Here is a 57,671-nt window from a genome sequence, read left to right as displayed (position 1 = left end):
TACAATCATATTTATAAACTACTTTGTTAATATTTCTTAATCTCAAAAGATTTAGTGAAGATCTTAATAAACCTTCTCCTAATTTCATATTTCTAAACTTTTCTAAAACAAATAATTCTTTTATTTCAGCTAATTGACATTTTACTTCTAATATTATATATCCTATTTTTTCATTTTCTTCTTCTGCTATCAAAATAATATCCTTTTTCTTATTAATATTTCCTAAATAATATTTGTCTAAAAAAATTTTACATTCATTATATTCATATTCACTTATTAATAGCATTTTTACCTCCTTTGATTAGTCAACTACATTATATTAGAAATTAATAAATAATTAAAGCAAAAAATATAGTAAGGATTAATCCTTACTATATTTTTTAAAATAATTTATTTCTTTAGAATTCAAATCTCTATATTCTCCTTCTTTTAAATCACCTAATTTAATATCTCCAATACATATCCTCTTTAATTTTATAATTGGATGATTAATTTTATCACACATTTTTCTAACCTGTCTATTCTTACCTTCATGAATTACTATTTTCAATATTGATGAATTATTATTTTTATTTAATATTTCTATTTCAGCTTTAGAAGTTAAATAGTTTTCAATATTTAATCCATTTCTAAATTTATTTAATTCATCTTTTGAGGGTATACCTTTTACTTTTGCAATATATGTTTTGTTTATTTCATGACTAGGATGGGTTAGTTTATAAGCCAGATCTCCATCATTAGTTAATAATAATAATCCAGATGTATCGTAATCTAATCTTCCTACAGGATATAATCTTAAATTTATATTAGGAATTAAATCCATAACAGTTTTTCTGTTAAATTGATCAGATACTGTAGTTACGTACCCAACAGGTTTATTAATAATTATATATTTTTTTTCCTTTTCCATTTCTATTTTTTTACCATTAACCTTAATTATATCTTTATTTACATTTATCTTATATCCTAATTCTTTTATTATTTTTCCATTTACTTCTACTTTACCCTCTAAAATAATTTTTTCAGATTTTCTTCTAGATGCTACTCCTGATTTCGCCATAAACTTTTGTAATCTCATAACACACTACCTCTTTATTTAATTATTAATTTAATCATATCATACTATCTTATCTTCATAAATATTCAATAAACCAAGTCTTAAAAGATTATTTTTTATCTCTTCTTTATTTGTGCTATATAATCCTATTTTTTTCATTCTATCAAAATATATAGATCCTGCAAAAGTAAATCTTTTCTTCAAACCTTCTTTAGTTTTAATTTCTTCATTTGCATAAGCAATTATATCACCACTTGCTAGATTCCTAGGTAATTCTAATAAAGGCATTCCCAAACTTAATCTTATACTATTATGTCCAGCTAATGATCCCGTCACTATTGCCTCTGTATGACCTACAAAGAAACCTGATTTTTCCCCACCACAGAGAAGATTATCTATATCTTTAACTTTCATATTATTATATCTAGGAGCAATAGATAAATATCTTATAGAATTCCCTATACCTCCAGAATAAGGATCTTCAAATTTCACTTTTTCTAATCCTTTTATTTTTCTCAATTTATCTAATGGGTAAAAAGGCGTCATTAATTTTGCATGTCCAGTATCTAACAGTATAATTTTTTCAGCAAATTCCCTTAATGAGTATTGTTGACATACTTTTAAATCTAATTTCTCTAAATTAACATCTTCTTTAGGAACATTTAATATTACAACTCCTTCTTCATTTAATCTTTTTTTCAAGTTACAACTAAGAGTTTCTTTATTTAATTTACATGATCCACTAAATGCTCCATATGAACCATTATTCCTTTGACCTAATATATCCTCTATTCCACATCTTTCTGTAATGCTTACTCTTGGACCAAATGAAGGACATCTTAATATACACATAGCACATCCATTTCCATATTTCAAACAATTTCCCATAGGACCAGTAGAACCTGTAGTTTCTATAAATACGTCTCCTTCTAATTCAGATTCATCTGATAATATAACTTTAGCTATTTTATTTTTTGTTTTTATAATATCTATTACTCTTTTACATATAAGAATTTTTATATCCATATCTTTTAAGAGTTTTTTTACTAATGGTTCAATTTTATTAACATCATATAACGAAGCATGTTTGTGACCAGGAAAATCTACATTTTTATGTCTAGAATTTTTATCACAAATATTAAAAAGTTCTTTAGCTCCTAATCCAATAGATTCTTCTGCAGCGGTATATCTACCATTATTTCTCATGATACCTCCTACATTTCCCAAACCTAAAAGCATATCTGTTTTTTCAATAATAGTTACATCACCACCGGCTTTTTTAGCAGTTATTGCTGCAGAACATCCTGCCCATCCTCCACCAATAACAATTACTTTAGTCAATATTAACCCTCCTTTTTATTAACTTTCTTATATCTATTTGAGTTTTACACCCCTTAACAGATCCATATTCATCTAAATGAGTTGAACATGATCCACACACACCTTCTCCACAACACATCTCACTATTATTAGTAGCTGCTATTTTTATATTTGAATTAATTTTATCTATTATTTCAATTATATTTTTATGAAGAACATCTGAACCTGCTGAAAAAACAAAATCTATATTTTTATTAATTAATATTTCTTTTATTTTTTCTTTCCCTTCATATTTCATAGTATCCAAGAAAAAAATTTCAATATCTTTTTCCTTTAAATATTCTAATATCAAATTATCTTCTAATTTTCCCTTATCTAAAATAAGAGTAACACTATTATTTTTAATAATTTTATTAATTAATAAAAGTGTTGGTGATTGTGCAACACCTCTAGCTATTAACAAACAATTATTATTTTGTAGCTTTTTAATATTTTTTAATCCATAAATCCCATTCCAATAAGGACCTCTTATCAAGATTTTATCAGATAAATTTAAATTTTTAGTTTTTGAACCTAATGTTTTATATAATATATATATATATCCTTCTTTTTCATTTGATTCCATTACTGACATTGGAACATCAAAAAAATGAGGCATATCTTTACCTCTAATAAATATATAAGAACCTATTTGTTTTAATTGCCTAGCTAAAGTTTTAGTAGTTTCTATTTTAAGTAAATAAACTTCATTACTTAATAATTTTTTTTCTACTATTTTACTTGAATAAATTTTTCGCCCATCTTTTTTTGTATGATTATTCCATACAAATTCACTATAAATACAACTGCCTCGCCAATTACAATCACAAAAATCCTTACCTCTCAAAATAGAACAAGTGATACAATCTCCTGTTTCTGCTAGATAGCATGGACAATACTCACTACCTGCATCTATACATTCTAATCTCTTATTCAAACTTTACACCCCTAATATGTATTTTATTTATATTATTAAGATATTATTTTTATTTATATTCGTTACATAAAATTTAAAAAGACTTCTATTTTTTTAGAAGTCTTTTAGAATATATCATTTATTAAATTAACAAATTTATCTTTTACTGTTTTTTCATCAATATTTTTCGTTAATTTCATTGTTCCTTCATATATTATTTCATCCTTTAAAGTAATATTTATTTTCCCAATCAAATCTCCCTTTTTAAGAGGTGCTGTTAATTTTGTAGGTGTTGTTATAGAAATTTTCACATCCTTTAACTCATCTTTTTTTAATGGATAATATAAATCTTTATTAATAACTACAGGTAATCTATCAATTTTTCCATTATTTATAGTTATATCTTTTATATAATTATCTTTTCGTAATATTTGAATTCTTTTGTAATTATCAAATCCATGATCAAACAAATTATAACAATCCTCAAACCAATTATTATCATTTAATACTACTGCAATCAATTGCATATCATTTCTAGTTGCACTAGAAACTAAACATCTTCCTGAAGTTTGAGTATAACCAATTTTAACTCCATCACCTCCATCATATTCCCATAAAGTTTTGTTTTTATTATAAAAATGTGAATTTAAATCTCTTTCAGCCATATAATCTGCACTTTTAGATATTTCTCTAAATACTTCATTTTTTAATGCTTCTTGTGAAATTAAAGCTAAATCATATGCTGTTGTATAATGATTATCCGAATGTAAGCCATGTGGATTAGTAAAATTAGTATTTAAAGCACCTATCTCCTTCGCTCTCTTATTCATTAAAGCAGAAAAATTATCAACACTTCCTGCAATATGACAAGCAATAGCCGTTGCAGCATCATTACCAGATCTTAAAATTAACCCATAAACTAAATCTTTTAATTTAATTTTTTCATTAGACTTTAAATATATACTAGATCCTTCAACATTTATCCAATCGCTTTTTATTGTTACTATTTCATCTAAATCACCTTTTTCAATAGCAATCAATGCGGTCATTATTTTAGTAGTGCTAGCCATAGGTAATTTTTCATCTATGTTTTTAGAATATAATATTCTTCCACTATCCTTTTCAATTAAAATTGCACTTTTAGCACTTTCATAAGGTTTTTCTGCAAATGTCAATGAATTGAAACCTGGAAATATTAATATTAAAAAAGTCATAATTATAAATATAACAATATATCGTTTTAACAAATAATCACCTCAATTTTACATTTTAATATTATTATTTAAATATCCAGTACAATAAATTAATAATAAAAAGTCTTCTTAAGAAGACTTTTTTAATCTTACATATCATCAGAAAGATTTTTATCATCTAATTTCGTGTCCTTCTTACTTTTAAACTTATTTTGTAAGACATTGCTTATATTGGGTATCATTTCCATTATATTATTTAACATGTTTGTTCCTTGATCTACAGGTAATAATTTCATTTGTCCATTTCCAACAACTATAAATGCTACGGGTTGAACAGAAATACCTGCTCCAGATCCTCCACCAAAAGGTAATTCAGATGAACTATTCTCGGCATTTCCTTTAACATTTTCATTGCCTTTAAATTCTGAACCTCCAGATGCAAATCCTAAGGATATTTTTGATATTGGTATAATAACTAAACCATCATGAGTTTCAACAGGATCACCTACAATTGTATTAACATCAACCATTTCTTTTAAGGATTCCATAGTAGAATTCATTAATCCTTCTATAGGATGATTAGCCATGTACTTCACCACCTTTCATTATCGACAATATAGAAAATATAAACCCTTTAATTATATAAACTATTTTAAACTTAACTATACAATTAAAGTCAATTTCAAAAATATTTTTATTATAAATAGTGTTTACGTCATACTTAAAATTTATTAATTTATATTTTTTATATATGTAACATAATATTATTGATTTAATACTCCATAAAATCCCAGATATAAAAGCACTTACAGCTGCATCATTATGTCCAATTTTAGTAACAAAATAAAAATCTTCTATTCTAATTTTGTTTAATATATAATTTTTAAAGTATGTCATAAAGTTATAGAGATTTTTATGTTTATATAATTTTTTCCATGAATTCATTAAAAAACTTATAGAAACATCTTTTTTTTTCTTATTTAAAGATTTTTTTTTAGTTTCTATATCCCTTATTAATTTAAATTTAATATCATTGCTAGACATTAGTATATCCATATAAGGTATTTCAATTTGTATAATTTTTATATTTTTATTTAATTTAATATATATATGTATATTGTCATTATCATTTTTTCTTATCATGTTAAATTCTATTAAAAAAGGAATGTTAATTAAAATTATTAATATGATTAAAAAACATATAAATATATACAATAAATTCACCTCATTTTTGTTTATTATTTCCATAATAAACAAAAAAATAACACATTATTTTGTGTTATTTTCATCTAATAAATCAATGTCTTTTAATTCTTTTAATTTTGGTAAATCATTAATATCTCTTAATCCAAAATGTTTTAAAAAATTATTGGTAGTCCCATAAATAATAGGTTTCCCCGTTCTATCTAATCTTCCTTTCTCTTCAACTAATCCTTTTTCTATAAGTGTATTAATAGATTTATCACATTTAACTCCTCTAATACTCTCAATCTCTACTCTTGTAATAGGTTGCTTATAAGAAATTATAGATAAAGTTTCTAAAGCAGCATTAGACAAACCTTTATTGTTTTTAGGAGTTATTAATTTTTTAATATAATCATAGTGCTCTACTCTAGTAGATAATTGATAAGCATCCTTTATTTGAATAATTTGAAGCCCTCTTCTGTTATAATTAAATTCATTCTTCATATCTTCAATTATATTTTTTACTTCATCTTTACTTAACTCCAATATTTCTGCCATGGAATCAATTGACAACGATTCTCCCCAAATATATAATATACCTTCTATAATCCCTTTTATTTCTTTTCTATCCATTTAATCACCTATATTTGTCTTAATTTGATATTTGAGAAATTATTATCTTGATATATAATAATTTCCTTTAATTTTATTAATTCTAAAATTCCAATAAATATAGAAATTATATTTGATCTTGTTACTCTATTTTCAAATAATTCATCAAAAAATACATGTTTATTTAAATTTAATTTATTTCTTATTAAGTTCATAGCTTCATCAATTGTAATTTCTTCTCTTTTAATTTTATGAAATTCTTTACTACTTTTTTTATTAATATTTTTTTTAATTATATTATCAAAAGCTTTTATCAAATCTTTTAATTCTAAACCTTCTAAATTAATAGTATCACTTTCATTATAAATTTCAATCTCTTCTCTAGGTTTATAAAATACTTTACTATGAACTTCTTCTCTTTTTTTAAATTTTTCTGCCGCAATTTTATATTTTTTATATTCTATTAATCTTTGAATAAGCTCTTCTCTAGGATCTGCTTCTTCCATTTCAATCTGCTCACCTTCAATCTTTGTATTGGGTAAAAGCATTTTTGATTTAATTTCCAATAATGTAGCAGCCATTATTAAAAACTCGCTTGTAATCTCTAAATCTAACTCTTCCATTAAAGAAAGATAGTCAATATATTGTTCAGTAATTTTTGCAATTGAAATATCGTATATATCTACTTCTTCTTTTTCTATTAAATGATATAAAAGATCGAATGGACCTTCAAAACTTTCTAATGTAATATTATATTTCATCTTAATTTCTCCCAATATTAATTAAATAATAATAGAATAATATCCATAACTTTAGATATAACAGGAGTTAAAACCTTGTCCACTCCATTAGTTAAAATAAAAATAAATAATAAAGCATATAATTTTTTTTCATGTTTATAAAATTTATATTCCAATCTTTTAGGTAATAAACTTGCTAATATCTTAGATCCATCTAAAGGAGGCAATGGTAATAAATTAAATACTGCTAATACAACATTATACCATATAGAAGATATCAATATAGAATGTATAATAGTGCTTGAAATATAAACTCTAGTTACAATAATTGTTGATATAATTGCTAATACAATATTAATAATTGGTCCAGCTATAGATACTAAAATTGTACCTAATTTTCTATTTTTAAAATTAAGAGGATTAATAGGTACGGGTTTAGCCCAACCAAATCCTATAATTAGCAACATTAAAAAACCAAACAAATCAATATGTGCTATGGGATTCAAAGTTAATCTACCATTTTGTTTAGCAGTATCATCTCCCATAGAATAAGCTACAAATCCATGAGCTAATTCATGAAAACTTATTGCTATAAATAAAGCTGGTAAAATAATGATCTTTGATAAAAAATAATCAGTTATATTCAAAATTATATTCTCCTATCTTTTTTTATAAAAAAATAAATTAAAATGCTAAATATATTTTATAATTTTTAGGTGCAAATTACAAATTTATTTAGCATTTTGTTAATTATTTAGTTGAATAACTTATCAATAACTCTTTAAAAATATTTATAACATTAGCTTTTTCAATATTATCATCTATAATCAAATCTTCCGTGATTATAGATTCATTGTTTAATTTTATATCTATTTCTCCTACTTTTTGACCTTTGATAATTGGAGCCTTTATAGATTTATTTATATTAATTTCTTTATCTATTTTTTCATTATTACTTTTCTCAAGTAATAAATTAATATCATTTTTTATTTTTACTGGAACTTTATTTGTTTTACCCTTCTCTATCATTATATTCCCTACTATATCGTCTTTATTGTATAACTTTACAGATTTATAATTAGCAAATGCATAATCTAATAATTTTTTAGAATCTTCATTTCTCTGTTTAGATGATTCAGATCCTAAGATAACACTTATAAAAGTTGAATTTTCTCTAGTAGCAGATGCAGCTAAACAATAGCCAGCTTCCTGAGTAAAACCAGTTTTTATCCCATTTGCACCAGGATAAAATCTTATAAGTTTATTTGTATTCACTAATTCTTGTTCTACATCTTTATCTTTGCCTACCTTTATTGTAGTCATCCACATTGAAAGCCATTTATGAATAGACTTATGGGTCAATAATTCTCTACCCATTAATGCAATATCATAAGCTGTTGTATAATGTTCTTCATCCGGTAATCCTGTTAAATTTGTAAAATGTGTATTTTCCATATTTAATTCTTTAGCTCTAGCATTCATTTGATCTAAAAATAATTCTTCACTACCTGCTAAATGTTCTCCCATGGCTACAGATGCATCATTTGCAGATCTTAAACATATAGCCTTAAGTAATTCTTCTACACTATTAATGCCTTTAGGCTCTAAAAAAACTTGACTTCCTCCCATACTAGCAGCATTTTCACTTATAGATACATTATCATCAAGATTTATTTTTCCATCTTCTAAGGCTTCCATAATTAAGATTAACACCATAATTTTAGTTATACTAGCTGGTGGTAATTTTTCATTAGAATTTTTTTCATAAATTACTTCCCCTGAATTAAAATCCATAAGCAATGCAGCTTTACCATCTACATTAAAAGGTTCGTTAGCAAATATGCTTTGTGGTAGTATTAATATTGATATCACTAATATTAATATTAATGATATAATTTTTTTAAACATATAATCCTCCTTTCTTATATATTTATATTTTCCAGACTTTATATAATTATACTAAGTCGATACAACATATAAACATGAAAAAACTGCTAATAATTAGCAGTTTTTTCATGTTTATATGTTGACAGTTCCATTTTTATCTACTATCCCATAAATAAGCTTTTTCTTCTTCTTATTATCTTTAGTTATTTTTATAATACACTTCATTCTATTTAAAGCTTCAATTAATTTCTTATCATTATTACCATGTAAATAAGCAATAATTTCCCCTTTTGTTACTTTATCATATTTCTTTTTATTTAATATAATACCAGCTGATATATCAATTTGACTTTCTTTCGTTTCTCTTCCTGCACCTAAAACAAGAGCACACCTTCCAATTTCCTCTGCATTCATTTCATTTATATAACCTGATTTTTCAGCTCTTAATTCTATAACTTTACTAGCTTTAGGTAATAATTCAGGATTATTTATTTGAGATACATTTCCTCCTTGAGCTTTTACAAATTCTTTAAATTTAATAAAAGCACTACCATCTTCTATAGCTGTTTTTAATAATTTATATCCTTCTTCAACTGTTTTAACTTTTTTTCCTAATAATAATAATCTTGAACCTAAAACAAAAGTCAATTCTAATAAATCTTTAGGACCATTACCTTTTAATGTCTCAATTGCTTCTCTAACTTCTAAAGCATTTCCTATTGCATATCCCAAAGGCTCATCCATATCAGATATAATAGCAATAATATCTTTATCCATGCCCTTACCTATATCTACCATTTCTTTTGCCAATTCAAAAGCACTATCTAAATCCTTCATAAAGGCTCCACTACCAACTTTAACATCTAATACAATAGCATCAGACCCTGATGCTAATTTTTTACTCATTATACTGCTTGCAATTAAAGAAACATTATCCACCGTAGCAGTCACATCTCTTAAAGCATACAATTTCTTATCAGCAGGGGTAATATTAGCAGTTTGACCTGCAACCGCTAATTTTATTTTATTAACATTAGATATAAATTTATCTTTAGATAGATTTATATCTAATCCTTCAATAGCTTCTAATTTATCTAAAGTTCCTCCAGTATGACCTAAACCTCTACCTGACATTTTAGCAACTGGTAATCCACAAGCTGCTACTAAAGGCCCTAATACTAAAGTGGTTTTATCGCCTACACCTCCAGTACTATGTTTATCTACTTTTATTCCTTCAATAGAAGTTAAATTTATTTTTTCACCTGAATTTAACATTGCACTAGTTAAATTCACCGTCTCTTTTTTATTCATTTTTTTAAAATAAATCGCCATTAATAAAGCTGCTGCTTGATAATCAGGTATATTACCATTAGTATAATTTTCTATGAAATAATTAATTTCTTCTTTACTTAATTGATTTCCTTCTCTCTTTTTCTTAATTATCTCATACATATTCATTATATTATTACCTCTTTCAATATACTTTTTACCAAATTAATAAATTTAGGTCTAGTTTGATTTGCAATTTCTACTACTTGTTCATGGTCTATAGATTCAATTTCTTCAGCAATAGCCATATCAGTTACACAAGAAATACCTAATACCTTAAGTCCTGCATGTTTAGCAACTATGACTTCTGGAACAGTAGACATACCAATTGTATCTCCACCTATTGTTCTAAGCATTTTTAATTCTGCTCTAGCACAATAATTAGGACCACTTATTGCAGCATAGACACCCTTTTTTAATTCAATTCTTAAATCTCTAGCAACTTTTTCTGCCAATTTTATTAAATCACTATCATATGCATGAGACATATCCGGAAATCGTGGTCCCAATTTTTCAAAATTTTTACCAATTAATGGATTATCCCCTATAAAATTAATATGATCTTCTATAATCATTAATGCACCTGGATATAATTCTTTATTCATTCCTCCACATGCATTAGTAACTAAAATCATCTTTATACCTAAAGATTTCATTATTCTGACGGGAAAAGTAACTTCCCCCATTGAATATCCTTCATAGTAATGAAATCTACCTTGCATAGCAACGACTTTTTTTCCCTCCAAATTTCCAATAACTAATTGTCCTTCATGTCCCTCTACAGTTGAAATAGGAAAATTTGGTATATCTTCATATTTTAAAAAAATAGGATTCTTAATTTCATTTGCTAAAGTACCTAAACCTGAGCCTAATATTAACCCTATATCGAGGTCAATATTAATTTTTTCTTTTATATACTTTGTTGTTTCATCGATCTTGTTTAACAAATTATTCATTCAATTACCTCCTATACCTCTTTTATTATTTCTTTTATAAGTAACATAAATTTATTTTTTACTTTTTGCGTAGTTTCTATAACTTCATTATGATCAAGAGGTTTATCCAAAATTCCTGATGCCATATTAGTTATACATGATATACCTAAGACTTTTAATCCACCATGAATGGCTACTACTACTTCTGGAACTGTAGACATACCTACTGAATCAGCACCTAATATTTGAGCCATTTTAACTTCTGCTGGTGTTTCATATGTAGGTCCTGTTAAAAACATATATACACCTTTTTGTATCTCTATATTATTTTTAGTTGCTATTTGTTCGGCAATATTTATTAATTCTTCATCATATGCATGAGACATATCTGGAAATCTTGGTCCTAATTCATTCGAATTTTTACCTATTAAAGGATTATCAAAAGCAAAATTAATATGGTCTTCTATAATCATTAAATCCCCTGGTTCAAAATTTTTATTAGCTCCACCAGCAGCATTAGTAATAATAATATTATCAATACCTAATTCATTCATAACTCTAACAGGAAAGGTAACTTCTTTCATTGAATATCCTTCATAATAATGAAATCTCCCTTGAAGGGCTATTACTTCTTTGCCTTGAATATTCCCTATTACTAATTGTCCTTTATGTCCAACAACTGTAGATTGAGGGAAATGCGGTATATCTTTATATTGTATTTTTATAGAATTTTCAATTTCATCAGCTAAAATCCCAAGACCAGATCCTAAAATCAATCCTGTTTTAGGTCTGATTCTTGTTTTTTCTCTTATATAATTTGCTGCTTCCTTTATATTTTCTAAATAGCTCATATTATTCCTCCTATTTTCTTTTAATAATATCATAAAAACTTTTACCATTTTTCATAGTTTTTAAATCAAGCATTTCTAATATAGTAGCTCCAATATCAGAAAAACTATCTCTTATGCCTATATCAATAGGCTTTATGTTTTTTCCAAAAACTAATATAGGTATATATTCTCTAGAATGATCTGTACTCTCAGTGGTAGGATCACATCCATGATCTGCTGTAATTATTAACACTTCATCATCTTTCATATTATTTAAAATGTCAGGCAATCTATTATCAAATTCTTCTAAAGCTTTACCATAACCTTCTACATTATTTCTATGTCCATAGTTCATATCAAAATCAACAAGATTTGTAAATATTAATCCTTTAAAATCTTCTTTCATATATTTAATTGTATTATCAACCCCATCCATATTATTTGTAGTATGAATATACTCTGTAATACCCTCTCCACTAAAAATATCTACTATTTTTCCTACTGCTTTTACTTCCATATCTGCTTCTTCAATAATGTCTAAAATTGTTTTGTTGATAGGCTTCAAAGAATAATCATGACGATTTGATGTTCTTTTAAAATTTCCATTTTGTCCTATAAATGGTCTTGCTATTACTCTTCCTACACCATGTTTCCCTTGTAGTAAATTTCTAGCCTTTTCACACATACTATAAAGTTCTTTCAGAGAAACTACTTCCTCATGGGCAGCAATTTGAAAAACACTATCTGCAGATGTATATACAATTGGACATCCTGTTTTAATATGCTCATCACCTAATTCTTTTATTATTTCAGTTCCAGAAGCAGGTTTATTTCCTAAAACTTTTTTACCTATCAATTTTTCAAATTCATCAATTATATCTTTAGGAAAACCTTTGGGATAAGTAGGAAAAGGATTATCTAATATTATTCCAGCAATTTCCCAATGACCAGTTGTAGTATCTTTTCCCTTCGATACTTCAAGACTTTTCCCATAAGCAGCAATAGGATTATCAATACTTTCTAAATAATTAACATCTTTAATATTTCCTATTCCTAATTTTTTTAGATTAGGAATATTTAAACCTCCTAATTCCTTTATAATATTACCTAAAGTATTACTGTCTTCATCTCCATATTCTTTTGCATCTGGTAAAGCTCCTATACCTACACTATCTAATACTATCAACGTTACTCTATCCATAAATTTTCTCCTCTCATTTATTTATATCCATTTAAATAATTAATAATTTAAATCAAAAAACCATTATACATTATAATATAATGGATTAAGCTCTCGGATGGGCTTTTTTATATACATCATTTATTCTTTTTTTATTCATTTTAGTATATATTTGAGTTGTTGATATATCAGCATGTCCCAACATTTCTTGTACTGACTTTAAATCTGCACCATTTTCTAATAAATGGACAGCAAAGGAGTGTCTAAGTGTATGGGGCGTTATCCTTTTTTCTATATTTGCATTTTTAGTATAAGTTTTTATTATTTTCCAAAATCCTTGTCTAGTTAGTTTATTGCCATGATAATTTACAAATAAATTATCTGCTTTCTTATCTTTTACTAATTTAGTTCTATAAATACTTAAATAGTCGTCTAAAGATTTGATGCATAATTTTCCAATAGGTATTATTCTTTCATTTGAAGACTCTCTAGATGAAATAATTATTCCTAGATTTAAATCAACATCTTCTAAAGTTAAAGAGATTAACTCACTAACTCTAATACCTGTAGCATATAATAATTCTAGCATAGCTTTATCTCTTACACCTTTAACTGTTGATATATCAGGTTTATTCAACAAAATATTAACTTCATCTAAAGTAAGTACACTAGGAAATTTTTTTTCTTGTTTTGGTGACTTTAAATTATTTGTCGGGTCATTTCTAGTTAAACCTTCATTTAATAAGTACTGATAAAAAGTCCTTAAGGATGCTAAGGTTCTTGCTATAGTAGAACCTGCTCTTCCTTTTTTTTGTAAATAAATCATATATGTAATAACTGTAGTTTTTGATATATTAACTAAGCTTTCCTCAATATTATTTTGTATTAAGTATTCATTAAATTGATATAAATCACGTTTATAAGATTCTATTGTATTTTCTGATAATTCCCTAGTACATTTAATATAGTCAATAAACTTTCTTGTTAAAATTTCCATTCTAATCCCCTTTTAATACTTTTTTGTCTTAAGTTATATATTCCATAAATCATAAAAAAAATCCTTTTAAATATCAAAAATTAAAATAATAGTACATTATTTTTTTAAAATAATATATAAAAGTATTTCTAATTTCACTATAAGACATAACCAAAATAGAATTTGATTTTGGAGGTTCTGAAATTTGATTTCTATATCTAAATTCTTCAATAGATAATTGAGTTATTATAAGTAATAACATTATTATAAATATAATTTTGCATATAGTAAGTAAAGAAACCCTCATAAATCATAACCTCCATATGACATTATAATATAATTTTCATTAAATATGGGGTAATATATGCCTCTACAATTCCACCTATTACGAAACATATACATGTAATTAATACATAAAAAGAAAATGATATAGCTTTTTTAACAAAATTGTCCTTATTATTATTTATTTTCTTTTTCTTTCTATCCTTAATGAATTCTATGCTATAAGAAATAGCTAACGAAGATATAATAATTATCCCAGGTATAATAAATATATTTTGAGGTATCAAAGTTAATAATGCTAACATTAAACCCTTAAATCCAAAGTCATTTATCATAAATCCTATAGAAAATCCTATTGTAAATCCTCTGAAAAAAATAATTCCTAAAATAACTGGAATTCCTAAAACTAAAATGCCCATTCCCCATATAATTAAGGCAGTTTTAAAATTGTTTGATATAGAATTTTTTAACAGTGTAATATTATTAATTTTTTGTGAATTTACAGTTGAAAAAAATTCATTAATAAATTTATGTAACTCATTTCTTTGAGTTTCATCCATGATTTTTATAGTAATAACTCCTGCAGATATACCAATCATCAATATAATAATAACTAAAAAATATTTCAAAAAATTATTTTTGAAATTATTTATTAAATTTATTTTTAAATTAAACAATAATATCCTCCTTTCATACAAGCTATACAAAATATTATGCTTAAAAGGAGGATATTATTCCATTATTCATGTTTACTTTTAATTAGCTTTTCAACAAATTGAATTCCTATAATTGTTTTACTATCATTTATTTCTCCTATTTCAATCATATGTAATAACTTTTCTAACTTAAATTTTTCAATATCTATATATTCATCAATATCAGGAGTTGCCTCTCCTTCTTCTAAATCTTTTGCAATAAAAAGATGCATTTTTTCATTACAAAATCCTGGAGAAGTATAAAATTCTAGAATATATTCATAATTACCAGCTTTTAATCCTGTTTCTTCTTTAAGTTCCCTAATTGCACAATCTTTAGGTTCTTCACCAATTTCTATTTTCCCTGCAGGTATCTCTAAGATTTCTTTATCTATAGCTTTTCTGTATTGCTTAACTAAATATATTTCATTATTTGTATTCATTGGTACTATGCATACAGCACCAGGATGTTCAACAATTTCTCTTTTTGAATATTTTTTATCTGGAAGTTCAACTGTATCGATTCTAAGATTTAACGTCTTTCCATCATAAACTTTCTCAGATTTCATAGTCTTTTCTATATAACTCATAAAAAACCTCCTAAAATAATATGAATATTCTATAGGATAAAACATACACTTTAACTATATTATATAGTTTTTTTTTAATTTGTAAAGTAAATGGAGGCTGAAAATGTATAGAATATTATTTAAAAATCATATGATACTTATAGGAAATATAAACGATATATGTGATTTATTATTTGATTATTCTTGTAAATATGAAACGTTAAAAGAACTTATAGATAATTTGAACAAATAAAATTTCCAACAGCCCCTATTCCAATAAAATATTCTTTATTTTCATAAAAATTTTTTCCCATAGATGTAGGATTAATGTCATAAAATTCAAATGCTTTCTTTATATTCTCTCCAAATGAATGATATACATCATGCTTATCATAAATATAATTACTAATCAATTGTCTTTCTATTATATCATTCTTTTCTTTTTTCAATTTTGGTATTATAACATTGACTTTATTATTAACTATATCCGATAAAACAGTAAGATTATGATGACTTAACCCTATATGTCTACTTCTGTTCTCATTAAAACTAATTCTAGGTATAAAAATAGCATTACCTTTTAATTTTTTTATTCCATCTAATATGTATCCTTGCTCTATACCACTAAATCCATATTTAGTATTAGTTCCTACTATTCCTGGTCCCATTGCTATTATAGTAACATCGGCATTAATAATTTTCTTAGATGCTATTATAGCACTATATATATTTACACATTCATAATCTCCACCAAATGAGTTACCTATGGTAATAGTTTTATCTAATAAATAATTTTCTTTTAATCTTCTTACTGTATTGCTAAAACTTATTGGAAGAGATCCTCCATCAGTCATAATATAGCAAATTTTTGTATTAGGTTTTATATATTTTATACTTGTAACTAATGGTTCTAACATACTGTGAAGTTCCCCTACAGCATAAATTCCTTCATTTAAGGATATGCTTCCATTAAATATATCTTTAAATTTTTCATTTTCTTCTAATGTTAAACATCTTACTTGATGAGGTGTGTATCTCATTTTCATAATATGTCCATTATTATTAGATAAATTCTTTTTGAATTTATCTAATATCGCAATGATAAAATGATATCCTCCAGTTCCTAAATTTAATTCTACTGCTGTAGTATTAATTATAACATCATTTTCAACCTCTACATGTCCTGTTATATCATTATAATTTATAGCTTTATTAATTTTATTATCTATTATAACTTCTACCATTGTAATATCTTTATATTTTTTCATTATTTTAATTACTTTACCTTTTTTTATGGATATCAAAATTTCACCCTCCATCCCCTCTACCTAAATAATCAATATAATTTAATATTTTATTATTTTTAATTATATAACTTAATGATATTTTTTCAGATAATAAATTTAGTATTAATAATATAAATACGATAACAAACTTATTAATATTATTTATTATTAAAGATACTCCTAAATAAAAACCTAATAAATTTGCACCAATATCTCCTAACATACTTTTTCCTTTTATATCTAAAGGGAAATATGCTAATGATGAACCAATTATCATTATTATTAATACATCATAATTATTATAAGAAGTTAATATTAATATAAATAATGAAATAATATAAAAAAACTTTAATGCTCTTCCGGGAGTCACATCCAAAAGATTTAACGTATTTATACTAAGACATATTATAAAAACATCTAAAAAAAACATACAAAAATTATTGTAAAATAAATATGATGTAAATATTGAAGATATAAATCCTAATATTATTTTTAAAAATCCAGTTGTTATTTTTCCATTTAAAAATTCTAGTAAATGTTCTTTAAGTCCTTTGCTATCATTACCTAAGAAATCATCTAAGATTCCCATAAAAGAAACTAATGATCCACATAATATAATTATTATCATATTATAATCATTATAATAGACAAATATAAAAATTAATAAAACTATTTGAGTAATCGATATACTCAAGCCCATACTATTTGGTATTTTTAATTCTTTATAATTAAACTGTAAATGTTTAGAGCAATTCATTAAATATAGAAATTTACTACAAAAAAATTTATTCAATATATATGACATTAAAAATAAATCTATGATAATCAATTCTTCACCTTCGTTTATACATAAGAAAAAGAGTAAAAAAAATATCTTTAAACTGTTTTCCTCTATGAAATAAATCTTTTATATTCATCTTTGTAATCCTATGATTCATATTCACATTTACTTCTTTAATTTTAAGTTTTTTTTCCACTGCCTGTATAGTCATAGCTACTTCAATTCCATACCTATCAGGTATATATCTTATTAAATTTAATGCTTCTCTTGTATATACTCTTTGTCCTGATAATACAGAATTAATAGAACTACCTGTATAAAATTTCATTCCTATTTTTGCTAACTTCTTTACAAATCCAAAACCATTTTTTTTATTTATAGAATTAAATTTGCCTATGGATATATCATATTTATCATTTATAACTGGTTTAATAAGATATTTTACTTCTTGAGATGTAAAACCTAAATCACCATCAAGAAAAATATAATATTTAGAATCTATTTTTTTCAGACCTTCTTTTATTGCATATCCTTTTCCTTTATTATCACTTATCCTAATACACTCTACATTACAATTATTTACTAACTTAAATGTATTATCTGTCGAGCCATCATCCACTACAATAATTTTATCTATCAAATCTATTTTCTTTAATCCTTTAATTGTAGATATAATTCTATCTTCTTCATTATATACTGGTATTATTACAGTTAAATTATACTCTTTTTTAAAATCCATTCAATCACCTATTATGTTATTTATACCTTTAACATCTATTATTCTATCTCCTATAATGGACCTTATAAATATTGTACTTGCCATACCCTTTCTTCCTTTTTCTAAGAAATCAATAATATTATTATGTGAACCTATTAATATTATTTTTCTACAATTATTTAAATAAGCTAAAATAATTGCTGCATCTTCACTAGTTCCAATAAAATTAAAAATTTTATATTTTAAACCTAATTTTTCAATCCTATATTTTCCTGGTACCTCTCCATTTAAATATCCATGAACAACTATTTCTTTTGCTTTAAATAAACAATCATCTGAAACACTATCCATATCACCTACTATTATATTAGGAATTATATTTTCTTTTATAAGAGCATCACCACCCCCATCTATTCCTATTATTATAGGATTATTTTCTTTTATATAATTTGATAGACTATATAAATCTTTTTTATAATCATGTCCTCTTGATACTAATAAAACATCCTTATTAATAATTTCTGTGTTTAAATAAGGTATAGATATATTTGATAATAATATATCTATTTCTTTGTCCATATAATTCCAAGTGTTTTTCATAAAATTTCTTATAGTTTCAATGAACAAATCAAGATTTATATTATCATTAACTTGTGTCATTTCACATAAATAAACATCATTAATATATAATTGATTGTGTACAATTTTACATTTATCATTAGTATTAATAATTGAAAAAAATTTATCATCTATATCATATAATGGAATATTATATTCATGTAATATTCTAGGGCCTCTATTAGGATATGAACCAGTACAAGATTTACTAGTATTTATAACCGCTAATATACCACATTCTATTAATGAATAAGCTGCTATTTCATCTAAGTTAGTATGTTTAATTAAAGCAATACTTTTTTGTCCAATTTTATTTTTAATAAATTTAGTTTTATCATTTTTTACTATTAATCCTTTGATTTTAGTCACCCCTTATTTATTATTACTTTATTTATAAAATTAATACAATTTTATCATTTATGATAACATCTTTTATGATTAATATTCGTAAATAAAGTAATAATAATGAAAAGTTTTGTTAGAAATTATATATATTAATATAATTATAAGAACACTTTCTTTTTACCTTTTAAATTTTACTTTATATTAATTTAATAAAACCTTGGATTGTATCCATTTCTTTATTAAATACATGATTTTTCACAAAAAATACATCTCTCATCTATTAGATTTAATATCTAACAAATAAGAGATGTATTTAAAGTATCTCAAACATATCTATAACTAAAATTTCATATTCATAGGTATTTTCATATAAGTCTAATTCCTTATAAACGTTGAAAATTACGGTTTATCAATTAACTCTTTCTAATCTTAATTTATCAGCAACCATTGCAATAAATTCACTATTGGTAGGCTTACCTTTATCATTATGAACTGTATATCCAAATAAATTATTTATAGTATCCACTTTTCCTCTACTCCATGCTACTTCAATCGCATGTCTAATCGCTCGTTCTACTCTACTGGAAGTAGTATTAAATTTTTTAGCAATTGTAGGATATAATTCCTTAGTTACTGCACTCAATAACTCTATATTTTCTACAACCATACCTATAGCTTCTCTTAAATACAGATATCCTTTTATATGAGCAGGTACTCCAATTTCATGAATAATATTAGTTATTTTTGCTTCTAATGATTTTGCATTATTATTAGGTTTATTTATAATACCATCTTCAGTTCTATGTAATGAACTTTTTCTATTATTAATTTCTATTCCGTCACCTGTTAACTGTCTAATTCTTTTCATGAATATCTCAAAATCAAAAGGTTTTACAACATAATAATCTGCACCTAAATTAATAGCTCTCTGAGTTATTTTATCTTGTCCTACTGCTGATAAAATAATAGTCTTAGGAAATTTATTTAAATTCATTGAATTTATTTTTTCTAAAACTCCTAATCCATCTAGATGTGGCATAATAATATCTAATACTAATACATCTGGTACTTCATTCAAAATCATATCAATAGCTTCCATTCCGTCTTTTGCCATACCCACAACTTCTACATCTTCTTGAGTAGATAAATATTCATTAAGTATGTTAGAAAAATCTTTGTTGTCATCAACAATTAAAATACTTATTGGTTTATCCTTCATTTAATTACCCCCTATTTATTAGTTCTATATATTCCCATAATACTAATTCGACAAAAATGATATATTTCCTTCCTATATTCCATATTTAAGTAATTTTTTTATAAAAATTATTTAATAAATATAATTTTATCTTAAATTTTTTTAAAAAAAGAAAAAATCAGAAATATTTCTGATTTTTTCTTTACCAATTTCATTTTCACCTAATTCTGCTTCTTCTAACATCCATTCTATATATATTCCATAACCTTTAGTAGGATCATTTACAAATACATGAGTTATGGCTCCTATTATTTTACCATTTTGTACAATAGGACTACCACTCATTCCCTGAACAATTCCACCAGTCTTTGCTAATAATTCTTTATCTGTTACTTTTACAACCATACTTTTAGAAGAAACTTTTAATTGACTTTCAAGTTTAACTATTTCAACTTCAAATTTCTTCATTTCATTTCCATCAATAGTACTTAATATATAAGCTTTTCCTTCTTTAATTTCATGTTGTAATGCTATTGGTATTGGTTTATCAAAATAAGGGTTATTAAAATCCTCTGTCATCTTTCCATAAATTCCTAAATCAGTATTTTGTTGAATTTTTCCTAATTTATTTTGAGACTCAAAAAACATTCCTTTTAACTCTCCAGGATGACCTTTTTCTCCTTGCTCTATAGAAGATATACTTGCTTCCAATATTTCTCCATCTTTTATAGTCATCAGTTTTCCAGTATCTATATCAGATATCCCATGCCCTAATGCTGCAAATTTTTTAGTACTTGGATGATAAAAAGTTAAAGTTCCAATTCCTGCAGTTTTATCTCTCACCCACAATCCTATTTTATAACTATCATCTTCTTTACATTGTACAGGAGTGATATGTGTTGTAAATATTTTACCATCTCTTCTAATTTTAAGTTTTACTTCTTTCTCACCAACATTATTTAACATATCCATAACATGATATGAATCTTTTATTTTTGTATTATTTATTTCTAAAATAGAATCTCCTATCTTTATTCCCGCTTCCTTTGAAGGCACATATGTTTTTCCATTTTTAGATTTTATTTCAGAGATTGCTACAATCAATACTCCATCTGTATTAAGCTTAACACCAATAGATTGACCACCAGGATATAATTTTACTGTATCTACAACATTTACTTCCATTGTTTTAACAGGTAATAATCCTAACAATTTAATGTTTAAATTAACTTTTCCTTCTTTTTTGGTATTCAATTCATATGAATTTCTACTTAATAAATTTAATTTGTTTTTTGAATTATTTAATTGTACAACTTTATCTTTTGGTTCTAATATATTTAATGTAAATGGAAATAATATATCTATATTCTTTTTGTCACCTTTATATAAATTTATATTTGATGGTAAATTAAAAACATTAGATATTTGAACTATAAATACAAAAACAATTAAAATTAAAATATATGAGATAATCTTTTGTCTTTTACCTTTGTTTGAATTCAAAGAATTATCACTCTCCAAATTCCCCTTACTATCTTCCTTCACTTCTTAAAATCTTATCTCTATATATTTAATTTGAGCTAATTATAGCTTAAATATTCTGTATAATAATTAAGTATAATGTAAAGTAGATTCTAAATTTCCAAAATAAATAGTATTTATTAAAATTTTTAAAATAAAAAATAGGAATATTATATAATATTCCTATTTTTTATTTTAATTTTTTTGATAACTCTAGCATTTCTTTAGCATGCATTTTAGTTGTACTTGTAACATCTACTCCACCTAATAATCTTGAAAGCTCCTCTATGCGATTTTTATAATCTAAATTTTTAATATTAATTTCTGTTTCATCTACTTTATTATTTTTTGAAACCAAAAAATGAGAATCAGCCATAGCTGCTATTTGAGGTAAATGGGTTATACAAAGAACTTGATGTCTTCTAGATATGTTTACAATCTTTTCACCTACTGTTTGAGCTACTCTACCACTTATTCCCGTATCTATTTCATCAAATATCATTGTTGAAACATTATCTATATTAGCTGTAATTGATTTTATTGCTAACATTATTCTTGACATTTCTCCACCAGAAATTATTCTTGATAGTTTTTTTAATGGTTCTCCAGGATTAGTTGAAATCAAAAATTCTACTTTATCTATTCCTTTTATATTAGGATATTCTAATATTTCATGCTTCACTTTAAATTTAACATTCTTCATATTTAATTCATTTAGTTCATTAACTATATTTTTTTCAAATTTACTAATTATATTATTCCTAATATTAGATAATTTTTTAGATAAAGTCAAAATATAATTTTCTTTCTCTTTAATTTTTTTTTGAAGTTTGTTAATTTCTTTTTCATCATTAATTATTTTATCTAAATCACTAGAGATATTATCTCTATATTCTAATATCTCTGATATTGTAGCACCATATTTTCTTTTTAATTTATTAATCAAATCAATTCTTTCATCCAATAGTGCAAGTCTCTCAGGGTCATATTCTATTCCTTCATAATAACTTCTAATATCTCTTGTAAAATCTTGTATCTGATAAGTAATATCTAAGATATTTTTATAATAATTTTTTAGATTAATGTCAAATCTAGTTAATTTATCTAAATCTCTGGTAATTACATTTAATTTGTCTATAATCGAAGCATCTTCATATGAATTATAATCAAGTATATTATAAATTCCATTTAATGTTTTTACTATTTCTTCTTGATTAGATAGTTTACTATGTTCGTTAATTAAATCATCTTCTTCATCAAATTTTAAATTAGCATTATTAATTTCAGATATTTGAAATTTTAATAAATCAATTTTTCTTTCTTTTTCCATTTCATCTATTGAAATAGTTGATAATTTACTTTTAATTTTTTGTAATTCTGAATATTCATCATGAATTTTATCTTTATAAAAATATAACTCTTTATTTCCCAATGAATCTATTAATTCTATATGATTTTCTAAGGATAAAAGAGTTTGATATTCATGTTGTCCATGAATATTAACCAAATAATATGTCAATCGTTTTAACATAGTTAAAGTTGTTGTATGACCATTTACTCTAGAAAAACTTCTTCCATTTAAATGAATTTCTCTACTAATAAGTAAAGTATTATCTGGTTCGTAATGAATTCCAAAATCATTAAGTAAAATTTTTATTTCTTTAGGATATTCTATATAAAATAGAGCTTCAATTATAGCTTTATTTTTCCCTGTTTTGATGAAAGTTTTGTTTGCTCTTTCTCCTAATATCATACTAACAGCATCTATAATTATAGATTTACCTGCACCTGTTTCTCCAGTTAATACATTAAAACCTTTAGTAAAAGATATTTTTAAATCGTTTATTATAGCAAAATTCTTAATATTTAACTCAAGAATCACAGTAATTTCCCCCATTACTCCAATAATTTATAAAATATATCTAAAATTTCGTCTACCTTTCCAGCATCACTAATAGCAACAAATACAGTATCATCTCCTGCTATTGTTCCAATTATTTCTTTCATATCTAAATTGTCTATTGCAGAAGCCGATATTTGTGCTGCACCTGGTATTGTTTTCAGTACTAATATATGTCCAGCAACTTTAATAGAAACAATAGAATTTTTAAATATATTTATTAGTCTTTCTGTAATTCCATCCTGAGTATGTCCTATAGCCGCATATTTATATTTACCTAACTTAGACATAACTTTAACCAATCGCAATTCTTTTATATCCCTAGATACAGTAGCTTGAGTAACATCAATACCTGCATTTTTCAAATGCTCAGCTAATTCCTCTTGAGTTTCTATTTCATTATGGTTAATTAAATCTATTATCTTGCTTTGTCTTACATATTTTTTCATTGTTTCCCCCTTATTTTTATAACTTTTCATGAGAATCTAATAAAATCTTTTGTATTTTTTTGTCTATATCAATATGAGAAATATTATTGGTAATATAAGCTAAATACTCAATATTACCTCCTCCCCCTTTTATTGGTGAATATTCAATATCAGTTAAAACTAGATCCAAAGACTTTATAAAATTCTTTATTTTCTTTATAACATCAAAATGTATAGAAGCTTTTTTTACAATACCTCTTTTACCTATATTCTTTTTTCCTACTTCAAATTGAGGCTTTATCAATGCAATTATCTCACCATCTTTTTTAAGAAAATTTTTAGCTATTAGAAGAACCTTAGTTAGAGATATAAAAGATACATCAATAGATATAAAATCTTGTAATTCCTCTATATCTCTTATATCTAAATATCTTATGTTAGTTTTTTCCATATTTATAACCCTATCATCATTTTTTAATTTATCACATAATTGATTATAACCTACATCTATTGCATATACTTTTCTTACTTCGTGTTGTATCATACAATCTGTAAATCCTCCAGTAGATGCTCCAATATCCATAGCAATCTTATCAGATAAATCTAAATTAAAGGCTTTAATAGCTTTTTCTAATTTATACCCTCCCCTTCCTACATAGTCTAATGGAGGTCTTAACAATTCTATTTTAGCATCTTTTGTTACTTTAAACGAAGGTTTAGTTATTATTTTACCATTGTATTTAACTAGACCTTTTTTTATGGCTTTTTTAGCCAATTCTCTACTTTCTACTAAGCCTTTACTATTCATCAATACATCTACACGTATATAATCCATTAAGCTACTCTCCTACTACTTTATCTTATTACGAATAATATCATAAACTCCATTAACATCCAATTTATATTTTTTAAATAAATCATCTGTATCTCCATGCTCGATAAACTCATCTGGTAAACCTATATTTAAGGTTTTGCCTTTATAGCTTTGATTTATTAATTCATTATTAATAACTGACCCAAAACCTCCAATAACAATATTATCTTCTAATGTTATAATTAAATTATACTCTTTTGCTACTTTTTTTATCAAATTCCTATCTAGAGGTTTTAAAAATCTTGCATTAATTAAAGTAGGGTTGTATCCATCTTCTTCTAATCTTAAACATACATCATAACTTATATTTACCATTTTCCCTACAGCCATTATAGCTATATTTTTACCTTCTTTTAATAATTCACCTTTACCAAAACTTATTTCATTATTAGTTGATAATTCTGCTCTTTCAACGCTTAATCCTCTAGGATATCTTATAGCTATAGGTCCTTCATTATAATGATAAGTAAATTCTAACATATCTTCTAATTCTTTTTTATCCTTTGGTGCCATTATTGTTAAATTAGGAATATGATTAAGATATGAAAAATCAAAAACACCATGATGAGTTTCCCCATCATTTCCTACCAAGCCAGCTCTATCTATAGCAAATACAACAGGTAAATTTTGTAAACATACATCATGTATAACTTGATCATATCCCCTTTGTAAAAAAGTGGAATATACACTGAAATAAGGTTTTAAACCCTCGGAAGCTAATCCTGCAGCAAGAGTTACAGCATGTTGTTCAGCTATACCTACATCAATAAATCTTTTAGGAAGTTTATGTTTAAATTTTTCTAATCCTGTTCCTGAAGGCATAGCTGCAGTTATAGCTATAATATCTTTATTCTTTTTTGCTAATTCATATAATTTATCACCAAATACTTGAGAATACTTAATTCCATTAGAATTATTTAATGCTTTCCCCGTTTTTAAATCAAAAGATGAAGAACCATGAAATTTATCTGGTCTATCTTCTGCTGGTTTATATCCTTTGCCTTTTTTTGTCAACACATGAACTATTACAGGGCCATTTACTAATTTTGCTCTCTTAAGAATATTTAATAATGCAGGTATATTATGACCATCTACTGGTCCTAAATATTTAAATCCCAATTCTTCAAATAAAATTCCTGGTAACAAAAAATATTTAAGACTATCTTTAGCTCTTTCAGCCGTTCTATACATTGTTTTTCCTATAGCAGGAATACTATTTAATAAATTTTCTACATCATCTTTCATTTTACCATATGTTGGAGCTGTTCTTATTCTGTCAAAATATTTCGATAATCCACCTACATTTTGAGATATAGACATTTCATTATCATTTAATATTACAATCATCTTATTTTTTATATCACCAGCATGATTTAATGCTTCAAAAGCCATACCAGCAGTCATGGATCCATCACCTATAACTGAAACTACTTCATTATTTTCTCCTTTTATATCTCGAGCAATAGCCATACCTAATCCAGCCGAAATTGATGTAGAACTATGTCCTGTTTCAAAAACATCATGAGAACTCTCAGATCTTTTTGGAAAACCACTTAATCCTCCATATTGTCGAAGTGTACTTATTCTATTTTTTCTTCCAGTTAAAATTTTATGAATATAACATTGATGACCTACATCCCATATGATTTTATCTTTTGGACTATTAAAAACTTTATGGATCGCTATTGTCAATTCCACAACACCTAAATTTGATGCAACATGTCCCCCTGTTTTAGATATATTATCTAAAAGAAACTCTCTTATCTCTTCACTTAAAATATTCAACTCATTATTATTAAGTTTTTTCAAATCTAATATGCAATTTACTTTATCTAATATTTTCATCAAAGGGTCACTCACCTTCTAATAATTATTATTTAAATTCTATTTACTTAATATTTTTATTTTTAACTTTTTATCAAAAAACATAACTACTTTACCAGTATAATATATTATTGTTTTAGAATGATTAATCGCTATTTCTTTCCCTATTGCCTTTCCTCCAACTGTTAAAGAAGCAATCAATCCACTTATTACAACACTTAACATAGTTAATTCTTTTATGTCATATATTTTTGAAAATTTTGCTACAATTATTGCCCCAGCTGCTCCACTTATAATCCCACATATATCTCCTATAACATCATTACAAAAATTTGATACTGGTCCAGCATTTTTAATTAACTTAATCGCATATTTAGCTGCTAAATTTTTTTGTGCAGCCATGGAATGAAATGGTCGTTCTTGAGCCGATGCAACAGCAATACCAATTGTATCAAAAAATACCCCTAAAAAAATAATAAAAATTAAAGTAATAGAAGCAAAAAGAATATCAAAATTTCTCATCAGATTTTCTGAAAGAATACTAACTGCAATGGCTAGAAAAAAAGTCCATATTGATATGATTAATGTCCACTTATAATTTTTTTTACTTTTTTTTCTTTTATTTATACTCTTATTATGTTTCGACAAAAAATACCTCCTAACATTTTATACTTTCAGCTTTACCTAAATAACCATATCTAAATAAAGCTGATAGCATAAAAGCTACCAGCTTTAGAATGGCAATATATTGAGTAAATTTTGCGGCTTGAGGTCTGGCAGGATTTCCCGAACAAGAACTGCTTGTCGCCATAACAGCGGTTTCCCTTTAATCTCGTCCCTAATACTAGAGCCAGATTGCCATTTAGTCCACACTGCAATCCTCAATATATTTCTCTCATGAACAGTCTAGGAGTTTTCCTCAACAGTCATGCTAATTCATAGCCTCTTTTGCAAAATAGGTTTCAATAGCAAAATCGTCCATTTATAGGGCCCCTAAAATTTCAAATCACAACTATTATCTACCTATTTCACTCAAGGCAGGCTACACTGCAGCAGCTTATACTACTAACAGGTTATCCTACAAAACAAATAGGTCTCCACGGAGGTAGGGTCAACGCCCACATGCCTTTGCGGATCGCCCCATCCTCCTTACTCCCAGAAATGACCCCTGACTGGGCGTCACAAGCCATAACCAGGAACTTCATCGATATGCCCTTTGACGGATTTTTAGCCCCGCCTTCAGAATTAGCCATTCTGACTAGAATACTGCACCATTCTTAGCAGGTTAATTATATCATAGGCATTTTCAATATTCAAATTAACAATTATAACAATTTAATTAGTTCTACTCATTAAATAATCAGATAACTCAATAAAAAATTCGCTTCTATCTTTATCAAATTTTTTCATTATTCTTATAGCCTGATTCTTATAATTTTTTAAATCATTAAGGGCTTTATCCATTCCATGTATGGATACATAGGTAGATTTATCATTATCAACATCACTACCAATATCTTTACCTAATTTTTCTTTATCACCAATAATATCTAGTATATCATCTCTTATTTGAAAAGATATACCAACTAATCTACCATAATCCTTTAATAATTGAATCTCTTTAGAATCACCTTCTCCAATAATAGCTCCAGCTACTAAAGATGCTTCTATCAATGCGGCCGTCTTATTTAAATGAATAAAGTCTAATGTCTCTGAATTAATTTCTTTATTTTCAGAATCAATATCAACAACTTGTCCTCCTATCATGCCATTAAATCCAGCAGCTTTTGCAATCACATTCATTGCATCTATATATTTTAATTGTTCCTTTTTCTCTATTAACACCTTTAACATAATTTCATAAGCATAATTTAATAGACTATCTCCAGCTAAAATTGACATACCTTCACCATATATTTTATGATTTGTAAGATTACCTCTTCTATAATCATCATCATCCATTGCAGGAAGATCATCATGAATTAATGAATAAGTATGTATCATTTCCATTGCAACAGCAAATGGTATCGCATCTTCTATATCCCCATCAAATAATTCACAACTCTTCAATAAAAGTATCGGTCTTAATCTCTTTCCTCCGGATAAAAGACTATATTCCATAGATTCTAGAAGAATTTTTTGTGGCACATTTTTTTGTGGAATTACCTTTTTTAACTCATCTTCTATGAGTATTTTATATTTCATTAGTTCTTCTTGTAACTTCATATTATCCTCCTAATCAACATTCATAAAATTAGATTCATTAAAATTGCCCTTTTGATCTTCAAGAATCAACTTAATCTCGCCTTCAGTTTCTTCTATCTTCTTATAACATTTATTATATAATTTTATACCTTTTTTAAATTCATCAAGAGCATTATCTATTGTTAAATCTCCATTTTCCAAATCCTCAACAATATTTTCTAATTGTAATATTGCTTCTTCTAATTTAAATTCTTCATTTTTAGCCACTATATTTTTCCTCCCCGTTATAAATTTTTGCTACATTAGCTTTAACTATACCATCTTTAAAATGAATAAATATCTCATCATGTTTATTTATTCTTGAAACAGACTTAATTATATTTTTATTATTTTCAACATAGGTATATCCTCTTTCTAATATAGAAGTAGGATTTAAGTTATTCAGTTGCTCTTTTATATTTTTTAATTTATTTTTTCTATCATTAATTAATATCTGTTCTGTATTTATTAATTTTTTGAATTCAAAATCCAATCTTTGTTTATATTGATTTATATAATATAATGGTTCAGAAAAAAATCTAGACTTTTTAAAGGTATTTAATATATTTTTTTCATTTTGAATAATTCTATTAATAGAATCAATTAGTAATATATTTATATTAAATAATCTATCTTTTAAATTTTCAATATCTTCCGTAGCTAATTCCCCAGCTGCTGAAGGCGTAGGAGCTCTTAAATCAGCTACAAAATCTGCAATAGTATAATCCGTTTCATGTCCTACAGCTGATATAACAGGTATTTTAGAATTATATATTTCTCTAGCTACTTCTTCTTCATTAAAGGACCAAAGTTCCTCTATAGATCCTCCCCCTCTACCTACAATAATAGTGTCTACATCTTTTTTAAAATTGAAATACCTTATCCCTTTACAAATCTCTTCTTTAGAATATATCCCTTGAACATGAACTGGATATACAAGCATATCTATCATTGGATTTCTTCTTTTAATTACTGTAATTATATCTCTTATAGCTGCTCCTGTTGAAGATGTTACTATACCAATTTTTTTTGGATTCCTATTAATTTTTTTCTTATTTATCGTACTAAATAAGCCTTCTTCTTCTAATTCCTTTTTTAATTTTTCATACTTTACATAAAGATCTCCTATACCATCTTTTTTTATTTTTTTTATATATAATTGATAACATCCATCTCTTTCATATATAGAAACATATCCTTCAGCTATTATCCTCATACCATCTTCTAGAGAAAAATTCAAATATTTATTATCTCCATTAAACATAACACATCTTATTCTACTTTTATAATCTTTCAATGTAAAGTACATATGACCACTATAATGATATTTAAAATTAGAAATTTCTCCTTCAATTTTAATATTACATAATATGGGATCTGCCTCTAATATTTTTTTTAGATAAGAATTTAATTCCGAAACTTTAAATGGTTTTAGTTCCATTTTTCGAGTAACCCTCCATAACATTTTCTAATAACATAGCTATTGTCATTGGTCCTACTCCTCCAGGGACAGGAGTTATTAAGGATGCTTTTTGTTCTACTTCATCATAGTTTACATCACCAACTATCTTTCCATCAACATCATTTATACCTGCATCTATTATTATTGAACCCTCTTTTACCATATCTTTCTCTATTAATCGAACTTTACCAACACAACTTATTATTACATCAGCATTCATTGTTACATTTCTCAAGTTTTTAGTTTTAGAATGACACATTGTAACAGTTGCATTTCTATTTAACATAAGCATACTAATAGGTTTTCCTAGTATATTACTTCTTCCAATAACAACTACATTCTTACTTTCAATTTCCACTTTATATTCTTCTAATAATCTCATTATACCTTTTGGAGTACATGGTATAATAACTTCATCTCCTTGATATAATTTCCCAGCATTTGAATAATGTACTCCATCTACATCCTTATTTGGATTAATATTAGAGATTATTAAATTATGATTAAATTTTTTAGGTAAAGGTAATTGTAACAATATTCCATCCACTAAAGAATCCTTATTAAGTTTATCCATTTCATTCAATAATTTCTCTTCCGTTATATCACTATGAAACTTATGTATATTACAATCAATTCCGATTTTTTCAGATTTTCTTTTTATCATCTTAATATAAGCTAAAGATCCTTTATCATTCCCAACATAAATTACTGCTAAAGAAGGTCTTCTTAATCCTTTATCTATTTTATCTAAAATATCTTTTTTAATTCTATTTAAAATAGTATTTGATATTTCCCTACCGTCCATAATTTTACTCATTATAATTCTCCCTTTTTTTGAAATTTTTAGCTAATATAGCCACTCCAACTCCATTGTCTGTTGATAAATTCACATCTGAAAATATAATATTTTTACCTATATTATTAAAATTTTTTAAAAAATTTTCCCTTAAGAATGTATTAGAAGCAACCCCTCCTACAATCAAAATAGTCTCAATATCATTATTTTCTTTTAATATATTTAATAATATATTTTCTAATGAGTTATTAATACAATAAAAAACAGATTTGGCAATATCACAATCTTTATATTTTTTATTTTCAATTAATCTAATAAAGTAAGTTTCTGGTCCAGAAAAATTAATCCAATTTTCTTTAATACTTATAGGTATACCTTTAATAACATATCCTTCTTTAGAAATCTTATCTAAAGACTTTCCACTAGGAAAATCTAATTGCAATTTCACTCCAATTCTATCAATTAATTGTCCAGCACTTATATCTTTCGTCCCACCTATTATATTTATAAAATACCTAGAATTCTTTTTCTGTATTAATAATACTTCTGTAGTTCCTCCTGAAAGATGTATGCATATAAATGGTTTACTTTCATCGATACTTTTATCATACAATCCTGCAGCTATATGTCCCTCTTGATGACTAAAATTATAACTTTTTATTCCAAGTACTTCAGATAATGATATACCATAGCTTTTCGATACATTAAAAACTGGCATATATGAATCTTTAATATTTCTTGGTTGATCAGTATATCCTATAGCTTTAATATCTTTCATATTTATTTTTTTCTTTAATGTAGAAATTATATCAGGAATATTATTTATATGTTGAAAAACAGCATCTTGCTGTCTCAAACCTCTACTTCCTTTATTTACTTTAAGTATTTGCCTATAATTAGCTATGATATTCTCTTTATCATCTACTACTCCTATAGATGTAGTATATGCACTAGTATCTATACCTACGTAATACTTATTCATAGTTTTTTCTAACAAAAGTACCTAATACTCCATTTATAAATTTGCTAGACTCATCAGAGCTAAACTTTTTACTTATTTCTATCGATTCATTTATTGATACTTCCGTAGGTATATCATCTCTATACATTATTTCATAAATAGCTATTCTCAATATAGCTAAGTCCACTTTTGAAAGTCTATCTTTTTTCCAACCATTAATATGCTTCTCAATATTTTCATCAATTACATTTAATTTTTCCTTTATAGTTCTAATTGAATGATCTATATATTTTTGTTCATCTTTTGAAAAATCTTCATTTGAAAAATCTTCATTATTAAAAAAACTCTCAATTGTTTCTTCATTAAAATCCTTGTTTAACTCTAATTGATATAATAATTTCATTGAAGATTCTCTTGCATTTCTTCTTCCCATACAACTTCCTCCTATTTTAAATTAACCCCCTGATAATCAGAGGGTTAATCATATGTATTTATAACCTTATTAAAGTTCCTCATCATCTGATGAATCTTCTCTCTCAAGCTCAACACCTTGAACATGAATATTAACTTCCAATACTTTTAAACCAGTCATATTTATCACAGCATCTTTAACACTTTCTTGAATTTTCCATGCTACTTCTGGTATTTTAGCTCCATATTTTACTATTATGTACAAATCAATAGATGTATCCTTATCTTCTACTTGAACTTTAACTCCTTTAGATAAGTTTTTCTTACCTAAAATATCTGCTATTCCACCAGTAAATCCTCCACTCATACCAGCAACGCCTTCAATTTCCGTAGCTGCTAACCCTGCAATTGTTTCTACAACTTCATCTGAAATTTTAATTTGTCCGTTTTCAAATTGCTTATCATTATTTATATCAGCCATAACTGCACCTCCTGCATAACTATAATTACAAAATAATTATATCAAATTCAAAGTATCTTTACAAATATTAACTTTGCTTACTCATCACTTTTATATCAGCTGCTTTCAAATCAGTTTCTGATGTAACAATCTCTAATATTTGCATAACTTCTTTTTCTGATAATTCTTTCTTATTTATTACTATCCTTGCCCCATTATCACTAATAAGTACTAAAGCATCTTCAAATCCTTTAGATTTAACTAAACCTTCTATAAGTAATTCTTTTTCAGTAATATTACCCACCTCAATGATTTCTTCCTGAGCGCTATCTCTAACACTTTGACTAGTTCCTTCATTATTAACAATTTCTTTTAATCTATCTATTAACTCTGCTCTCATCTTATCTCTTTCTACTCTATACTCTACAAAGTAATTACTTTTTTCTATGTTTTTTTCATTACTAATAGTAGAATTTATCTCTTTATTTACTTCTGAAGTAACATTTTCTACTTCTGTATCAGTACTATCAACCACTTCTATATTTTCTTCATTTTCTTCCTCTTCAGCCGATGCTTCTTCTGTGTCTTCTTCATTTACAACTTCTACCAAATCACTATTCTCATTTTCTACTTCCATTAATTCTTCTTCATAGCCTTGATAATCTTCAGATGATTCAATCGCTGTTTCCTTTGATAATTTATGATTTATAAATCCTACCATTACTAACATTAATACTAAAGAAACTAAATAAACGGTTTTCTTTCTTATTATCATTATTATTCCCCCATTTTTATTTTTTAACATAAACTTCCACCTTATTTCCACTTAATCCTAAGACAGTTTTAACAGCTTCATAAATAGATTCTTTTACATTTATATCTGAAGCCCCCTGAGCTACTATTATTACACCTTTGATTTCAGGTTTAACTTCTTTTAATGTCATCATAGAATTTTGATTCCCAGTAATTACTACTTTTTCTGTATTCTCTTCCCTTACAACTTCTCTGTTTCCTCCTTGAGCATCATTTTCTATGGTACTTTCTTTATTTGTGGTTTTATCTGTTGCTGGTACACTTTCGGAATTTTCTACTAATGTTACCATTGCTTCTACTTCACCAACTCCCTCCATTTCACTTAAAATTTTCTTTAATTTTATCTCTATTTCTTTAGCATAGTCACTCATATTGTTTTCACTATAATCTTCATCACTATCATCATCATCTATAATTTTATTTACTCCATTATCATTATCATAAAATACAGTTAATCCTATTAAAATCATAATTCCAATAGATATTATAATAGCTAAATTAGTATATTTTTTATTCTGTGATACTTTTTGTATCAAATTATCTAAAATTTTTTCTTTTTTCACAGTATTCCTCCTATCATTCATTAATTGTAATTTTTTCAAATGGTATGTTATATTCTTTAGAAATATACTCCTTTAATTCGTCATAATTAATTTCTTCTTTATTATTTTTATCATTGCTATTTGATGATTCAATTTCCTCTATAACTATTTTATTATTTTTCATATCCTTATTTTCATTTTTAATAATATTAAGACTCACTTCTAAAATTTCACCATATGTTTCTTTTCCTTCTGACATTTCAATGTCTACATCCATAACATCATATTGAAAGTTTGATTCTACCGAATATATAATATTATTTTTAATTTTATCTATATATAAATTTTTAATTTGATCTTCATTGGAAATAGTAATATTTTCTTTTGAATTCTCTATTTCATTATTTCTATCAATATTTGCAAAGACTTCCTTATCTATACTTATGTTGTTTGATATTAATTTTATGAATGGATTCAGCAAAACAATTATCATTAAGAATCCACTTATCATTTTTACATATCCTTTAAAGTTATTATCAGGTAAAATAGCTTCTAATAAAGCAATAAATATGGAAACTACTACAATGTTCATAATCCATTGTCTCAAAAATTCAATCATAATTAACACCTACCTCATCATTAAGCTAACATTTCCTGCTCCAACTATTATTGTTATAGCTATAATAAACATAAGAGTCACCGTCAATAATAATCCTAACAATATTATTAGTGCTTTACTAACATTATTTAAACCCTTTACTATTCTTTCGTCAGATATTGGTTCAATAATGGCTGCCGTTATCCTATATGCAAATATTATAGATATTAATTTAATTGCAGGAATTATAACAATAAGAAATAATGTCATTACTCCTATTACACCTACAGAATTTTTTAATAACAAAGAACACCCCACAACAGTATCCATTGCATCTGACAAAAATCCTCCCACTACTGGAATTAAATTATCAACAGCAAATTTAGCTGTTCTAATAGTAATACCATCAATTTGAGCTGTACTTATTCCTTGAATGGACATAATACCCATAAATATAGTAAATGAAGCTCCTAAAACTACAACAGATATTTCTCTTAATAAACCTGATACACGATCAACCTGTATTCTATCTGAAATATTACTTACTAATCCTAATATTGTAGAAAAGAATATCAAGGGTATTATTATTTCCTTTATTAATGTACTAAATAATCCTAATGAACCTAATATTAATGGATGTAATAATGACGAAGAAGCTAGTCCACCTACAGCCATTAGTAATACAAATAATACTGGTAATAAGGCTTGCATAAATACCACCATATTATCTATCGTAGATTTACCTATTTCCATTGATAAAACAAAACTCTTTATTACGATTGATATAAGTATAATATAAGTAATAAATTGTGCCGTATTTGATACCGCTTTATTATCAAAAGCTTTTTGAAGATTCATTAATATAGCAGATATTATTGATAACAATAATATTTGTATTATTAAACTCATATTTTCCATTAGTTCATTTAATACTAATTTTAATATTCCATTTAATATTCTATCTTCTTCAAATATTTTTTCTCCCTTTATTATTTTTTCTATTAAAGAATTAAATTCTAAATCTCCAAAGTACTCTCCAGTATCATAATTTATTTCTTTTATTATATTTGTTACTTCTTTTATATTTAAACTATCTAATTGTTTATCTATAACTTCATAAGGTATATTTGTTTCATTATCTTCTGATTCTGCATAAGCATATGAACATGTAATCATTAATATAATTAATAAAATTAAACTTATAGTTTTTCTCATAACCCACACCTTTAAGGCATTATTTTTATAATCAAATCTAAAAGAGCCATTAAAATAGGAATTGAAATTACTAATATCATTACTTTACCAGCTAATTCAATCTTTGTAGCAATTGACTCTTCTCCTGCATCTTTTGCAATTTGAGAACCAAATTCACAAACATATGCAATTCCAATTATTTTCAATATAGTTGTAAAATATATAAAATCCAAATCTGCTTTATTCGATAAATCTTTCAGTACATCTATTACATAGACTACCTTATCAATAATAAAAATAAATATTAAAGCTCCGGTTGCAATACTTAGTACTACAGCTATTTCTGGTCTTTCTTCTCTCAAAATAATCATAATTACAGTAGAAACTAATCCAATAGCAACTATTTGTATAATATTCATTTTAAATCCCTCTTAATATAATTGAAAAATTGATTTGACATTATTAAATAAATCAATTATTAAATCTATTACTATAGTTAATACCATAACAATTCCAACTAAAGTTACCATAGTAGCCATCTCTTCTCTTTCTGCTCTAGTTAATATTTGATTCGTCACCGATACAAGCAAACCTATACCTGCAATCTTAAAAATAATATCTATACTCATATCAAACTCTCCTTTAAACTAAAATTAATATTAATAATAATCCAAATATTACACCTAGTTTTTTATATAATTTCTCATTTTTTTTACTCTCTTCAATTGCCTGATTTCTTTGTATTTTTAACTGTTGAATAACAGTATTAAAATGTTTTTTCTGTTCTTCTTTATCTGTAACCCCTATCACCTTAGCTAACGATAAAATTATTTCTTCATCTTCTTTCGTAAAATTATATTTTGTTCTATTTACAATTAATTCTTTTTTAAATGCTCTAAATAAACTCATTTCTCGATTAGAATTCAATATTTCTACTATATTAGGAAAAATACAAGAAATTTTGTTATTACCTTTCTCATCTACATTTTTAAAAGCTACATTAATTGGATTAGACAAATGTATAATTTCAGTTTCTAATACAAGTAAACAATTAATAATAGATGTAATATTATTAACTCTATTAGAATATTTTTTCCCCATCATTATTCCCATAATTGTACTAGGAATAATAATCATTCCACAAGCTAATAACTTTATTAAGATCATATGATTCCTCCTCTATTATTAATAAGAGACTTATTTGTTTTTCCATCTACAATATCTTTTACTGTTCCTACTCCTTTAGAATTATCTAAGATAATTATTCTTTGAAATATTTTTTCTTTCATTATCAATGATATATTTGGTTTATTTTTAATATCTTCTATATTTGCTCCATGAATTGTTGTAAGTATTTTTACTCCTGCTTTTAAAGAATTATTTATTGCATCAATATCAAGTTTATCTCCTAATTCATCAGTAGCAATAACATGTGGTGATAAGGATCTTAACATCATTAATGTACCATCATATTTATTTACTCTATCCAAAATATCAGTCCTAACTCCTAAATCATTTTGAGGAATTCCTTGATATATACCACCAATCTCAGACCTTTCATCTATTACAGCTACTTTAAGACCTCTTATACCATACTCACTAATTCCATTACTTATACTTCTTATAATATCCCTTAATAACGTTGTCTTCCCACATTGAGGTGGAGAAATTATAAGCGTATTATATATACTATCCTTGTCCACTAAATAGCCAATAATATTTTTAGAAACTCCTATTTTCTCTCTTGCTATTCTAATATTAATTGATGATATATCTTTTATTGTAGAAATACATTTATTTTTATAAATTACTTTTCCAGATATACCGATTCTATGTCCTCCTTTAATAGTAATAAATCCATTTCTAATTTCATCTTCCACAGCATATATAGAATATTCACATAATCTTTCAAAACTTTTCTTTATATTCTCTTTTTTAATAATATATCCTCTCATACTATCTTTTGTTAATTGCCCATTTTCAGTAATAAAATAATCTTTACCTCTCACATCTATCATAAGAGGCTTTTGAATTCTTAACCTAATTTCCTCTACCGAATTTTTATATCCAATAGGTATATTTTTTAAAACATTTTCCAATATTATATCTAGCCTCGATATAATATTATTGAATCTTTTTAAATCATATATTGAATTTTTATTATTCTTTAGTTCTTCCATAACCTGTCCCTCCTTATATATATAAGTATTAATTTCTTTCAAATAATATTACCTTAATTTAAATAATTTTTTATAAAATAAAAAATCCCCTAAGTGATTAATCACTTAGGGAATTTTTTATAATTTAATTATTCTTCTATGTACTCCTCATCTTCATAGTAATCGTCATAATCTTCATCAAATTCATCAATTTCTCCATAAATATCTTCTTCCATATCTGCTAGATCTTCATCAATATAATCAACATATTCTCCAATTTCATCCTGTTCTATAGATAAATCGTCTATAGTTTCTACAATATCATCTAATACATCAACAATACTTAATAATAATTTACTTTCTTTACTACTTTCATCAATACCTAAACCATCAGCCAAACCTCTTAAATATGATACTTTTTCAAATAAATTATCCATAAAATACCTCCTTATTTATATATATATATATTATAACCTAAACTCTTGACAAATACTCACCTGTTCTAGTATCTATTTTAATTTTATCATCAACATTAACAAATAATGGTACATTAATTACTGCACCTGTTTCAACCTCTGCTGGTTTAGTAGCGCCTGTCGCAGTATCTCCTTTAACACCAGGTTCTGCATGAACAACTGTTAATTCAACAAAATTGGGAGCATCAACTTGGAAAGGCTTGCCTTCATAAAATTTCATTATAGCAATATCATTTTCTTTAATATATTTTATTGCATCTTCAACTTGATCATAATTAAGAGCCATCTGTTCATAAGTTGTTGTATCCATAAAGTTATATAACTCTCCATCACTATATAAATATTGCATCTCTTTAGTTTCAATATGAGCTTTTGGATATTTCTCAGATGGATTAAAAGTATCTTCTTTAATAGCACCTGTTTTTAGATTTTTTATTTTTGCTCTTACAAATGCAGCTCCCTTTCCTGGTTTTACATGTTGAAAATCAATTATTTGATAAATATTTCCATTAATTTCAATTGTTAATCCTTTTTTAAAATCTCCTGCCATAATCATAATAATATCCTCCTAAATATTTAATTCTAATAAACCTTTTGTTGATTTTGATAAAATTTCACACCCATCTTCTGTAACTAATATTAAATCTTCAATTCTTACCCCACCAAAGCCAGGTATATATACACCCGATTCATCAGTAACAAAAATTCTATCCTTATCTAGTTATAATTATATATCCTGTTGTCCCAGTAAAACCACTAAAATATTTTCGATTTTCTGGTTTAAAAATAAGCACACCATCAGTATTGTACTTTTTAAAATTATCCAATAGTCTATTTATTCTATTCATTTTATACCTCCATAATATTTTCACAATTTCAACCCTATAAAATTTATAATTTAAAAAGTCTAATCAATATTTAATTATAAATTATTATCATATGCTTTTCAAAATACCACTATTATATATTAACATAATTTTAAATTATTGAATAGATAATACTAATTATCTATTCAATAATTAATTTTATTATTTTTATATTTTTTATAATTAAATTTAATATCCTTATTAACATTTCTAGAATATATCTTACTTATTTCATTAACAATATGATAATGCTTTTTATTATCTACTCGAATTATAAAATCGGCACTATTATAATACAATTTTTTTCTAATATTTAGCAATTTAATTATCTCACTTTTCCAATTTTTTTTCTCTAATAACGGTCTTCTTTTATAAGAATTTTTTAAATTATACACTATATTATCTACAGAACTTTCTAATAAAAAAATATATCCTTTTTCTTTTAATAATTGAATATTTTCTGGATTTAAAATAATTCCACCACCAGTAGATATAACTTTATTATTTTTTTTGCTTATTTCTCTAACAATCTTCTTTTCTAATTTTCTAAAATATTTTTCACCATAACTACTAAAAATTTCTTCAACTGACATATTGCTTCTAGATTCTATTAGAGTATCTGTATCAACAAATTCTTTATGAAGTTTTCTTGCTAATCTTCTACCATTTGTAGTTTTTCCTGTTCCCATAAATCCTATTAGAACTAAATTACTTTTCATTTTACCACCATCTATTTAAATATTATTAATGTCTAACATTATTTGATACTATCTCTATAGCTTTTATAATACTTCTTTATTCGTATTTCAAATTTTCATTATATCCTTGTCTTATTTTATCATACATATGAATTCTACCAGTAGCTGGAGTTATAGTTATTTCTATATATCTTTCATTATCATTATTGAAAATTGTAATAGTACAAGCTTGAGAAGGAGAACCATTAGGATTAAAATAAATTCTATTACTACTTATATTTTGTGAAATTTTATAATTAGATTTTAAGTATATATTTTTAGAAGGTTTATTTCCAACTTTAATATTATATCTTTTTTCATTAAAAATAATTCTATTACTAGCACCTATACCATTAGACATACTATTAATCTTTATATAATTTAAATCACTAACTAATTTTCTACCATAACTTTTAAGTATATAATCACTAATATCTATTCTAGGCAAAATAATCCCAATAATAACAAGAAAAATAGATAAAACAAGAATCAACTCTACAATTGTGATTCCTTTATTATTCATACTATTCACCTACTAAAAATCTAATTTTATTATTTAAATTTTTTTATACATTAATAAGAATTTCGAAAATATATATTTGTCTCTACTGGTTCTATTACATAATCATCTTTTTTAAAATATAACACAATATTTATGCTATTAGAATTTAATTTTTGTAATTTTATTTTATCAATATAAAACGATACTTCCATATTAGCTTGGACTACATAATGATAATAAGTATTGATATATTTATCATTTACCCATCCAAATTTTATTTTTTTTATATCTTCATCTTTTAATTTATTAATTGTAAAAATTGATTTGTTATATATATGATTATCTGATTTATATTCACATGTATCTAATAAAAAAGCTGATATAAATATTTCTTCCCCATTCTGATAATTATAACTAACATCATTTCTATCATCATCCCATACTTTACTTATGCCTTTAGATTCCATAACTTTATCTGTAATAAACTCAATGGAACTTCTGGCATTTTGATGAAGTATAATGTCATTTTCAGTTTTATCAAAATTGTTTAAATTCGATAAAAAAAATGAAAATATAGATATAATTATTAAACTCAACAAACTTATACTAACTAATAATTCTATTAAAGTAAAGCCTTTATTATTAGACTTCATCTTCTATCACCTTATTAATTAATTTGATTCCCATGATTCTAATTCTATAAACTTGTCTATATTTACATTATTATTTTTTATACCTAAATTTTCATATATTAAGGTAGGTATATATTCTTCAGGTTCTTCTTTAAATAAATCTTTTATGATCGTTAAATTTTTACCTAGTAATGATAATAAATAATCTTTATCATACTTTAATTTTATTATACTATTATCAGTCATAACTATATCGTCTCCAGCTATAATAATTCCAGTAAAATTCACATCTCCTGAAAATATAACTTTCCCACTAGTAACAATTAATCCTTTCAAGTTATTTTTTCCATTTATAAAATTTTCTCTATCTAAATAATTATCATATCCAGAAATATATATATCTTTATCTGTGATACAAAATATTTCTCCATCTTCACTAACAGAAAAATTATTATTTTTATTACTATTAATATCTAGTCTGTTAATTATTCCCTGTTTAAGCTCTCCATTTAATTTTTCTACTTCTTTTGATAATTTTTCTTTACTTAAGTCAATATCTCCTACTGGCTCTTTAATATTGCCATCATCCATTGTAACCCCTAATGTAGTTATATTATCTTCTGGTATATTTATATTCCTTCCTCCTAAGGTTAAACCTTTAAATTTATCATAGTTGTTACTAAAATGGTAGGCTTTATCATGAGGTTTAAACTTTCCTTTATTCAGATCACCTTCTACAAAAACAAAGGGTGGATAATCTTTATAATATAAATCTTGCAATTCACTATATATATCTGTATAAATTAAATAATTTTCATTTATTGTTATAGACTCTCCAGTTTGATATTGCCAATCTTTATATTTTGTATCTCCTGTTTTCTCTATAAAAGCTGTACCTAATATTCTCATCTCATCAATAATATTAAGACTAGTACCATTTTCCTTTCCCAAATCTTCTGATTGAATATTTATGCTACTAGACTCAGAAGATTTTGTAGCTTCTCTACCATCCGTATATCCAAAATATCTAAAAATATTTACAATTGATTTATTACCATAAATTTCTAAATCATCTTTAGTATATAGCTCATGTATTTCTATGTTAGAGTTTTCATTTATAATAAAATTTTCACTATGTATTGTACCATTTAAAGTAATATTTTTATTTTTTTTAGAATTCATTTTCATATCTCTCTGTACTATAACATTACCATTAATTATAACTTCTTTAACAGGACTATGATCATAAGAACCTACAAGAAAATTTTTTCTAATATGACTATCACCATTAATTTCTAGTTGTTTAGAATTATTTATTAAATTCTTTTCTGTACATAATACTTTAGAAATTAATGTATCTTTAGGAACTTTTACTACATTACTTTCATAATAATAAATTTGATTATACATTGGTTCTAATAATTTATATGAAACAGTTACTTTCTTTTTTATATTTTCTTTTGTATAAACAGATGTAACTTTAATAATATTTTCACTGTTATCATAATCAGTAGTAATCATATGATGGTCTTTTTCTATTAAATTATAATTTGCTTCATTCTCTAAATTTTTAATTAAATTTTCATTTAAATAACTTTTATATACTGATTTGAAAACAATTTCTTGATTTTCCATCAATTTATTAAAATTTATAGAATTATCTTCTGTTATATAATCATTTTTCATATCACTTAAATCTATATTTTTGATAACTTTTGAAGCTTCTTTATTTCCTTCATTTATAGCTTCATAAATGGTCTTAACTATCAATGAATAAGCTTCTTCTACTCCAGCTTCAGCCAAATATAAATTTTTCTTTAATTCTTCATTAACATTTTCAACTTTATAATTATTAACGGCTATAGTATATAAAGTTGTACCTAACATGGTTAATATAGAAAAAACTATCAATACAATCAATAATGTGGAACCTTTATTGTTCATAAATTTCAAGTTCATAATACCACCTATCATTATTAAATTATATTTTTATAAGCATTAAATTCTTCTAACAATTTATCTCCTCTATATACTCTTATATTAATTTCATAAATTATAGCTTCTAGTTTATTTTTTTCATCAGCATCTACATAATTTCTATATACTTTAATATCTCCTAACAAATTATCTATCTGAATAGCTTGTCCTTTTCTGATATAAATATTTAAAATTCCATCAATATTGTTTGAAACTTTAAGTTTAGATTTTGATTCACCTTCTATATCTAACAATAAATTAATAACTTTTTTAGTATTATTTTTTTCATTCTCAAATTCATATATTCCATTAAATCCTCTTTTAAACTCATCACTAGGCTCTATAGAGAGAGTATAACTACCATTATCATTTATTTTTAAAAAATAATATTCATTATTATTTAAATTATATGTATTCAAATTTATATTGTTATTAATTAGAATTTCTTTATTATCTAAATTTAAATAATTATTTATTTCTAATATATTTATTTCATAAAAAAAATTTTCATATTCCTTATCTTGTACTTTATCAATTGAATTTTCTTCACTTAATTTTTCTAAGGATTTAATCCTTTCTATCTCTCTTTGAGCTATACATGATGCAATTATTTTATCATTAGTAGCCTTATTAGCTTTAGCGGATCCTATAAAAAGAGAACTAATAGGTATAATTATTATTCCCAATAATGCTAATGAAATAATTAATTCTAAAAGCGAAATACCTTTATTATTAAATATTATTCTTTTCATAATAATCTCCTCTTTATTAAAAATCAGTAATATATTATTGATCTTTAATGTATTATTGGATTTCAAAAGGATTCTTCTTACCATTTATACTACTATTCGGTATATGTATAAATTCTTTATCAGAAGAATTAACTTTAGGTATTCCATAGAAATCTAATACAATATCACCTGAAACTTCTTCATCATTTTCTATTATATTTATATTTTTTATTATTATATTTTTATCAAAATTATCTATATAAGATAAAAAATCTATGATTTCATGATAAGCTCCTGAATATATTATTGTTGCAGACATATTTTCTATAAATATTTCTTTTTCCAATTCTATACTATCTTTTTCTTCATTAAAATTGTTATTGTTTTCAATTGAATCACTATGTTCATTAGAATTATTATTTTTATCATCCTTATCTATCTCATTATTTTCTATAGAATCAAATTTTATTTCTGAAAAATTAATAGATTGAACTCTTATATTAGAATCTTTTATAAAACTATCTAATAATGTTAATATCTCCTCTTGTTGTAAAGAAGGAAATAAATCACTTGTTAAATTTATAATTTTATGTTCTTTTAAATTTATTTTTTCATCTAAATCTTCTATCAAATTTATACTTGTTTCAGCATCTAATAAATCTTTTTCCAATTCTTTAGATTGACTACTTAATTCCTTTAATTTTGTTAATTGAGGTAATAATATGAAATTATATATAATAAAAAAAACCAATAAAATTCCACTAATATATAATAATATTTTTTCTCTTTTACTTAATATCATTATTGTCACCTTCAATCTTCAAAGTAAGAATAAATGTATAATTATTTATTGGAGTATTTTTAATTATAGAATTAATATATATATTTGAGAATTCTGCTTTTTCATTTAATCTTTCTTGAAATTGAGCCAATGATATCTTGTCATTACTTATTCCTTGAATTTCTACTATATTATTAGATATATTCATAGAATTAAAATAAATAGAATTAGGTATACTTGAATTAATACTATATATAATATTTGTATTTATTTTATTTATATTTTCCATTTGATTATCTACATCTGATACTAAATTGTAATATTTATCTAAACTATTAAGTTTTTTTCTCTTTCTATCTATTTCTATTAATCTTAATTTAGTATCATTAGAACTTAAAGAACTATTTATTTTTTCAATATTATTTTCTAATTTATTTATTTTATTATGATACCAAATAGTATATAGAATGCCTATGAAAATAATAATAACTAAACTAATAAATATATATTTAAATAAAATTTTATCTTGTTTCTGTTTTTGAATATATGATGAAAACAAATTTATATCTAACACGATTTCACCTTCCTAAAACCTTATCATAGCTCCAATATTATTAAGATATTTTGTTAAATCTATATTTTTAACTTTCTTTCCCTTTTTCAATGGTGAGATATCCTTTAATATATATGTTTTAATATTAAATTCATTTTTGAAATATTTATCTAAATCTTTTAATTTTGATCCTCCACCATAAACATATATTTCATCTATTCTATTAGTTATACTAAGCTTTTTATAATAACTAAATATTCTATCAATTTGTGAAATCCAATCATCCAAAATATCTATTATAATATTACTTACACCATTAAAAGAATTAGTATTATTTTTTTCAAAATCAAATTCTTCCTTAATTAATTTAGCTTCTGATAGTTTTATATTAAAATAATTGGCAATCTTTGTATCAATATCTCTACTTCCACATTCAATAATTCTATTAAAATCACTTATATAATTAGAAATAATATTGATATTTATATTTCTATATCCTATATCTAAAAAAACTATTGTTTCATTGCTTTTAACTTCTTTTCCATTTATTCTTAGGTTTCTACTTATTAATTTAGATATAGCATTAGAATTTAAATCTAATGAATAAGATTTTAATTTTATATTCTTCAACAATTTTATATAATCTTTTATCGCTTTTTTAGACATAACTATTACTAATAATCTTAGTTTTTTTATATTATTTTCTATGAATTCTTCTCTTTTTTTATAATCAATTACATAATCATCTATATTTATAGGAATTAATTGTTCTATTTCATACTTAATCATTCTTTTAAGTTCTTCTTCTTTTACATAAGGTAAATTTATTTCTCGAGTTATAATACTAGAATAATCTAATGTAATTATTCCTCTATTACCTTTTAAATCATTCTTATATAAATTCTCTTTCATATAAGAAGACAATAAATCAATATTAATGATATTTCCATCAATTATAGAATTTTTAGGAGTATCTATGGAAATAGCATTTTCTATAAATATATTATTCTTGCAATTTCTACCTTTTACTATCTTTATTTTTTCATTACCAATATCTAATGAAATAATTTTTTTATTAACCATAACTCCTCCTATTTCATTTAAAGATTTATTGAAAACTTAATAAACTTTTAAAATATAATGAAAATAAATCTCTAATAATTTCTCCGAAAATAATATAACTAAAACTCCAGCAATAGCTATAAATGGACCAAAAGATATAAAATCTTTTCGAGACTTTACTTTACCTACTAAAAGTACAATTGATATTATAGCTCCTAATATAAAAGATAAAAATATTACCATTAAAATCCTAATTCCTAGAAGATAACCTAATAACGCTATAAGTTTAATATCTCCTCCACCCATTCCACCTTTTGATATTATTGCAATTATTAAAAACAGTCCACCACCTATTAATACTCCTATTAAACCATTGAATAAAGATATGGGAAATTTATGTAATATATGGATTATAGAAACAAGTATGATGCCAAAAATTATTATTTCATCAGGTATAATCTGACAATTATAATCAACAAAACTTATTATTATTAAAATACTAAATAATATCATATAAATAATAGAAATTATATTTAATCCAAATTTCAAATATATGAATAAATATAATAAACCATTTAAGGATTCTACTAATAAAACTTGAATAAATATTTTATTTTTATTATGTTTACATCTTCTCTCTAAAAATATATATCTGAATATGGGAATAAAACTCCTTAGTTTAAATTGAGAACATAATATGAATTTATTATTAAAAATACAATATATATATATATTTAAAAATAAGCCTATTATTGCTCCTAATATTGTTATTAATAGCATAATCATTTGCTGTTATTTATTGGATATAATTGAGAGCCGTTTTCTCCACTATAATTTACAGTTATTTTCCCATCTGAATTAACTGATATAATAAATCCAGTTTCATCTTTTTTCTGTGCCTTTGGTTCTTTATCTAAATAATCATTATCAACAAGATAATCAATATCAATAATTTCGTTTGGATTTTGTATACATGCTAACTCTCCTGCTTTTGCAATATTTACCGCCGTAGCTTCATCTGCTTTACTTTTTGCATCAGCTTGTATATTCATAAACTTTGGTACTGCTATTATTGCTATAATACCCAAAATCGTTAATACCAATATAACCTCAAATAATGTAAAACCCCTATTATTATTAATTCTTTTCCCAATTATCTTTATCATTTAACTTCACCCCATTTAAACCTTAATTCTAGAAAGATATTATATTTATCATATCAAACATAGGAAGTACCATAGCTATTACTATTCCTCCTATTACTATTGCCATTATTATTATCATTATTGGCTCAAGTAATGATGTAAACTTTCTTATAACTGATTCTAATTCTTCATCATAAAAATCTGCTGTTTTATTTAATACATCATCTAAAGCTCCTGATTCTTCTCCAATTTTAATCATTGTAGTTAACATTGGCGGAAATAAGCTTGTCCCTTCCATAACTTTTCCTAAAGACTTTCCCTTTCTTATTTGTTCTTTGGTTTCTCTTAATAAATTACTTCCTACCTTATTACCTAATATATTCTCTATTAAGTCTAAAGAGCTAATTAATGAAATGCCGCTGGATTGTAGCATAGATAAAGTCCTAGTAAACCTAGATGTCATCACAATCTTTAATATATTATTTAAAACGGGAATTTTTAACTTGAATTTATCAATAGTATATCTTCCTTTATCTGTATCTTTATATTTTTTTAAAAGATAAACTGATACTAAAATTACTCCTAAAAAAATATATCCAAAATCTTTTATAATATAACTTATTTTTAATAAAATCTTCGTTGGTATAGGTAATGGAGCTCCATTACTTTCAAACATACTTATAAAGGTAGGCATTACAACAATTAATAAAAACATCACAACAATTATTGATACTATGGATAATATTATTGGATAAATCATTGCATTTTTTATTTTATTATTTATTTTATTTTCTTTCTCATAATGATTAGCCATTTTTTCCATCATTATATCTAGATTACCACTATTTTCTCCAACAACCATCATATTAATAAATAACTTAGGAAATATTTTTTCATGTTTAGAAACAGATTCTGAAAAGGTTAACCCCTTTTGTAAATTTTCATGAATATCTATTATAACTTTTTTAAATTTTTTGTTTATAGTCTGCTTACTTAATATATCTAAAATTGTTAATATCGATATCCCAACATTTAACATTGTATAAAATTGTCTTGCAAATACTGATATATCCTTTGAACTGACTTTATTAAAAGAAAACTTCTTTATTTCTTTACTTCCTTTTATAAGTTCAACAGAAATTGTATAATATCCATTACTCCTTAACATTGCTATAACTTCTTCTTCAGTATTTACATCATAAGTGCCATTTATTTTTTTACCATCATCTTTAATAGCAGCATATTTAAACTTTGGCATGTTTTATCTTCCTTCAATTTATATTTAAATATATTCTCCAATGATATCATTATTAATTAAATATTTTTCTAAAGTATCCTTTTTTATAATATTTTTTCTATATAAATCAAGTAAATTATTATCCATGCTTTCCATTCCATATTTTTTTCCTGTTATTATAGCAGTTTGAATTTGATGAGATTTTCCTTCCCTAATTAAATTTTTAATGGCAGATGTTGATATCATAGTTTCAACAGCTAATACTCTTCTTGTATTATCTTTATTAGGAATTAATTGTTGAGATATAATCCCCTCTAATACATTAGACAATTGTACTTTTATTTGTTGTTGCTGATAAGTAGGAAATATATCAATAATTCTATCTATTGTCTTAGCTGCTCCTACAGTATGTAAACTAGAGAATACTAAATGACCTGTTTCCGCTGCAACAAGAGCAGTTGATATTGTTTCTAAATCCCTCATCTCTCCTACTAAAATAACATCTGGATCTTGTCTTAAAGCTGACCTTAATCCGTCAACAAAAGAACAAGTATCTGTACCAATTTCTCTTTGATTAATTATACTTTTATTATGTTTATGTAAATACTCTATTGGATCTTCTAAAGTTAATATATGACTTTTTTGTGTCATATTAATTTCATTCAACATAGAAGCTAATGTAGTTGTTTTTCCACTTCCTGTTGTCCCAGTAACTAATACTAATCCACTTTTCTTTTTTATTAATTCTTTGATTATAGATGGTAGTCGTAAATCCTCAATTGTAGGAATTTTTAGAGATACTATTCTAATAGCAATACCATAAGTACCTCTCTGTTTATATACATTAACTCTAAATCTTCCTATTTCTTTATGAGAATAAGATTTATCTATTTGTCCTTTCTTATTTAAAATTTTAAATTCATTTTCATCTAATATTTTTTTAACCAAATTATAATTATTTTCTTCTGTTAAAGGTTCCTTATCTATTTTTTTAATATCACCATTAATTCTTAATACTGGTGGGTATCCTACAGTAATATGTAAATCGGAAGCTTTCATTTCTATTGCGTTATATAATAAGTTTTCTAAATTCATAAAATCACCTACTCCGTCGTATATACTACTTTCAATAACTCATCTATTGATGTTATTCCTTTTATTACTAATTCCTTACTACTCTCCCATAAAGAACCCATACCATTTTTTTTTGCTTTATATCTTATTTTATCTATAGATTCATTATTATTTATTGACATTCGAATATTTTTATCTATATCTAATATTTCATGAATTGCAATTCTACCCTTAAATCCTGTATAATAACATCTATTACATCCATTACCCGTATACAATTTTATATCATTAGATACTTTCAACATTTCTTTTTCTTCATTTGATATTTTATATTCTCTTTTACAATTTTCACATATTCTTCTAACTAATCTTTGAGCCACTATACCTATTGTTGCTGAAGCTATTAAATAAGGTTCTATTCCCATATCTGTTAATCTTGAAATGGTAGAAGGTGCATCATTAGTATGCATTGTACTTATTACAAGATGACCCGTTATGGCAGCTCTAATAGCTAAACGAGCAGTCTCTTCATCTCTTATTTCTCCAATCATAATAATATCTGGATCTTGCCTTAATATTGATCTTAGACCTGATGAAAACGTTAATTTAGATTTAGGATTGATTTGAACTTGATTGATTCCATCTAACCTATATTCTACTGGATCTTCTAAGGTTATAATATTCTTACCTATAGAATTTAACTGTTTTAAAGCTGTGTATAATGTAGTAGTTTTTCCACTTCCTGTAGGACCTGTAACCAATATTATTCCATTTGGCTTTTTTAATAAATTATCAAATTTAGATAAATTATCTTCACTAAATCCGAGTGCTTTTTTAGATAATAATATATTAGATTTATCTAATATTCTTATTACTATTTTCTCACCATATACCGTAGGCAAACTAGAAATTCTCAGATCGACTTCTCGGCCTTCCATATTTAATTCTATTCTTCCATCTTGGGGTAATCTTTTTTCTGCTATATTCATTTTAGATATGATTTTAATACGAGTTATTATTGCTGAGTGTGTATTTTTAGAAGGTTTCATTATCTCTTGTAAGGTTCCATCAATTCTAAATCTAATTCTAACCCTGTCTTCAAAGGGTTCAATATGAATATCACTAGCATTAGAATTTATGGCTTGTTTAATAAATGAATTAACTAATCTAACTGCAGGTGCATTATTTATATCATTTAATATATCATTATCCATTTCAGACAAATTTTTTATATCATACTCTCTTATTAAATCTTCAATAGCTCTTTCAGCGCTTTTTTTTCCATAATATTTATCTATAGCTACTAATATATCTTGTTTTTTAGAAATAACTGGTTCTACATCTAATCCTGATGAAATTTTTACATCATCAATAGCCAAAATATTTAATGGATCTTCCATAGCTACAATAATTTTTCCATTACATTTTTTGATAGGAATTAAAGTATTTTTTCTGGCAATATTTTCTGATATTAAATTCACAATATCTGAATCAATAAAATATTTTTGTAAATCTACATATGGTATACCCATCTGAAATTCTAAAATTTTAATAATATCAAATTGTGTAACATACCCATTATCTACTAATATTTTTTCTAATTTTTCACCAGAGTTTTTTCGAATTTCTAAAACTTCATCCAATTGTTTTTTAGTGATTTTTTGTGATGATAAAAGTAAATCTTCAAGTCTTCTTACAGATTTATTCATTCTACCACCTACTTATTCCATATATCTACTTTATATTATATAATTCTACTTTATATTATACAATCCTTTTTTTATTTGTTTTTTCATAGAAAAAATATCATTTTTTTCATTTTTCCATATAACTTCACTTAAAAGACCTTGATATATCAACATATCTAATCCATCAATTATATATTTTCCTTGTCTTTTAGCTTTTTTTAAAAACAATGTAGGTCTTGGTTTATATATAATATCATAAATTATTGTATCTTTATTAAATATCAAAGGATCTATAGGAATATTTGTTTCATTCGGAAACATTCCTATAGATGTAGTATTTATTACAATGTCATAATCATCTTCTATTTGTGACTCATCTATAAATTGAACATCAATATTTTTATAATTATTTTTTATATCTTTAACTAATTTTTCTCCTTTTGACCTTGTCCTATTAATTAAAAAAAGTTTATATATATTTTTGCTTGCCAAAGTCATAGCAATGCCTCTACCAGCTCCGCCAGATCCTATTATCAATATTTTCTTATTATTTAAAAAAATATTTCTTTCTTCTAAACTCTTAATAAATCCTAAACCATCAGTATTAAACCCTTTTAATCTCCCATGATCATTTATAACTGTATTTACAGCTCCTATCTTTTCAGCTAACTCATCTATTTCATCTATATATTTTAAAATTTTTTCTTTATAAGGCATTGTAACATTAAATCCTTTAATATTTAATGCTTTCATTCCCTTAATTGCATTATCTAAATCATCAACTTTAAATGTTAAATATGTAGAATTAATATTATTGTACTTAAAACTTATGTTATGAATACTTGGAGATAAACTTTTATACACAGGATTGCCTATAAGACAAAAAACACTCGTTTCAGAATCAATATTCAAGTTAATTCTCCCCTTTTTTAATTTTTCTTAAAACAAATCTTTCAAATCTTCTTACTATCGTCGTCCACCAAAACTCCTTGCTTTTAATTGGTACTACAAGAATTGTATATATCCCTATTCTATTTCCTCCTAAAACATCAGTAAAAATCTGATCTCCTATAATTGCGGTATTATTTTTATCAGTATTTAAATATTTCATAGCTTTATAAAAAGGAGCTTTAGTAGGTTTCTTAGCTGAATGAAATGCACGGATTTTAATTTTTTCTGTAAATTTAACAACTCTATCTTCAGTGTTATTAGAAACTAAACATAAATCTAATCCTTTTTCTCTTATCTCATCAAACCATTTTATAACACTATCAGGAGCTGTTTTTTTATCCCATGCTACTAATGTATTATCTATATCTATTATTAATCCTTTTATACCATTATCAACTAATTTTTGTAAATCTATATCAAATATAGAATCCACATATAAATTTGGAATTAATAAACTTTTCATACTTGCACCTCAATTCAATAATTATATTATTCTTATTTATAAATCAAATATTAGTATATCAAAAAAGTAAAATAATATTAATTTACTAATCTAATCTTACTTCTTTAGTATTTAAAAGTATTACAATACTAAATATAGTACTTATTAACAATGCTATAGGTATTATAAAAAATGAATAATTCACTCCTATCAAATCGTTAAAATATCCAATTAAAAAATTCACTATCATACTTATTCCTGAAGCAGATGTAATAACAAAGCCTGTTACAAAAGAACTATTTTTAGGAAATACTTTACTTATTGTAATTATTAAAGTAGGAAATATTATAGAAAAGAAAATTCCAGATATAGAAACAATAATTAATCCTTTCTCACCTAATAATAATCCTAAAGTATACATAGAAGTAGCAAAAAATAAAGATATCATAACACTTTTAAAATGACCTATTTTTTCAACTATAAATCCTCCTGCTAATCTACCAAAAGTAAAAATCCCTAAAAATAATGAAGAATAAAAAGCACTATTATTTTCATCAAAACCATAATTTCTTTGCATAAAATTAATAAACCAATTACCTGTACTCATCTCAGCAGCTACATATAATCCTAATGCTATCATATAAAAATATGTAAGTCTATTTTTTAATATAAAACTCCATTGTATTTTATTATCATTTTTGTGTTTTTCCCCTTTTGGTATTTTAATAAATAAAGAAACAATAAATATTATTGAAAATAAAACTATTAAATATAAATATATATTTCTCCAACTAAATCCTCTAAACAATAAAAAACCAGCAGTTCTTTGAGTAATTGTAGCTCCAAAACCATAAAAAGAATGTATCATATTCATCAATATAGCTTGAAATGTAATACCTAACAATGGAATTAAAGTATTAATACCTATTGATATTAGTGAAACCCCCATATTAATAATAAACATTCCTATTAATAAAATCATAAAATTATATGAAAATAATAATATTACTAATGCTACTATTGACGATAATATACCTAATATCAATACCTTCTTTTGACCAACTTTATCACACAATATTCCACCAATAAATGTAAATATCATATAACCCAGTGAACTAACAGTTAACATAAGTCCCATATATGTATCTTCTACATTAAATTCATTTTTAAAAACCGGAATAAATACTCCTCTTAAATTATCTGCCATAGATAATAATATCATTAATATAAACAAATAAATAATAATTATCTTATTTGTTTTATCTTTCATTTTCTCACCTCACTTATCATATCATTTAATTATATCATAATAATTCTCACTAAATTCTTAAATATATCCTTACTAGATAAATCCTCTACTAATGTAGAGGATTTATCTAAATAATTTTTTAATCTTATTATCTACTAGCAAACTATAAATCAATAGTGGGATTATAAGATATAGCAGCAAATTTATTAACTCACCTATCCCAGAAAACCTTATCGACAGATTACCCATATAAACAATAAATATTATAGCACATGTATCTAATATTAAAGCAAATATTCTTCCCCATTTTTTCAATCTAAATAAACCAATTCCTCCAGGTATCAACAAAAAAGAATATATTAATAATATCCAACTTAAAGTATCATTAAGATTTGGAGTAAGTAAATAAAAGAAAATAAATATACTCAATATAATCATAAAAATACCAATTATCTTAATTTGTGTCTCATTTTTTACACCAAAATTATTCAAAAGAATCATCCTCTCTAATGTCATATTTCTATATAAAAAATTAATCTCCTGCAAATCAAATGAATATAATGGATGAATTTATTTGGTTTAATTATTTTCTATTTGCTCTTTTTCTCTCAAGTTTATCTAATATTCTTTTACGCAATCTAATATTTTTAGGCGTAATCTCAACCAATTCGTCATCTTCAATGAATTCTAATGATTCTTCTAAACTAAATATAATAGGAGGAACTAATCTTAATGCTTCTTCTGATCCAGAAGCACGCATACTTGTAAGATGTTTTTTCTTACACACATTTATATCAATATCCTGAGTCTTTGCATTCATACCTACTATCATGCCTTCATAAACTTCTGTTCCCGGATGAATAAATAAATTACCTCTATCTTGTACATGATACATTCCATAAGTTACAGAAGTACCATTTTCTGAAGCTACTAATGATCCTCTAGTTCTTGTAGGTATATCTCCTTTAAATGACTCATATCCATCAAAAATTGAATTCATAATACCATTTCCTTTTGTATCTGTCATAAATTCTGATCTATATCCTATAAGACCACGAGAAGGAATAGAAAATTCTAATCTAGTATATCCGCCTTCACTTGGTGTCATATTTATCATTTCACCTTTTCTTGTACCTAATTTTTCAATAACAGCTCCCATAAATTCTTCAGGTACATCTATAGTAACCTTTTCCATTGGTTCATATTTTTTATTTTCAATCATTCTATATAAAACCTTTGGCTTAGATACCATAAATTCATATTCTTGTCTTCTCATGGTTTCTATCAAAATTGATAAATGTAATTCTCCTCTACCTGACACTATAAATGAATCTGGAGAATCTGTCTCTTCTACCCTTAAACTAACGTCTGTATGCAATTCCCTGAATAATCTTTCCCTAATTTGTCTTGATGTTACATATTTACCTTCCCGTCCTGCAAATGGTCCATTATTTACTGAAAACATCATTGATATAGTAGGCTCAGATATTTTAACAAAAGATAAAGGTTCAGGATTGTCAATATCACATATTGTATCGCCTATACTAATATCTTCAACTCCTGCAATTCCTATAATATTTCCAGCTTGTGCTTCCTTTACTTCTTTTCTATTTAATCCTTCAAATTCATATAATTTTGTAATTTTAATTTTTTTACTCTTTTCTTTTTCTTCTTTATTAACTATTACAGATTCTTGATTAGTACTAATAACTCCTCTTTCAACTTTTCCTATTCCTATACGTCCCAAATATTCATTATAATCAATTGTAGAGATAAGAACTTGAAGAGCTCCTTCTAAATCAACTTCTGGAGCTGGAATACATTCAATTATACTTTTAAATAATGCTTCCATATTTTCTTCCTGTTTATTCACATCTAAAGAAGAAGTACCTTCTTTTGCAGAAGTAAATACTACTGGAAATTCAATCTGTTCTTCATTAGCATCTAATTCAATAAATAAATCTAAAACTTCATCAATAACCTTCTCAGGTCTAGCCTCAGGTCTATCAATCTTATTTATTGCCACAATTACTGGTAAATCAAGTTCTAAAGCCTTTTTTAATACAAATTTTGTTTGAGGCATAGGTCCTTCAAAAGCATCAACAACTAGAACAACTCCACTAACCATTTTTAAAACTCTCTCAACTTCTCCTCCAAAATCAGCATGACCTGGCGTATCTATTATGTTAATTTTTGTTCCTCTATAATTAATTGCAGTATTTTTAGAGAGTATAGTAATTCCTCTTTCTCTTTCTAAATCATTAGAATCCATCACTCTTTCTTTAATTGTTTCATTAGTCCTAAAAATACCACTTTGTTTTAATAATTCATCAACTAATGTTGTTTTACCATGATCTACATGGGCTATTATTGCTATATTTCTTATATCTTCTTTTTTATTACTCAATGTATTTCCTTCTCTCTATAAATTTTCTCTTCAAAAGTTCAACTTTATAATGATATCATATAATAGTGTGTTAATACAAGAATTGCATATTTTTTGCAGAGATTTCGCATCAAATTTCCAGTAAAAAATTTAATTTTACTTAAACTGTACTTGATTACATTCATTTGAAAAAATAGTAAGTCTATAGACCGATAGGTCCTAAAAATAGTTACACTTTCCACTACCCCAAAAAATCTTAATAATCAATTTCCAATTTTTCTTATAGTTAAGTCTTTTCAAATAT

67 protein-coding genes and 1 pseudogene (1 of these 68 running past the window's edge) are annotated in these 57,671 nt (G+C 24.9%); 1 reads left to right on the top strand and 67 read right to left on the bottom strand.

Translation table 11 applies throughout. From position 1 onward, the window contains the following. The 18 genes from GOQ29_RS11495 to GOQ29_RS11410 all read right to left on the bottom strand — a co-directional run. Positions 1-286, bottom strand: partial view of a GNAT family N-acetyltransferase gene (locus GOQ29_RS11495; protein ID WP_203372799.1) — the 5' portion only. It extends 92 nt beyond the left edge of the window; 286 of the gene's 378 nt are visible here — the first part of the coding sequence; its start codon is at positions 284-286; the stop codon falls past the left edge of the window. 75 nt (positions 287-361) lie between these two features. Then, positions 362-1,078 (bottom strand): pseudouridine synthase, encoded by a 717-nt coding sequence (locus GOQ29_RS11490; protein WP_203372798.1) that lies wholly within the window; start codon positions 1,076-1,078, stop codon positions 362-364. A gap of 39 nt (positions 1,079-1,117) precedes the next feature. Further along, entirely contained in the window at positions 1,118-2,398 is a 1,281-nt protein-coding gene (locus GOQ29_RS11485) for an FAD-dependent oxidoreductase (RefSeq protein WP_203372797.1), read from the bottom strand. Then, positions 2,391-3,353, bottom strand: a complete 963-nt coding sequence (locus tag GOQ29_RS11480) for a sulfide/dihydroorotate dehydrogenase-like FAD/NAD-binding protein (RefSeq protein ID WP_203372796.1) — start codon at positions 3,351-3,353, stop codon at positions 2,391-2,393. The genes GOQ29_RS11485 and GOQ29_RS11480 overlap by 8 nt, the downstream gene beginning before the upstream one ends. A gap of 104 nt (positions 3,354-3,457) precedes the next feature. Beyond that, the gene (locus GOQ29_RS11475; protein ID WP_252187612.1) at positions 3,458-4,579 is read right to left on the bottom strand and encodes a D-alanyl-D-alanine carboxypeptidase family protein; all 1,122 of its coding nucleotides are present in this window, start codon (positions 4,577-4,579) and stop codon (positions 3,458-3,460) included. A gap of 95 nt (positions 4,580-4,674) precedes the next feature. Beyond that, positions 4,675-5,112 carry a GerW family sporulation protein gene (gene ytfJ, locus GOQ29_RS11470; protein ID WP_203372795.1) on the bottom strand — a complete coding sequence of 146 codons (438 nt, stop codon included), beginning with the start codon at positions 5,110-5,112 and terminating at the stop codon, positions 4,675-4,677. Beyond that, positions 5,105-5,668 (bottom strand): DUF2953 domain-containing protein, encoded by a 564-nt coding sequence (locus GOQ29_RS11465; protein ID WP_203372794.1) that lies wholly within the window; start codon positions 5,666-5,668, stop codon positions 5,105-5,107. The genes ytfJ and GOQ29_RS11465 overlap by 8 nt, the downstream gene beginning before the upstream one ends. A gap of 126 nt (positions 5,669-5,794) precedes the next feature. Continuing rightward, on the bottom strand, positions 5,795-6,343 hold the full coding sequence (gene scpB / locus GOQ29_RS11460) for an SMC-Scp complex subunit ScpB (protein WP_203372793.1): 549 nt from the start codon (positions 6,341-6,343) through the stop codon (positions 5,795-5,797). An 8-nt stretch (positions 6,344-6,351) separates the two neighbouring features. Next, positions 6,352-7,083: a segregation and condensation protein A gene (locus GOQ29_RS11455; protein WP_203372792.1), complete on the bottom strand. Its 732-nt coding sequence runs from the start codon at positions 7,081-7,083 to the stop codon at positions 6,352-6,354. 17 nt (positions 7,084-7,100) lie between these two features. Continuing rightward, complete coding sequence (locus GOQ29_RS11450; protein WP_252187611.1) at positions 7,101-7,709, bottom strand: site-2 protease family protein; 609 nt, start codon at positions 7,707-7,709, stop codon at positions 7,101-7,103. Between the two features lie 103 nt (positions 7,710-7,812). After that, complete coding sequence (locus GOQ29_RS11445; RefSeq protein WP_203372791.1) at positions 7,813-8,970, bottom strand: D-alanyl-D-alanine carboxypeptidase family protein; 1,158 nt, start codon at positions 8,968-8,970, stop codon at positions 7,813-7,815. Between the two features lie 111 nt (positions 8,971-9,081). Further along, on the bottom strand, positions 9,082-10,407 hold the full coding sequence (locus tag GOQ29_RS11440) for a pyrimidine-nucleoside phosphorylase (RefSeq protein WP_203372790.1): 1,326 nt from the start codon (positions 10,405-10,407) through the stop codon (positions 9,082-9,084). Further along, positions 10,407-11,234, bottom strand: a complete 828-nt coding sequence (locus GOQ29_RS11435; RefSeq protein ID WP_203372789.1) for a purine-nucleoside phosphorylase — start codon at positions 11,232-11,234, stop codon at positions 10,407-10,409. Before GOQ29_RS11435 ends, GOQ29_RS11440 begins: the two co-directional genes overlap by 1 nt. Positions 11,235-11,245: 11 nt before the next feature. Next, the gene (locus GOQ29_RS11430; protein ID WP_203372788.1) at positions 11,246-12,064 is read right to left on the bottom strand and encodes a purine-nucleoside phosphorylase; all 819 of its coding nucleotides are present in this window, start codon (positions 12,062-12,064) and stop codon (positions 11,246-11,248) included. 10 nt (positions 12,065-12,074) lie between these two features. After that, positions 12,075-13,244, bottom strand: coding sequence for a phosphopentomutase (locus GOQ29_RS11425; RefSeq protein WP_203372787.1), 1,170 nt, complete (start codon positions 13,242-13,244; stop codon positions 12,075-12,077). Between the two features lie 85 nt (positions 13,245-13,329). After that, complete coding sequence (gene xerD, locus GOQ29_RS11420; protein WP_203372786.1) at positions 13,330-14,220, bottom strand: site-specific tyrosine recombinase XerD; 891 nt, start codon at positions 14,218-14,220, stop codon at positions 13,330-13,332. Between the two features lie 308 nt (positions 14,221-14,528). Then, the gene (gene spoIIM / locus GOQ29_RS11415) at positions 14,529-15,158 is read right to left on the bottom strand and encodes a stage II sporulation protein M (protein ID WP_203372785.1); all 630 of its coding nucleotides are present in this window, start codon (positions 15,156-15,158) and stop codon (positions 14,529-14,531) included. Between the two features lie 62 nt (positions 15,159-15,220). Further along, positions 15,221-15,766, bottom strand: a complete 546-nt coding sequence (locus GOQ29_RS11410; RefSeq protein WP_203372784.1) for an NUDIX hydrolase — start codon at positions 15,764-15,766, stop codon at positions 15,221-15,223. Between the two features lie 103 nt (positions 15,767-15,869). Here GOQ29_RS11410 and GOQ29_RS14855 point away from each other — a divergent pair, with 103 nt between their 5' ends. After that, positions 15,870-15,998 carry a hypothetical protein gene (locus tag GOQ29_RS14855; protein WP_286672878.1) on the top strand — a complete coding sequence of 43 codons (129 nt, stop codon included), beginning with the start codon at positions 15,870-15,872 and terminating at the stop codon, positions 15,996-15,998. Here GOQ29_RS14855 and GOQ29_RS11405 read toward each other — a convergent pair. The 49 genes and pseudogenes from GOQ29_RS11405 to typA form a co-directional block, all read right to left on the bottom strand. After that, positions 15,976-17,049 carry a DUF3866 family protein gene (locus tag GOQ29_RS11405; RefSeq protein WP_252187610.1) on the bottom strand — a complete coding sequence of 358 codons (1,074 nt, stop codon included), beginning with the start codon at positions 17,047-17,049 and terminating at the stop codon, positions 15,976-15,978. The two genes, GOQ29_RS14855 and GOQ29_RS11405, sit on opposite strands and share 23 nt — an antisense overlap. Positions 17,050-17,053: 4 nt before the next feature. Next, positions 17,054-17,860, bottom strand: coding sequence for an MraY family glycosyltransferase (locus GOQ29_RS11400; RefSeq protein WP_203372782.1), 807 nt, complete (start codon positions 17,858-17,860; stop codon positions 17,054-17,056). Between the two features lie 4 nt (positions 17,861-17,864). Next, positions 17,865-18,551 (bottom strand): glycosyltransferase family 2 protein, encoded by a 687-nt coding sequence (locus GOQ29_RS11395; protein ID WP_203372781.1) that lies wholly within the window; start codon positions 18,549-18,551, stop codon positions 17,865-17,867. Continuing rightward, entirely contained in the window at positions 18,552-19,517 is a 966-nt protein-coding gene (gene steA / locus GOQ29_RS11390; RefSeq protein ID WP_203372780.1) for a putative cytokinetic ring protein SteA, read from the bottom strand. 385 nt (positions 19,518-19,902) lie between these two features. Further along, on the bottom strand, positions 19,903-20,712 hold the full coding sequence (spo0A, locus tag GOQ29_RS11385; RefSeq protein WP_203372779.1) for a sporulation transcription factor Spo0A: 810 nt from the start codon (positions 20,710-20,712) through the stop codon (positions 19,903-19,905). Positions 20,713-20,853: 141 nt separating this feature from the next. Further along, complete coding sequence (gene spoIVB / locus GOQ29_RS11380) at positions 20,854-22,194, bottom strand: SpoIVB peptidase (RefSeq protein ID WP_207750708.1); 1,341 nt, start codon at positions 22,192-22,194, stop codon at positions 20,854-20,856. A gap of 208 nt (positions 22,195-22,402) precedes the next feature. Further along, a complete protein-coding gene (recN, locus tag GOQ29_RS11375; protein ID WP_203372778.1) occupies positions 22,403-24,094 on the bottom strand; it encodes a DNA repair protein RecN in 1,692 nt (563 codons plus the stop codon). Positions 24,095-24,108: 14 nt separating this feature from the next. Continuing rightward, positions 24,109-24,561, bottom strand: a complete 453-nt coding sequence (locus GOQ29_RS11370) for an arginine repressor (RefSeq protein WP_203372777.1) — start codon at positions 24,559-24,561, stop codon at positions 24,109-24,111. A 16-nt stretch (positions 24,562-24,577) separates the two neighbouring features. Next, positions 24,578-25,375 (bottom strand): TlyA family RNA methyltransferase, encoded by a 798-nt coding sequence (locus GOQ29_RS11365; protein ID WP_203372776.1) that lies wholly within the window; start codon positions 25,373-25,375, stop codon positions 24,578-24,580. Between the two features lie 15 nt (positions 25,376-25,390). Continuing rightward, positions 25,391-27,259, bottom strand: coding sequence for a 1-deoxy-D-xylulose-5-phosphate synthase (gene dxs / locus GOQ29_RS11360; protein WP_203372775.1), 1,869 nt, complete (start codon positions 27,257-27,259; stop codon positions 25,391-25,393). Positions 27,260-27,298: 39 nt separating this feature from the next. After that, positions 27,299-27,886, bottom strand: coding sequence for a hypothetical protein (locus GOQ29_RS11355; RefSeq protein ID WP_252187609.1), 588 nt, complete (start codon positions 27,884-27,886; stop codon positions 27,299-27,301). 10 nt (positions 27,887-27,896) lie between these two features. Further along, a complete protein-coding gene (locus GOQ29_RS11350) occupies positions 27,897-28,049 on the bottom strand; it encodes a hypothetical protein (RefSeq protein WP_203372774.1) in 153 nt (50 codons plus the stop codon). A 524-nt stretch (positions 28,050-28,573) separates the two neighbouring features. Further along, positions 28,574-29,464 carry a polyprenyl synthetase family protein gene (locus GOQ29_RS11345; RefSeq protein ID WP_203372773.1) on the bottom strand — a complete coding sequence of 297 codons (891 nt, stop codon included), beginning with the start codon at positions 29,462-29,464 and terminating at the stop codon, positions 28,574-28,576. A 9-nt stretch (positions 29,465-29,473) separates the two neighbouring features. Beyond that, entirely contained in the window at positions 29,474-29,710 is a 237-nt protein-coding gene (gene xseB / locus GOQ29_RS11340) for an exodeoxyribonuclease VII small subunit (protein WP_203372772.1), read from the bottom strand. Continuing rightward, positions 29,703-30,923 carry an exodeoxyribonuclease VII large subunit gene (gene xseA, locus GOQ29_RS11335; RefSeq protein ID WP_203372771.1) on the bottom strand — a complete coding sequence of 407 codons (1,221 nt, stop codon included), beginning with the start codon at positions 30,921-30,923 and terminating at the stop codon, positions 29,703-29,705. The genes xseB and xseA overlap by 8 nt, the downstream gene beginning before the upstream one ends. Then, on the bottom strand, positions 30,904-31,761 hold the full coding sequence (locus tag GOQ29_RS11330) for a bifunctional 5,10-methylenetetrahydrofolate dehydrogenase/5,10-methenyltetrahydrofolate cyclohydrolase (RefSeq protein ID WP_207750706.1): 858 nt from the start codon (positions 31,759-31,761) through the stop codon (positions 30,904-30,906). Before GOQ29_RS11330 ends, xseA begins: the two co-directional genes overlap by 20 nt. Then, on the bottom strand, positions 31,754-32,737 hold the full coding sequence (locus GOQ29_RS11325; RefSeq protein WP_203372770.1) for a tRNA (adenosine(37)-N6)-threonylcarbamoyltransferase complex transferase subunit TsaD: 984 nt from the start codon (positions 32,735-32,737) through the stop codon (positions 31,754-31,756). The genes GOQ29_RS11330 and GOQ29_RS11325 overlap by 8 nt, the downstream gene beginning before the upstream one ends. Next, the gene (gene nusB / locus GOQ29_RS11320; RefSeq protein WP_203372769.1) at positions 32,715-33,134 is read right to left on the bottom strand and encodes a transcription antitermination factor NusB; all 420 of its coding nucleotides are present in this window, start codon (positions 33,132-33,134) and stop codon (positions 32,715-32,717) included. Before nusB ends, GOQ29_RS11325 begins: the two co-directional genes overlap by 23 nt. 69 nt (positions 33,135-33,203) lie before the next feature. Then, positions 33,204-33,593 carry an Asp23/Gls24 family envelope stress response protein gene (locus tag GOQ29_RS11315; RefSeq protein ID WP_203372768.1) on the bottom strand — a complete coding sequence of 130 codons (390 nt, stop codon included), beginning with the start codon at positions 33,591-33,593 and terminating at the stop codon, positions 33,204-33,206. A gap of 67 nt (positions 33,594-33,660) precedes the next feature. Further along, positions 33,661-34,377, bottom strand: coding sequence for a SpoIIIAH-like family protein (locus GOQ29_RS11310; protein WP_203372767.1), 717 nt, complete (start codon positions 34,375-34,377; stop codon positions 33,661-33,663). Further along, positions 34,364-34,948 (bottom strand): hypothetical protein, encoded by a 585-nt coding sequence (locus GOQ29_RS11305; RefSeq protein ID WP_203372766.1) that lies wholly within the window; start codon positions 34,946-34,948, stop codon positions 34,364-34,366. The genes GOQ29_RS11310 and GOQ29_RS11305 overlap by 14 nt, the downstream gene beginning before the upstream one ends. A 13-nt stretch (positions 34,949-34,961) precedes the next feature. Beyond that, positions 34,962-35,546, bottom strand: a complete 585-nt coding sequence (gene spoIIIAF, locus GOQ29_RS11300; protein ID WP_203372765.1) for a stage III sporulation protein AF — start codon at positions 35,544-35,546, stop codon at positions 34,962-34,964. Between the two features lie 9 nt (positions 35,547-35,555). Beyond that, positions 35,556-36,740, bottom strand: coding sequence for a stage III sporulation protein AE (spoIIIAE, locus tag GOQ29_RS11295; RefSeq protein WP_203372764.1), 1,185 nt, complete (start codon positions 36,738-36,740; stop codon positions 35,556-35,558). An 11-nt stretch (positions 36,741-36,751) separates the two neighbouring features. After that, entirely contained in the window at positions 36,752-37,138 is a 387-nt protein-coding gene (spoIIIAD, locus tag GOQ29_RS11290) for a stage III sporulation protein AD (RefSeq protein ID WP_203372763.1), read from the bottom strand. Positions 37,139-37,150: 12 nt separating this feature from the next. Next, on the bottom strand, positions 37,151-37,348 hold the full coding sequence (gene spoIIIAC / locus GOQ29_RS11285) for a stage III sporulation protein AC (RefSeq protein ID WP_203372762.1): 198 nt from the start codon (positions 37,346-37,348) through the stop codon (positions 37,151-37,153). Positions 37,349-37,361: 13 nt separating this feature from the next. Continuing rightward, a complete protein-coding gene (locus GOQ29_RS11280; RefSeq protein ID WP_203372761.1) occupies positions 37,362-37,886 on the bottom strand; it encodes a stage III sporulation protein AB in 525 nt (174 codons plus the stop codon). Next, positions 37,883-38,899, bottom strand: a complete 1,017-nt coding sequence (gene spoIIIAA, locus GOQ29_RS11275) for a stage III sporulation protein AA (protein ID WP_203372760.1) — start codon at positions 38,897-38,899, stop codon at positions 37,883-37,885. Before spoIIIAA ends, GOQ29_RS11280 begins: the two co-directional genes overlap by 4 nt. A gap of 128 nt (positions 38,900-39,027) precedes the next feature. Then, a complete protein-coding gene (locus tag GOQ29_RS11270; RefSeq protein ID WP_203372759.1) occupies positions 39,028-39,315 on the bottom strand; it encodes a CD1247 N-terminal domain-containing protein in 288 nt (95 codons plus the stop codon). Positions 39,316-39,352: 37 nt separating this feature from the next. Further along, positions 39,353-39,910: an elongation factor P gene (efp, locus tag GOQ29_RS11265; protein ID WP_203372758.1), complete on the bottom strand. Its 558-nt coding sequence runs from the start codon at positions 39,908-39,910 to the stop codon at positions 39,353-39,355. Between the two features lie 12 nt (positions 39,911-39,922). Next, positions 39,923-40,054: pseudogene (locus GOQ29_RS14700) on the bottom strand (Xaa-Pro dipeptidase); the annotation flags it as partial. Positions 40,055-40,067: 13 nt separating this feature from the next. After that, positions 40,068-40,202, bottom strand: coding sequence for an aminopeptidase P family N-terminal domain-containing protein (locus GOQ29_RS11260; RefSeq protein ID WP_203372757.1), 135 nt, complete (start codon positions 40,200-40,202; stop codon positions 40,068-40,070). A gap of 164 nt (positions 40,203-40,366) precedes the next feature. Then, the gene (locus tag GOQ29_RS11255; RefSeq protein ID WP_203372756.1) at positions 40,367-40,939 is read right to left on the bottom strand and encodes a shikimate kinase; all 573 of its coding nucleotides are present in this window, start codon (positions 40,937-40,939) and stop codon (positions 40,367-40,369) included. A 76-nt stretch (positions 40,940-41,015) separates the two neighbouring features. Beyond that, a complete protein-coding gene (locus GOQ29_RS11250) occupies positions 41,016-41,480 on the bottom strand; it encodes a type II secretion system protein (RefSeq protein WP_203372755.1) in 465 nt (154 codons plus the stop codon). 50 nt (positions 41,481-41,530) lie between these two features. Further along, entirely contained in the window at positions 41,531-42,112 is a 582-nt protein-coding gene (locus tag GOQ29_RS11245; RefSeq protein ID WP_203372754.1) for a prepilin-type N-terminal cleavage/methylation domain-containing protein, read from the bottom strand. 18 nt (positions 42,113-42,130) lie between these two features. Next, positions 42,131-44,050 (bottom strand): pilus assembly FimT family protein, encoded by a 1,920-nt coding sequence (locus tag GOQ29_RS11240; protein WP_203372753.1) that lies wholly within the window; start codon positions 44,048-44,050, stop codon positions 42,131-42,133. A 17-nt stretch (positions 44,051-44,067) separates the two neighbouring features. Further along, positions 44,068-44,820, bottom strand: a complete 753-nt coding sequence (locus tag GOQ29_RS11235) for a type IV pilus modification PilV family protein (protein ID WP_203372752.1) — start codon at positions 44,818-44,820, stop codon at positions 44,068-44,070. Between the two features lie 52 nt (positions 44,821-44,872). Continuing rightward, on the bottom strand, positions 44,873-45,601 hold the full coding sequence (locus GOQ29_RS11230; protein ID WP_203372751.1) for a hypothetical protein: 729 nt from the start codon (positions 45,599-45,601) through the stop codon (positions 44,873-44,875). Then, positions 45,588-46,154, bottom strand: a complete 567-nt coding sequence (locus GOQ29_RS15080) for a PilN domain-containing protein (protein ID WP_203372750.1) — start codon at positions 46,152-46,154, stop codon at positions 45,588-45,590. Before GOQ29_RS15080 ends, GOQ29_RS11230 begins: the two co-directional genes overlap by 14 nt. A gap of 12 nt (positions 46,155-46,166) precedes the next feature. Further along, on the bottom strand, positions 46,167-47,216 hold the full coding sequence (gene pilM / locus GOQ29_RS11220) for a type IV pilus assembly protein PilM (RefSeq protein WP_203372749.1): 1,050 nt from the start codon (positions 47,214-47,216) through the stop codon (positions 46,167-46,169). A gap of 36 nt (positions 47,217-47,252) precedes the next feature. Beyond that, complete coding sequence (locus GOQ29_RS11215; protein ID WP_203372748.1) at positions 47,253-47,975, bottom strand: prepilin peptidase; 723 nt, start codon at positions 47,973-47,975, stop codon at positions 47,253-47,255. 2 nt (positions 47,976-47,977) lie between these two features. Beyond that, entirely contained in the window at positions 47,978-48,361 is a 384-nt protein-coding gene (locus GOQ29_RS11210; protein ID WP_203372747.1) for a competence type IV pilus major pilin ComGC, read from the bottom strand. Positions 48,362-48,389: 28 nt separating this feature from the next. Beyond that, positions 48,390-49,598 carry a type II secretion system F family protein gene (locus GOQ29_RS11205; RefSeq protein ID WP_203372746.1) on the bottom strand — a complete coding sequence of 403 codons (1,209 nt, stop codon included), beginning with the start codon at positions 49,596-49,598 and terminating at the stop codon, positions 48,390-48,392. Between the two features lie 24 nt (positions 49,599-49,622). After that, complete coding sequence (locus GOQ29_RS11200) at positions 49,623-50,672, bottom strand: type IV pilus twitching motility protein PilT (RefSeq protein WP_203372745.1); 1,050 nt, start codon at positions 50,670-50,672, stop codon at positions 49,623-49,625. A gap of 8 nt (positions 50,673-50,680) precedes the next feature. Beyond that, positions 50,681-52,360, bottom strand: a complete 1,680-nt coding sequence (locus GOQ29_RS11195) for a GspE/PulE family protein (protein ID WP_203372744.1) — start codon at positions 52,358-52,360, stop codon at positions 50,681-50,683. A gap of 45 nt (positions 52,361-52,405) precedes the next feature. Then, positions 52,406-53,251: a shikimate dehydrogenase gene (aroE, locus tag GOQ29_RS11190; RefSeq protein WP_203372743.1), complete on the bottom strand. Its 846-nt coding sequence runs from the start codon at positions 53,249-53,251 to the stop codon at positions 52,406-52,408. A 1-nt stretch (position 53,252) separates the two neighbouring features. Further along, positions 53,253-53,753: a YqeG family HAD IIIA-type phosphatase gene (locus GOQ29_RS11185; RefSeq protein ID WP_203372742.1), complete on the bottom strand. Its 501-nt coding sequence runs from the start codon at positions 53,751-53,753 to the stop codon at positions 53,253-53,255. 85 nt (positions 53,754-53,838) lie between these two features. Then, on the bottom strand, positions 53,839-55,002 hold the full coding sequence (locus tag GOQ29_RS11180; protein ID WP_252187608.1) for an MFS transporter: 1,164 nt from the start codon (positions 55,000-55,002) through the stop codon (positions 53,839-53,841). Between the two features lie 102 nt (positions 55,003-55,104). Then, entirely contained in the window at positions 55,105-55,473 is a 369-nt protein-coding gene (locus GOQ29_RS11175; protein WP_203372741.1) for a hypothetical protein, read from the bottom strand. A 91-nt stretch (positions 55,474-55,564) separates the two neighbouring features. Continuing rightward, positions 55,565-57,388, bottom strand: coding sequence for a translational GTPase TypA (gene typA, locus GOQ29_RS11170; protein ID WP_203372740.1), 1,824 nt, complete (start codon positions 57,386-57,388; stop codon positions 55,565-55,567). Positions 57,389-57,671: the final 283 nt, after the last annotated feature.

The sequence above is a fragment of the Anaeromonas gelatinilytica genome (assembly GCF_016820635.1).
Lineage (GTDB): Bacteria > Bacillota > Clostridia > Tissierellales > SIT17 > Anaeromonas > Anaeromonas gelatinilytica.
The sequence above is the reverse complement of the archived record's forward strand: the minus strand, read 5'-3'. Positions and strand labels throughout refer to the sequence as shown.

What these genes read in the sequence shown, in the direction of transcription:
- ytfJ (WP_203372795.1), bottom strand. Translation starts at nt 5,112, where the DNA reads ATGGCTAATCATCCTATAGAAGGATTAATGAATTCTACTATGGAATCC.
- GOQ29_RS11210 (WP_203372747.1), bottom strand. Translation starts at nt 48,361, where the DNA reads ATGATAAAGATAATTGGGAAAAGAATTAATAATAATAGGGGTTTTACA.
- GOQ29_RS11310 (WP_203372767.1), bottom strand. Translation starts at nt 34,377, where the DNA reads ATGTTAAAAAATAAAAATGGGGGAATAATAATGATAATAAGAAAGAAA.
- dxs (WP_203372775.1), bottom strand. Translation starts at nt 27,259, where the DNA reads ATGAAAATATTAGATAAAGTAAATTGCATATTAGATTTGAAAAAACTT.
- GOQ29_RS11260 (WP_203372757.1), bottom strand. Translation starts at nt 40,202, where the DNA reads ATGAATAGAATAAATAGACTATTGGATAATTTTAAAAAGTACAATACT.
- GOQ29_RS11240 (WP_203372753.1), bottom strand. Translation starts at nt 44,050, where the DNA reads ATGAACTTGAAATTTATGAACAATAAAGGTTCCACATTATTGATTGTA.
- GOQ29_RS11365 (WP_203372776.1), bottom strand. Translation starts at nt 25,375, where the DNA reads ATGGATTATATACGTGTAGATGTATTGATGAATAGTAAAGGCTTAGTA.
- GOQ29_RS11280 (WP_203372761.1), bottom strand. Translation starts at nt 37,886, where the DNA reads ATGATCTTAATAAAGTTATTAGCTTGTGGAATGATTATTATTCCTAGT.
- xseA (WP_203372771.1), bottom strand. Translation starts at nt 30,923, where the DNA reads ATGGAACTAAAACCATTTAAAGTTTCGGAATTAAATTCTTATCTAAAA.
- GOQ29_RS11235 (WP_203372752.1), bottom strand. Translation starts at nt 44,820, where the DNA reads ATGAAAAGAATAATATTTAATAATAAAGGTATTTCGCTTTTAGAATTA.
- spoIIIAA (WP_203372760.1), bottom strand. Translation starts at nt 38,899, where the DNA reads ATGGAAGAACTAAAGAATAATAAAAATTCAATATATGATTTAAAAAGA.
- GOQ29_RS11185 (WP_203372742.1), bottom strand. Translation starts at nt 53,753, where the DNA reads ATGAAAAGTTTATTAATTCCAAATTTATATGTGGATTCTATATTTGAT.
- GOQ29_RS11215 (WP_203372748.1), bottom strand. Translation starts at nt 47,975, where the DNA reads ATGCTATTAATAACAATATTAGGAGCAATAATAGGCTTATTTTTAAAT.
- GOQ29_RS14855 (WP_286672878.1), top strand. Translation starts at nt 15,870, where the DNA reads ATGTATAGAATATTATTTAAAAATCATATGATACTTATAGGAAATATA.
- GOQ29_RS11445 (WP_203372791.1), bottom strand. Translation starts at nt 8,970, where the DNA reads ATGTTTAAAAAAATTATATCATTAATATTAATATTAGTGATATCAATA.
- GOQ29_RS11370 (WP_203372777.1), bottom strand. Translation starts at nt 24,561, where the DNA reads ATGAAAAAATATGTAAGACAAAGCAAGATAATAGATTTAATTAACCAT.
- efp (WP_203372758.1), bottom strand. Translation starts at nt 39,910, where the DNA reads ATGATTATGGCAGGAGATTTTAAAAAAGGATTAACAATTGAAATTAAT.
- GOQ29_RS11195 (WP_203372744.1), bottom strand. Translation starts at nt 52,360, where the DNA reads ATGAATAAATCTGTAAGAAGACTTGAAGATTTACTTTTATCATCACAA.
- GOQ29_RS11205 (WP_203372746.1), bottom strand. Translation starts at nt 49,598, where the DNA reads ATGCCAAAGTTTAAATATGCTGCTATTAAAGATGATGGTAAAAAAATA.
- GOQ29_RS11435 (WP_203372789.1), bottom strand. Translation starts at nt 11,234, where the DNA reads ATGAATAATTTGTTAAACAAGATCGATGAAACAACAAAGTATATAAAA.
- GOQ29_RS11440 (WP_203372790.1), bottom strand. Translation starts at nt 10,407, where the DNA reads ATGAATATGTATGAGATAATTAAGAAAAAGAGAGAAGGAAATCAATTA.
- GOQ29_RS11455 (WP_203372792.1), bottom strand. Translation starts at nt 7,083, where the DNA reads ATGAAATATAATATTACATTAGAAAGTTTTGAAGGTCCATTCGATCTT.
- xerD (WP_203372786.1), bottom strand. Translation starts at nt 14,220, where the DNA reads ATGGAAATTTTAACAAGAAAGTTTATTGACTATATTAAATGTACTAGG.
- GOQ29_RS11410 (WP_203372784.1), bottom strand. Translation starts at nt 15,766, where the DNA reads ATGAGTTATATAGAAAAGACTATGAAATCTGAGAAAGTTTATGATGGA.
- GOQ29_RS11315 (WP_203372768.1), bottom strand. Translation starts at nt 33,593, where the DNA reads ATGGCTGATATAAATAATGATAAGCAATTTGAAAACGGACAAATTAAA.
- spoIIIAC (WP_203372762.1), bottom strand. Translation starts at nt 37,348, where the DNA reads ATGAGTATAGATATTATTTTTAAGATTGCAGGTATAGGTTTGCTTGTA.
- GOQ29_RS11490 (WP_203372798.1), bottom strand. Translation starts at nt 1,078, where the DNA reads ATGAGATTACAAAAGTTTATGGCGAAATCAGGAGTAGCATCTAGAAGA.
- spo0A (WP_203372779.1), bottom strand. Translation starts at nt 20,712, where the DNA reads ATGAAGGATAAACCAATAAGTATTTTAATTGTTGATGACAACAAAGAT.
- GOQ29_RS11180 (WP_252187608.1), bottom strand. Translation starts at nt 55,002, where the DNA reads ATGAAAGATAAAACAAATAAGATAATTATTATTTATTTGTTTATATTA.
- spoIIIAD (WP_203372763.1), bottom strand. Translation starts at nt 37,138, where the DNA reads ATGAATATTATACAAATAGTTGCTATTGGATTAGTTTCTACTGTAATT.
- GOQ29_RS11270 (WP_203372759.1), bottom strand. Translation starts at nt 39,315, where the DNA reads ATGGATAATTTATTTGAAAAAGTATCATATTTAAGAGGTTTGGCTGAT.
- GOQ29_RS11425 (WP_203372787.1), bottom strand. Translation starts at nt 13,244, where the DNA reads ATGGATAGAGTAACGTTGATAGTATTAGATAGTGTAGGTATAGGAGCT.
- GOQ29_RS11255 (WP_203372756.1), bottom strand. Translation starts at nt 40,939, where the DNA reads ATGAAAAGTAATTTAGTTCTAATAGGATTTATGGGAACAGGAAAAACT.
- GOQ29_RS11230 (WP_203372751.1), bottom strand. Translation starts at nt 45,601, where the DNA reads ATGATATTAAGTAAAAGAGAAAAAATATTATTATATATTAGTGGAATT.
- scpB (WP_203372793.1), bottom strand. Translation starts at nt 6,343, where the DNA reads ATGGATAGAAAAGAAATAAAAGGGATTATAGAAGGTATATTATATATT.
- spoIIIAE (WP_203372764.1), bottom strand. Translation starts at nt 36,740, where the DNA reads ATGAGAAAAACTATAAGTTTAATTTTATTAATTATATTAATGATTACA.
- GOQ29_RS11245 (WP_203372754.1), bottom strand. Translation starts at nt 42,112, where the DNA reads ATGAAGTCTAATAATAAAGGCTTTACTTTAATAGAATTATTAGTTAGT.
- pilM (WP_203372749.1), bottom strand. Translation starts at nt 47,216, where the DNA reads ATGGTTAATAAAAAAATTATTTCATTAGATATTGGTAATGAAAAAATA.
- nusB (WP_203372769.1), bottom strand. Translation starts at nt 33,134, where the DNA reads ATGGGAAGAAGAAATGCAAGAGAATCTTCAATGAAATTATTATATCAA.
- GOQ29_RS11465 (WP_203372794.1), bottom strand. Translation starts at nt 5,668, where the DNA reads ATGATAAGAAAAAATGATAATGACAATATACATATATATATTAAATTA.
- GOQ29_RS11430 (WP_203372788.1), bottom strand. Translation starts at nt 12,064, where the DNA reads ATGAGCTATTTAGAAAATATAAAGGAAGCAGCAAATTATATAAGAGAA.
- GOQ29_RS11330 (WP_207750706.1), bottom strand. Translation starts at nt 31,761, where the DNA reads ATGAGTAAAATTATGGACGGTAGGGAAATATCAAATACTATTTTAAAT.
- GOQ29_RS11200 (WP_203372745.1), bottom strand. Translation starts at nt 50,672, where the DNA reads ATGAATTTAGAAAACTTATTATATAACGCAATAGAAATGAAAGCTTCC.
- GOQ29_RS11250 (WP_203372755.1), bottom strand. Translation starts at nt 41,480, where the DNA reads ATGAATAATAAAGGAATCACAATTGTAGAGTTGATTCTTGTTTTATCT.
- GOQ29_RS11345 (WP_203372773.1), bottom strand. Translation starts at nt 29,464, where the DNA reads ATGAAGTTACAAGAAGAACTAATGAAATATAAAATACTCATAGAAGAT.
- spoIIIAF (WP_203372765.1), bottom strand. Translation starts at nt 35,546, where the DNA reads ATGATTGAATTTTTGAGACAATGGATTATGAACATTGTAGTAGTTTCC.
- GOQ29_RS11395 (WP_203372781.1), bottom strand. Translation starts at nt 18,551, where the DNA reads ATGGATTTTAAAAAAGAGTATAATTTAACTGTAATAATACCAGTATAT.
- GOQ29_RS11350 (WP_203372774.1), bottom strand. Translation starts at nt 28,049, where the DNA reads ATGGCGACAAGCAGTTCTTGTTCGGGAAATCCTGCCAGACCTCAAGCC.